The 57,671-nt window shown below is 62.4% G+C and carries 40 protein-coding genes; 14 read left to right on the top strand and 26 right to left on the bottom strand.

The annotated features are described in order from the left end of the window. Window positions 1-13 precede the first annotated feature (13 nt). Together JKL48_RS13370 and JKL48_RS13365 are read right to left on the bottom strand one after the other, a co-directional pair. Window positions 14-1,384 (bottom strand): Gfo/Idh/MocA family protein, encoded by a 1,371-nt coding sequence (locus JKL48_RS13370; protein ID WP_201983253.1) that lies wholly within the window; start codon window positions 1,382-1,384, stop codon window positions 14-16. Window positions 1,385-1,544: 160 nt separating this feature from the next. Beyond that, on the bottom strand, window positions 1,545-2,918 hold the full coding sequence (locus JKL48_RS13365) for a 3-keto-disaccharide hydrolase (protein ID WP_317191937.1): 1,374 nt from the start codon (window positions 2,916-2,918) through the stop codon (window positions 1,545-1,547). Between the two features lie 292 nt (window positions 2,919-3,210). Between JKL48_RS13365 and JKL48_RS13360 the strand changes: the two genes are divergently transcribed. Continuing rightward, window positions 3,211-4,431 (top strand): T9SS type A sorting domain-containing protein, encoded by a 1,221-nt coding sequence (locus JKL48_RS13360; protein ID WP_201983247.1) that lies wholly within the window; start codon window positions 3,211-3,213, stop codon window positions 4,429-4,431. 8 nt (window positions 4,432-4,439) lie between these two features. Here the strand turns inward: JKL48_RS13360 and JKL48_RS13355 are convergent, their stop codons facing one another. The 4 genes from JKL48_RS13355 to JKL48_RS13340 all read right to left on the bottom strand — a co-directional run bounded on the left by JKL48_RS13355 (window position 4,440) and on the right by JKL48_RS13340 (window position 11,242). Continuing rightward, a complete protein-coding gene (locus JKL48_RS13355) occupies window positions 4,440-6,326 on the bottom strand; it encodes an alpha-amylase family glycosyl hydrolase (RefSeq protein WP_201983244.1) in 1,887 nt (628 codons plus the stop codon). Window positions 6,327-6,453: 127 nt separating this feature from the next. After that, window positions 6,454-9,081, bottom strand: coding sequence for a T9SS type A sorting domain-containing protein (locus tag JKL48_RS13350; RefSeq protein WP_201983242.1), 2,628 nt, complete (start codon window positions 9,079-9,081; stop codon window positions 6,454-6,456). Between the two features lie 98 nt (window positions 9,082-9,179). Beyond that, complete coding sequence (locus JKL48_RS13345) at window positions 9,180-9,650, bottom strand: YdeI/OmpD-associated family protein (RefSeq protein ID WP_201983240.1); 471 nt, start codon at window positions 9,648-9,650, stop codon at window positions 9,180-9,182. A 170-nt stretch (window positions 9,651-9,820) separates the two neighbouring features. Next, window positions 9,821-11,242 carry a glycosyltransferase family 4 protein gene (locus JKL48_RS13340; RefSeq protein WP_201983238.1) on the bottom strand — a complete coding sequence of 474 codons (1,422 nt, stop codon included), beginning with the start codon at window positions 11,240-11,242 and terminating at the stop codon, window positions 9,821-9,823. Window positions 11,243-11,467: 225 nt separating this feature from the next. On the opposite strand from JKL48_RS13340, the gene JKL48_RS13335 reads away from it, so the two are divergent. From JKL48_RS13335 to JKL48_RS13325, 3 genes are all read left to right on the top strand, one after another. Continuing rightward, window positions 11,468-13,930, top strand: coding sequence for a glycoside hydrolase family 31 protein (locus tag JKL48_RS13335; RefSeq protein ID WP_201983237.1), 2,463 nt, complete (start codon window positions 11,468-11,470; stop codon window positions 13,928-13,930). Window positions 13,931-13,945: 15 nt separating this feature from the next. Then, window positions 13,946-14,599, top strand: coding sequence for a hypothetical protein (locus JKL48_RS13330; RefSeq protein ID WP_201983234.1), 654 nt, complete (start codon window positions 13,946-13,948; stop codon window positions 14,597-14,599). A 379-nt stretch (window positions 14,600-14,978) separates the two neighbouring features. Beyond that, window positions 14,979-15,617: an outer membrane beta-barrel protein gene (locus tag JKL48_RS13325; protein ID WP_201983232.1), complete on the top strand. Its 639-nt coding sequence runs from the start codon at window positions 14,979-14,981 to the stop codon at window positions 15,615-15,617. A 50-nt stretch (window positions 15,618-15,667) separates the two neighbouring features. Here JKL48_RS13325 and JKL48_RS13320 read toward each other — a convergent pair whose 3' ends face one another. Next, the gene (locus JKL48_RS13320; RefSeq protein WP_201983229.1) at window positions 15,668-16,603 is read right to left on the bottom strand and encodes a T9SS type A sorting domain-containing protein; all 936 of its coding nucleotides are present in this window, start codon (window positions 16,601-16,603) and stop codon (window positions 15,668-15,670) included. Between the two features lie 521 nt (window positions 16,604-17,124). On the opposite strand from JKL48_RS13320, the gene JKL48_RS13315 reads away from it, so the two are divergent. Beyond that, the gene (locus JKL48_RS13315) at window positions 17,125-18,240 is read left to right on the top strand and encodes a mandelate racemase/muconate lactonizing enzyme family protein (RefSeq protein ID WP_201983227.1); all 1,116 of its coding nucleotides are present in this window, start codon (window positions 17,125-17,127) and stop codon (window positions 18,238-18,240) included. Between the two features lie 162 nt (window positions 18,241-18,402). Here the strand turns inward: JKL48_RS13315 and JKL48_RS13310 are convergent, their stop codons facing one another. The 3 genes from JKL48_RS13310 to JKL48_RS13300 form a co-directional block, all read right to left on the bottom strand. Further along, entirely contained in the window at window positions 18,403-19,338 is a 936-nt protein-coding gene (locus JKL48_RS13310) for a T9SS type A sorting domain-containing protein (protein ID WP_201983224.1), read from the bottom strand. Window positions 19,339-19,477: 139 nt separating this feature from the next. Continuing rightward, on the bottom strand, window positions 19,478-19,894 hold the full coding sequence (locus JKL48_RS13305) for a thiol-disulfide oxidoreductase DCC family protein (protein WP_201983222.1): 417 nt from the start codon (window positions 19,892-19,894) through the stop codon (window positions 19,478-19,480). 169 nt (window positions 19,895-20,063) lie between these two features. Next, entirely contained in the window at window positions 20,064-21,224 is a 1,161-nt protein-coding gene (locus tag JKL48_RS13300; protein WP_201983219.1) for an esterase/lipase family protein, read from the bottom strand. Between the two features lie 113 nt (window positions 21,225-21,337). Here JKL48_RS13300 and JKL48_RS13295 point away from each other — a divergent pair, with 113 nt between their 5' ends. Beyond that, a complete protein-coding gene (locus tag JKL48_RS13295; RefSeq protein ID WP_201983216.1) occupies window positions 21,338-21,676 on the top strand; it encodes a hypothetical protein in 339 nt (112 codons plus the stop codon). A gap of 80 nt (window positions 21,677-21,756) precedes the next feature. Here the strand turns inward: JKL48_RS13295 and JKL48_RS13290 are convergent, their stop codons facing one another. The 10 genes from JKL48_RS13290 to JKL48_RS23585 all read right to left on the bottom strand — a co-directional run bounded on the left by JKL48_RS13290 (window position 21,757) and on the right by JKL48_RS23585 (window position 38,060). Beyond that, window positions 21,757-22,386: a flavin reductase family protein gene (locus tag JKL48_RS13290; RefSeq protein WP_201983215.1), complete on the bottom strand. Its 630-nt coding sequence runs from the start codon at window positions 22,384-22,386 to the stop codon at window positions 21,757-21,759. Between the two features lie 68 nt (window positions 22,387-22,454). Further along, window positions 22,455-22,871 (bottom strand): MauE/DoxX family redox-associated membrane protein, encoded by a 417-nt coding sequence (locus tag JKL48_RS13285; protein ID WP_201983212.1) that lies wholly within the window; start codon window positions 22,869-22,871, stop codon window positions 22,455-22,457. Between the two features lie 30 nt (window positions 22,872-22,901). Further along, a complete protein-coding gene (locus JKL48_RS13280; RefSeq protein ID WP_201983209.1) occupies window positions 22,902-24,401 on the bottom strand; it encodes a M28 family peptidase in 1,500 nt (499 codons plus the stop codon). Window positions 24,402-24,456: 55 nt separating this feature from the next. Further along, complete coding sequence (locus tag JKL48_RS13275; RefSeq protein ID WP_201983207.1) at window positions 24,457-25,776, bottom strand: MGH1-like glycoside hydrolase domain-containing protein; 1,320 nt, start codon at window positions 25,774-25,776, stop codon at window positions 24,457-24,459. 220 nt (window positions 25,777-25,996) lie between these two features. Further along, entirely contained in the window at window positions 25,997-28,261 is a 2,265-nt protein-coding gene (locus tag JKL48_RS13270) for a M3 family metallopeptidase (protein WP_201983205.1), read from the bottom strand. A 245-nt stretch (window positions 28,262-28,506) separates the two neighbouring features. After that, on the bottom strand, window positions 28,507-30,126 hold the full coding sequence (locus JKL48_RS13265; RefSeq protein ID WP_201983203.1) for a serine hydrolase: 1,620 nt from the start codon (window positions 30,124-30,126) through the stop codon (window positions 28,507-28,509). A 93-nt stretch (window positions 30,127-30,219) separates the two neighbouring features. Beyond that, window positions 30,220-32,010 carry a DUF885 domain-containing protein gene (locus tag JKL48_RS13260; protein WP_201983200.1) on the bottom strand — a complete coding sequence of 597 codons (1,791 nt, stop codon included), beginning with the start codon at window positions 32,008-32,010 and terminating at the stop codon, window positions 30,220-30,222. Window positions 32,011-32,148: 138 nt separating this feature from the next. Further along, complete coding sequence (locus JKL48_RS13255) at window positions 32,149-33,957, bottom strand: DUF885 domain-containing protein (RefSeq protein WP_201983198.1); 1,809 nt, start codon at window positions 33,955-33,957, stop codon at window positions 32,149-32,151. Between the two features lie 122 nt (window positions 33,958-34,079). Next, window positions 34,080-35,306 (bottom strand): T9SS type A sorting domain-containing protein, encoded by a 1,227-nt coding sequence (locus JKL48_RS13250; protein ID WP_201983195.1) that lies wholly within the window; start codon window positions 35,304-35,306, stop codon window positions 34,080-34,082. A 699-nt stretch (window positions 35,307-36,005) separates the two neighbouring features. Next, window positions 36,006-38,060 carry a T9SS type A sorting domain-containing protein gene (locus JKL48_RS23585; RefSeq protein WP_201983193.1) on the bottom strand — a complete coding sequence of 685 codons (2,055 nt, stop codon included), beginning with the start codon at window positions 38,058-38,060 and terminating at the stop codon, window positions 36,006-36,008. Between the two features lie 997 nt (window positions 38,061-39,057). Between JKL48_RS23585 and JKL48_RS13240 the strand changes: the two genes are divergently transcribed. The 3 genes from JKL48_RS13240 (at window position 39,058) to JKL48_RS13230 (ending at window position 44,520) form a co-directional block, all read left to right on the top strand. Further along, complete coding sequence (locus JKL48_RS13240) at window positions 39,058-42,054, top strand: glycoside hydrolase family 3 N-terminal domain-containing protein (RefSeq protein ID WP_317191936.1); 2,997 nt, start codon at window positions 39,058-39,060, stop codon at window positions 42,052-42,054. Between the two features lie 67 nt (window positions 42,055-42,121). Then, on the top strand, window positions 42,122-42,823 hold the full coding sequence (locus JKL48_RS13235) for a hypothetical protein (RefSeq protein WP_201983187.1): 702 nt from the start codon (window positions 42,122-42,124) through the stop codon (window positions 42,821-42,823). A 71-nt stretch (window positions 42,824-42,894) separates the two neighbouring features. Then, a complete protein-coding gene (locus JKL48_RS13230; protein WP_201983185.1) occupies window positions 42,895-44,520 on the top strand; it encodes a 3-(methylthio)propionyl-CoA ligase in 1,626 nt (541 codons plus the stop codon). A gap of 24 nt (window positions 44,521-44,544) precedes the next feature. On the opposite strand, the gene proC is transcribed toward JKL48_RS13230, so the two are convergent. The 3 genes from proC to nagB form a co-directional block, all read right to left on the bottom strand. Next, window positions 44,545-45,345 carry a pyrroline-5-carboxylate reductase gene (gene proC / locus JKL48_RS13225; RefSeq protein WP_236668783.1) on the bottom strand — a complete coding sequence of 267 codons (801 nt, stop codon included), beginning with the start codon at window positions 45,343-45,345 and terminating at the stop codon, window positions 44,545-44,547. Between the two features lie 150 nt (window positions 45,346-45,495). Continuing rightward, the gene (locus JKL48_RS13220) at window positions 45,496-46,611 is read right to left on the bottom strand and encodes an acyltransferase family protein (protein WP_201983182.1); all 1,116 of its coding nucleotides are present in this window, start codon (window positions 46,609-46,611) and stop codon (window positions 45,496-45,498) included. 92 nt (window positions 46,612-46,703) lie between these two features. Next, window positions 46,704-48,638: a glucosamine-6-phosphate deaminase gene (nagB, locus tag JKL48_RS13215; protein ID WP_201983180.1), complete on the bottom strand. Its 1,935-nt coding sequence runs from the start codon at window positions 48,636-48,638 to the stop codon at window positions 46,704-46,706. A 197-nt stretch (window positions 48,639-48,835) separates the two neighbouring features. Here nagB and JKL48_RS13210 point away from each other — a divergent pair, with 197 nt between their 5' ends. After that, on the top strand, window positions 48,836-49,669 hold the full coding sequence (locus tag JKL48_RS13210; protein ID WP_201983178.1) for a hypothetical protein: 834 nt from the start codon (window positions 48,836-48,838) through the stop codon (window positions 49,667-49,669). Window positions 49,670-49,671: 2 nt separating this feature from the next. On the opposite strand, the gene JKL48_RS13205 is transcribed toward JKL48_RS13210, so the two are convergent. Together JKL48_RS13205 and JKL48_RS13200 are read right to left on the bottom strand one after the other, a co-directional pair. Continuing rightward, entirely contained in the window at window positions 49,672-51,486 is a 1,815-nt protein-coding gene (locus JKL48_RS13205) for a glycoside hydrolase family 10 protein (RefSeq protein ID WP_201983176.1), read from the bottom strand. 232 nt (window positions 51,487-51,718) lie between these two features. Then, on the bottom strand, window positions 51,719-52,012 hold the full coding sequence (locus tag JKL48_RS13200) for a hypothetical protein (protein WP_201983174.1): 294 nt from the start codon (window positions 52,010-52,012) through the stop codon (window positions 51,719-51,721). 163 nt (window positions 52,013-52,175) lie between these two features. On the opposite strand from JKL48_RS13200, the gene JKL48_RS13195 reads away from it, so the two are divergent. From JKL48_RS13195 to JKL48_RS13180, 4 genes are all read left to right on the top strand, one after another. Further along, entirely contained in the window at window positions 52,176-53,045 is an 870-nt protein-coding gene (locus JKL48_RS13195) for a hypothetical protein (protein ID WP_201983172.1), read from the top strand. A gap of 115 nt (window positions 53,046-53,160) precedes the next feature. Then, the gene (locus JKL48_RS13190) at window positions 53,161-54,123 is read left to right on the top strand and encodes a rhomboid family intramembrane serine protease (protein WP_201983170.1); all 963 of its coding nucleotides are present in this window, start codon (window positions 53,161-53,163) and stop codon (window positions 54,121-54,123) included. Between the two features lie 267 nt (window positions 54,124-54,390). Further along, the gene (locus JKL48_RS13185; protein ID WP_201983168.1) at window positions 54,391-55,398 is read left to right on the top strand and encodes a zinc-binding dehydrogenase; all 1,008 of its coding nucleotides are present in this window, start codon (window positions 54,391-54,393) and stop codon (window positions 55,396-55,398) included. Between the two features lie 144 nt (window positions 55,399-55,542). Next, a complete protein-coding gene (locus JKL48_RS13180) occupies window positions 55,543-55,821 on the top strand; it encodes a hypothetical protein (RefSeq protein ID WP_201983166.1) in 279 nt (92 codons plus the stop codon). A 206-nt stretch (window positions 55,822-56,027) separates the two neighbouring features. Here the strand turns inward: JKL48_RS13180 and JKL48_RS13175 are convergent, their stop codons facing one another. Beyond that, window positions 56,028-57,416, bottom strand: a complete 1,389-nt coding sequence (locus tag JKL48_RS13175) for an FAD/NAD(P)-binding protein (protein WP_201983164.1) — start codon at window positions 57,414-57,416, stop codon at window positions 56,028-56,030. Window positions 57,417-57,671 lie beyond the last annotated feature (255 nt).

Here is a 57,671-nt window from a genome sequence, read left to right as displayed (position 1 = left end):
GGCTGAAAACGGGTTAATATTTGAACACCTTGCCGCCCACCATCACCTCCTGCGTCTGCTCGTCGAAGGTGGCTTTCATGCCCGAATGCACGGCCGCGTTGGTCATAATGGTGGCAATGGAATGGCTGTAGCCGGCCTCCACGGGCGCGTGGGGCTGCTGGCGGCTACGCACGCACTCCATCCAGTTGCGGACGTGGTTCGAGGTCAGCTTGTCGCCGCCGGTATTGGCCGAGGCGATAACCGGCTCCACAGCCGACAAGCTCGACTCGGGCAGCAAAAACGGCTGGATGTGCATGTCGTCGGCAAACTTCTTGGTAAGCCCGCCGCGCGGCGATACCGTGTTGGTGTTCAAATTCAACTCGCCGCCGTTGGAATAGTAGATTTCGGCCGGGTGCTCGTCGCCGTTGTCCATCCGTGAGCCGAAGGTGACCTGGAAGCCGTTGCTGGGGTCGTTCTGGGGGCCGTAGTCGAACACCGCCGTGAGGGTGTCCCAGTTTTTGCGGCCGTCTTTCCACATGTAGATGCCGCCGTTGGCCACCACGCTGCGCGGATGCTGCAGGCCCGTAAACCAGTGCACGGTGTCAATCTGGTGGCTCATCCACTGGCCCGGCAGGCCCGAGGAATAGGGCCAGAACAGGCGGAACTCCAGGTATTTGCGGGCGTCGAAGGCGTCGGCGGGACGGTTCATCAGGAAGCGTTTCCAGTCGGTATCGGCTTCTTTCAGCTGGGGCACCAGGTCGGGGCGGCGCCAGCGGCCGGGCTGGTTCACGTTCCAGGTCAGCTCCACCATTTTGATGTCGCCGAATTTGCCCGATTTGATGTAGGCATCGGCCGCGTGGTAGTTGGCCCCGCTGCGCCGCTGCGAGCCAATCTGCACAATCTGCTTCGAGGCTTTGATGGCTTTCAGCGCCGCTCGGTTGTCCTCCATCGTTTCGGCGAAGGGCTTTTCGCAGTACACGTCGCAGCCCGCTTTCACGGCCTCGATGGCGTGCAGGGCGTGCTGGAAGTCGGCGGTGCTCACAAAAACCGCGTCCACGGCTTTCTTGTCGTACATCTCCTCGTTGTTGCGGTAGGCCGTCACGTCGTGGCCCAGCTTCTCTTTCCAGGTGGCCGCGCCTTCTTCGCGCCGCTTTTTCCAGATGTCGGACACGCCCACCACGTCGAAATTCAGCTCCTTGTAATGGTTCAGGAAGCTGGGAATGTGCGAGCTGCGGTGGCGGTCCGAAAAGCCGACCACGCCCACGCGCACCCGGTCGTTGGCCCCCACAATGCGCCGGTAGCTGCTAGCCGACCACGCCATAGAGGGTGCGAGCAGCACCCCGGCGCTGGCCAGCGCCGTTTGCTTGAGGAACAGGCGGCGGGGATTAGGTTCTTCGTGCGACATGGGAATTCTGGTTGGAGTATGAGGATGGTTGGTTAGGGCCTGCTCAAAGGCAGTCATGCAGAGCGCAGCGAAGCATCTTTACCTCGGAAGTAAATCAGATTACCGCTGCGGTAAAGATGCTTCGCTGCGCTCTGCATGACCGCCAGTGTATAGAGAATTACTACTTGAGCGTCTTGATTTTAATGCTACGAAACGACACCCGGTTGCCGTGGTCCTGCAGGAGAATGTGCCCCTGCGGCGCCAGCCCGAAATTCGGCCACACATTGTACTTGCTGATGGCCACCAGCGCCTGAAATTCCTTCGAGCCGCGGGTGTATTCCAGCACTTTGCTGCCGTTGAGGTAGTGCTCCACGCGGTTGTCGGGGTACACCACCACGCGGCCCACGTTCCATTCGCCGATGGGGTGGATGAAGCGCGGGTTTTTATCGGCCCGAATCAGGTCGTAGAGCGAGGCCAGGGTCCGGTCGCCGTCGCGGCCCAGCTTGGCATCGGGGTGCAGGGCATCGTCGAGCACCTGGTACTCCAGGCCGATGGCCGAGCCCTCGGTTTTTTCGTCCAGCGTCACGAAGTATTTCACGCCGCTGTTGGCCCCCGGCGTCAGCTTGAACTCAAACGACAGGTCGAAGGCCTTGAACTCCTCGTTGGTCACGATGTCGCCGCCGTTGGCCGCCTCCTTGCCCTCCGAAGGCTGCACCGTCATCGTGCCGTCGCCCACTTCCCAGCCCCTGGCCGGAAAGGCCGGGCCCCTGGCGCTGCGCCAGCCGGCCGAGGTTTTGCCATCGAACAGCAGCCGCCAGCCGTGCGCCTTTTCATACGCATTCAGGTAGTTGGGTACGAAGTTCACCACGTAGATATCGGCCGGAAATGCGCTGGGCTTCAGGTCGGTGGTATTGATGCGGATGTTCTTGAAGTACACCTTCTTGCCTTCCTGCTCCTTGGTCGTCACCGCGTGCACTTGCAGGCCGATGAAGCCTTTGGGGTCCACGGGGTCCACCACGTAGGCAATGGGCGTGTTGTTCAGCCAGGTCTTCATCTCATTGCCAATGCACTCCACTTTGACGTGGTTGTACTGGCCGATTTTAAACACCGATTTGGCCTGCGGGTGCAAATCGAGCGGGTACAACCACTGCCGCCGCGCCTCGTCGTAGATGCCGCCCGACCAGCTTCGTTCCGACGGGTCAATCTCGACCTGCCGGCCGTACACCTTGCCCGCGTGGCCCTCCGTATTGAAATGGCTGCGCGTCTGAATGCCCGAGTTGCTGGTCGGGCTGTCAATCAGCACGTCCAGCTCCAGCACGAAGTCGCCGTATTCCTTCTCGGTGACTAGAAACGTGTTGCCCGAGTTTAGCACCGTCGTGCCCACAATGACGCCGTTTTCTACCTTGTAGTCGGCCGTGCCCGCTACGCGCTTCCACCCGTTCAGGCTTTTGCCATCGAACAGATTCTGCCAGGAACCCGCCGCTTGGGCCAGGGCAGGGCTATTACAAACCATCGCCGCCACGATTCCGGTGGCCAGGGCGATGCGTTTTTTCAAGGGGCTAAGCATGCGGAAAGATAAGAAAACATTCGAACGGGGGTGGTGCAAGGCAGCGGCGCCGGTTGCCCCGCCACCCAGCGCCTTTGATACCTTGAACGCACTCCCCAAAGCAAAACAGATATGTAGCTTTAAGGAAAAAGCAAACGGAGGTGGTCTAGCCGAGTTTTGCCTCGGCGTACGTGCCCAGCCGGGTGGCGCTGGTGCTGGCGCGGGGGGAGGTAATGGCACGAATAATTAGGAGGCCAAGTATTTATATAGTATAATTGCTATGTAAATACCCGCTTCTTTTATGAAACACAGATACTTCCTCCGCAGCCTCTTGCTCGTCGTTGGTCACGCGGCTTCGGCCCAAACCTCGCTCACGTTTAGTCCGCTGAATGCACTTCCCAGCGGCGGGCGCTACGGCATGGCTTACTGCCAGGATGCCTCGGCCTTTTACATGGCGGGTGGCGGCAGTCCGGCTTCCTCGTTTAATCAGGACGTTTATCGCTACGAGCCAACGCTTGATGTTTGGACACCGGGTCTGGCTGTCAGTTTTCTGGCGTCGCAGCGTTGGGCCACCATGGTGCCGGCCACTAATGGCAGCGGCCAAGCCTTGCTCTACATATTGAGCGGGGCCACGAGCACCCTTGGCACCCCCGTGTCCAACATGCAAACCGTATTGACGAGCAGCGGCAGCATCGGCCCCTCGTACACCAACCCGGTACCGGCGGTGAGTGCGGCCGCTGCGGTTTGGGGCAACATCATTTACACCTACGGCGGCCAGCTGGCCAGCGGCAGCTACACCAACCAGCTACGGTCCTACAACGCGGCCACCGACACGTGGGCCACGCTGGCACCCATGCCGGAAGCCAAAGTGGTGTATGGCGGCGCGGCTGTCAACGGCAAGGTTTACGCTATTGGCGGCTACAATGGCGTCATCAACTCGGCCCGCGTCGATGCCTATGACATTGCCTCCAACACCTGGCAGGCCGTGGGCACGTTGCCCACCACTGTCTCCAACCAAGCAGTGACGGTGCAGGGCGAATGGCTGTGGCTGGTGGGAGATTTCAACAACCAAAGCTACCTGGCGGCCTATAATACCCGCACCGGCCAGCTGCGCACCTTCACTTCGAACCTGCCGCCGCGCCGTAATGCTGCTGCGGCCGTTCGCAACAGCCAACTTTACGTGTGGGGCGGCAACACGGCCTCGGCCAACTCCTCCACGCTGGCCGATATGTGGGTAGCCAATGTGGGGGCCGTGCTGGCTACCGCTGTCGCGCCGGCCGCGCCGGTGTTGCAAGCCTACCCCAACCCGAGCACTACGGGAGTTAGCACGCTCGACTTTTCCAGTGAAATACGCACGGTTGAAGTGCTCGATGTAATGGGCCGACAGGTGATGACGCAAAATGTAACGGCCGGTACAACCAGCCTGCAGCTCGATTTACAGGCCAAGCCCGCAGGTATCTACTTGGTGCGAGCCTACACCGTGCAAGGAAATTCTGCTACCTGCCGGCTTGTACGCGAGTAGCTGGTGTGCTACTTCCCCAGCTCCAGTACCACGGCGGTTTTGGCGGGCAGCTGCAGCGTCGCAAGGTTGCTCAGGCTTTCGCCCGTCAGCGCATTGCGGGCCTTTGTAAAACCAGTCATGCGCTCCGAAAACCGGGCGGTAGGCAGCGCGGCGGGCTTGTCGGTGGTGTTAGAGGCCACCATCACGGTGCCGGTGGCATCGTAGCGGAAATACACGTAGAGGCCGTTTTCGGGCAGGTATTGCATCAGCTTGCCATCGTGCAGCACCTTTTGGTCGCGGCGGTAGGTAGCGAGTTTTTTCACGAAGTCGAAGGCCTCGTTTTCCTTGGCCGAGCGGCCGGCGGCGTTGAACTTGTTCTCCTTGTCGCCGGGCCAGCCGCCGGGGAAATCCTTGCGCACCTCGGCATCGGTGGGGTCTTTGAAGTTCTTCATGAGGATTTCGGTGCCGTAATACATGCTCGGGATGCCGCGCGTGGTGAGCAGCCAGGTCAGGCCCATTTTGTAGCGGTCGAAGTCGTCGCCGATGACGGACAGGTACCGGTCGTGGTCAAAGTTGTCGAGGAAGGTGACGAGCTTGGTGGGGTCCTGGTACACCACGTCCTGGGCCAGGGACTGGTAGAAGCGGTGCGGGCCGCCGTCGAAGCCGGTGGTGGCGGGCGTGCCCACTTCCTTCAAGGCGGCCAGCATGGCGCCTTCGAGCACGAAATCGAGTCCGCCGGGCTGATTCGACTTAAAAGGAAAGTCGATTTTGTTGCGGGTGTAGTAGGCCTGGTCTACCACATTGGTCACCGCCGACTCGCCGAAAATGTGAATACGCGGGTACTCGGCCAGCAGCGCCGCGTTGCAGCGGTTCATAAACGGCTGGTCGTTATACAGGTAGGTATCGATGCGGTAGGCATCGATGCCGAAGTTTTCCACGTTCCAGATGGCGTTTTCAATCAGGTAGTTGGCCACGTAGGGGTTCTGCTGATTGAGGTCGGGCAGGAAGGGCACAAACCAGCCGTCGAGGGTGACTTTGCGGTCGCTCTGCGCGGCGTGCGGGTCGGTGATGGGCTGGTACTTGTAGCTGGTGTTGGTGTAGGTGGACCACTGGTGCAGCCAGCTTTTCATGGGCAGGTCCTGCAAAATCCAGTGCGTGTTGCCCACGTGGTTGTACACGGCATCCTGCACCACCTTCAGACCGGCGGCGTGGGCCTGCTGCACGTAGCTTTTGTAGCCCGCGTTGCCACCGAAGCGCCGGTCAATCTGATACTGGTCCGTGAAGCCAAAACCGTGGTAGGAGGCCCGCATGGTGCCGCCCTCGTTGGTGAGCGGCTGGTCGTTTTCCGTCACCGGGGTTAGCCACACGGCCGTCGCGCCCAGGTCTTTGATGTAGGGAAAATGCTGCGCCACGCCGGCCAAATCGCCGCCGTGGCGCAGGAATGGGTTGGTGCGGTCCATGCTCGGGTCGCGCATGTCGGCAAACTTGTCGTTGCTCGGGTCGCCATTGGCAAAGCGGTCCACCATGGCCACGTAGATGAAGTCGGCGGCCGTCACGCCCTGAGCCTTGGGCGAGTTGTCGCGGGCTTTTAATTCCCAGGTTTGCGTCACGGTCTGACTGCCTTTTTTGCCCACCAGCGGCACCCGGCCGGGCTTGGCCGTTGGGGAGATGGTAAGGTCCAAAAAGGCGTAGTTGGGGTTCTCGACCGTGCTACTTTTCACGAGTTTCACCCCGGGGTAGCTGACCGTGTAGGCCAGCGTGCCCGCGCCCGGCCCATGCAACAGCAGCTGCACGTTGGGGTTTTTCATGCCCACCCACCAATTGGTGGGGTTCACGCGGTCGATGCTGGTGGTTTGGGCGTCGGCCAGTACCGGCATTAGCAGGCAGAAAACGGACAGCAGAAATTCTTTTTTCATGGCAGGCAAGTGGCTGGGTGGGATACCGGAACGTGAAAGCCCCGCCTCCTTATGAGGAGATGGGGCTTCAAAGGTAGGGGCCACTTTCGATGCGGCCGATGGCGCTAAATGTTGTTCCGGTGCCGGCTTATTCGAGTACCACACGGCGCAGCACGGCCCCGCCTTGCGCATACTGCACGCGCAGCAGGTACACCCCCGGTGGCAGGGAGGCCGTGTTCAGGCTCATGTCCGGTTGGGCCACGGCCTGCGCTAGCACGGGCCGGCCCAGGGCGTCGAGCAGTTCCACCCGCTGCGGGCGGGCAGCGGCCTCCAGGGCCAGGTGCAATACGCCGCGGGCCGGCACGGGCCAGGCGGCGGTGGCCGGCGTGGCGGGCTGGGCGCGCACGCTCAGCACGTTGGCGTCGAGCAGGCGCACCAAGCCGTTGATGGACTGGGTGCCCACCTGCGAAAAATAGCCGGCGGCCAGAATGGCGCCGTTGGGCTGAATAAGCAAGCGGTTCACATTGCCACTGTAGCCGGGTGTACCTACAGGGCCGCTGGCGGGATTGTAGCTGGGGTCAGCAGCACCGGTAGGCAGCAGGCGCAGGGTGCCTTCCGGATTGGGATTGAAACTGCTGCTACTAGATGACAACTGCCCGCCGAGTAGCACCCGGCCATTGGGCTGCACGGCAATGGCAACTGCCGTTGGCGCGCTCCCCGGCAGCACGGCCTGAAACGTGGGGTCGGGTTGGCCATCGGCCAGGTACCGCGTCAGGCTACGGAAAAAAATTGCCGCGCCCGGCGCATCGCGGCCTTGACTGCTAAGGTAGAGCCGGCCCGCGCCATCCTGGGCCAGCGTCAACCCGACATCGGCAATTAGATTGGGCATTGGAAAGCTCGTATCCAAGGCTCCATTGGGCAGCAGCCGCCACATGGGAGCATTAGAAGCCGGGCCACTGGAAATATTGCCGGCCAGCACCAGCTTGCCACTGGGTTGCAGCAGCATGTGCGAGATGCTGATGGAGTTCAAGGCAGTAGACTGAAAGCCGGTATCTTCCTGGCCGGTAAGGGCCTGCAGCTGGGTAAGCGTCAGGTACGCCGGGGTGCTGCCGCGCTGAATAATGAGGGTACCGCTAATAATGACCTCGCCCGTGGAGCGCACGAGCAAGCGCCGTACCTCTGACGACTCATTTGCCGTATTGGCCGCGAGGGCGGGTACAAAGGCGGCGTCGAGAGCGCCGGTGGGCAGCACCCGGCCCAGGCCGGGCAGGGCCACGCCGCTCAGGAAGTCGAAGCTGCCGCCCACCACCACCTGGCCATCGGTCTGCAAAGCGAGGGTGTTCACCACGCCATCGGTCGTGGCCGAAAAAGAAGGGTCGACCAGGCCATTGGCTTGCAGCCGGGCCAGGTTGCGCACGGCCACGCCGTTGATTTCCGAAAAGTCGCCGCCCAGCACAATTTTGCCATCGGGCTGTAGGGCAAGGTCGTTCACGATGCCCAGGTCCTGAATCAGGGGCGCAAATGTGGCATCGTAGCTGCCATCGGCATTGAGCACCGCCAAGCCTACGGGCAGAAACGTGGCCAGGGGCGGAAAGCGCGGGAGAGCAGAACTGGTGCGGCCGGCTGCTACCAGCAATTGGCCAGTGGCCAGCAACTGCACCGAACCAGGGTATACCGTGGGGCGGTTGATTTGGCCGGTAAGCGCCCCGGCGTTGTTGAAGGCAGGGTCGAGCGTGCCGGTGGGCAGGAAGCGGAGCAGCCTTCCCAGAAAAGCCCCGTTGTAAAACGCGTTGGCCGTAGCCACCAGAAACCGGCCATCGGGCTGCACCACCGGCGGCAGCACGTAGCCGGGCATAAAGAACAACGACGGGCCGACGTATTGAAAACCTGAATCAACCGCCCCGTTCGCCAGCAGCCGCCGGACGGATGGATAAGAGGGGAGCCCGCCGTCGCATAGCAGCAACAGCTTGCCATCGGGCTGCACCGCCACGCTACGGCCGCTCACATCGGTGGGCACGGCCGCCGTGAAGCTGGTATCGAGCGCGCCGCTGGGCCACAGTCGGGCCACGGCCTGTTGGGGCTGCCCGTCCACCGCATCGAAGTTGCCCGTTGCCAGCACCTTGCCGTCGGGCTGCAAGGCAATGGATTTGGGGTAGGTGCCAATGCCATTGATACTAAACACCGGGGCCTGAAAGCCGAGGTCGCGACTGCCATCGGCATTGAGGCGAATCAGTACCGGGCCAGTTTGCCCAGCGTTGGGGGTGAAAAAGCCTAGTAGCAGCAGCTTGCCATCGGGCTGCGGTACCACCTGTTGCAGCGTCATGGAGTTGGTGAACTGCGCGTTGAAGGACGCATCGGGCGTGCCGTCGGCGTTGAGCCGTAGCAGCGTTTGCCGCGTCACGCTGCCCAGCGTCAGCGTTTCGGAAGAGCCCACCGTACCAAAGCTGCGGTCATCAAAGAGCAGCAGCTTGCCGTCGGGCAATAAGGCCAGGTGGTCGACTGGCCCTTGTAAACCGGCCACGTTGGCCTGAAACCCGGTATCAAGCTGGGTGCCGTTGGGCATCAACCGCACCAGCGTCCCGGTAGCTTGCTGCAGCACCCGCTTAAAGGTGCCTAGCAGCAGCGTTTTGCCATCGGGCTGGCGCACCGCTTGCACCACCCCGCCGGGCCGGTAAATCCCTGTGTTAATGAACGACGGGTCAACGTTCGGGCCTTGTGCGTAAGCCGGCCGGCAAAACAGGAGCCCCAGAATCAGCAGCGTAATAAATACTCTCATGCAGACGGTAGTAAAAGCGGGAAATCAACAGGCTCCAAAACGCTTATTTTGAACGCCTAATCTTCCTGCAAAAACTACTCCAAGCCCAATCGTATGGCTCAGCCGCGCTTGCGGCCCTGAGCCAGCATGGCCACGATTTCGCCCAGGCGGCGGGTGCGGGTTTCGGGCTTTTTGGCGCCCTTGAGCCAGTTGATGTACTCGCGCTGGTGGGTGTAGGCCAGCTTGGCGAAGTAGGCAGCGGCTTTGGGGTTGGTGGCCAGCTGCTCGGCCAGGTCGGCGGGGGCTTCCATTTTGCGCTCGGTCACGTCGCGGCTCAGGGTCACGCGCACCGTGTCACCCACGGTTTTGTCGATGGCTTTGCGGATTTGCTTGAGGATGAGCAGGGCGTGGTGGCCATCGCCGAGCGGCGTGATGCTGCCCTGGTACGGGTAGCCGTCGAAAGTAGCCTGGATGGGGACCCGGCCGCGCGTGCCGTACACCTCGGGCACCGAAAAAGGCACCACGACGAACACCCCGCCGTCCCCATCACCGGCTTCTAAAACGGCTTCAAATTCGTGTTCAGGCTGCATATGGCTGTTGGTTTCTGGTGCTGCTTAGTCATAATTCAGAACAAGAACGTCATGCAGAGCGCAGCGAAGCATCTCGCGTGCCATAGTAATCTTTGATTGAGTTACTACCACATGCGAGATGCTTCGCTGCGCTCTGCATGACGTACTTCTGTATTGTTGTGCAAAAAAAGCTAGTAAAGCGCGACTTCGCCCAGCACGCGTTGCACGGTGTCTTCGTCGTCGGCGGCCACTACGCGGGTTTTTCCGGTGGTGTCCGGGTAGAGTAGGTGCAGGCGCCGCCGGATGGCCTCGTCGGGCACCAGAATGACGTGGGCGCGGCGCAGGGTCATGCGCTCCACTTCCTGCAGCCAGCCGCGCTCGGCGGGAACGGTGAAGTCGGCCACCAGACTGGCCACGTACAGCACCAGCGGCATGCGCGAACTGTTGCGGATTTCCTGCGCCGCCAGCCAGGCCGGCCAGTTGGGCGCATAAATCACCCCAAATTCGGACCGGGACTGGGCCAACTGCGCCGCCCGGCGGGCGTACTGAATCATCCGAAAATTCAGCCCATCTAACTTAGGTTGCACCACGACCGGGGCCGGTGTAGCAACGGCAGCAGCCACCGTTGCGGCCGGTTGCGCTGGTGCAGGAGCGGAAATAACAGCGGGCGAAACAGGAACAGCTGTCGGCAGCACATCGGGCACGATGTCGTCTTCGGGGGCAAACATGTCGTTTGCTTCGGCGGGACCTATTTCTTCCGTGGGCTCATCAAGCAGCTCGGGATGCTGAATAGTAGCCAGTTCGGTTGCGCTAGCGTCGTGGGTGTCGGCAGTGGCCGGCGGCTCAGTGGCGGGCGGCGGACTGGCGGTCGGTTCACTGGCAGGAAGCTCAACGGCGCCAACTGGTGAAGCCGTTTCCTGCTCGCTCAGTGGCGGCGCAGCTGGCTCCTGCGCTGGCGGCGTGGTTGGCGTTTGCGCTCCCTTCAGACTGACATGGACTATAGCGGGGACCGGCGGCGGGGCGGGGTAAACAACGGGCGCCGGATAAGAGCTGAGCGCACCCGCGCCTACGTAGGGTTCGGCCGGTGCCTGCCAGTGGTAATCGGGCGCGGTGGGCTCGGCGCCTGCGGGCCATTGGTTGTGGCCGAGCAGTGCTGGCGGCGGCAACTCCCAGCGCTGGGGCGGGGGCACCGGTGCGCCTTCGAGGGGAAGCGTAGCTCCGTCGGCTGGCAGCGGGGCGCGGCTGGTTTCCAGCTCCGACAAGCCAATCATGCTGGACCGGGGCGCTGCGCCAAGGTGTTTCGCTGCCGACGGAGGAAGCGTGGCGGCCGGCAATAGGCGCACGCCGGGCTGGTCGGGGGCATCCGGTGCAACAGGGCTGGTGGCTGCCGCGTGCGCATCGTTAGGAGCCGAAGTTGGCTCGTCGCGCGGAGATGCTTCGGCCGGCGTTTCGGGGGTGGGCAGGTGCGGGTAGAAGGCCAGTACCGGATGCTGTTCGGCCAATTGGTACACCAGCGAGCGGGTAGGAGGCAGGGCGGCCCCGCCGAGTACGGCCACGCCAGGGTCGGCGTCATCCCAGGCTAGCAGCAGTACGGAAAACTCGGGCGAGGTCATGGCAGGGGAATGGAAAGGGCAAAACGGGCCGATGAACGGGCACACCCGGCGCCTTCGGCCAATTAACTCCCAATGCTACGCCAGCCGGGCCATATGTTCATCGAAAATTTCGCGAGGGACTGGGCTAAAAAAGTAACTTGCGTACTTAACCTTCGATTAACCGGCCTCTCTGGCCTTTTTTGGCTCGCTTCCTTAGCGCTTTTGCCTTCCGCTCAGCAAAAATTTATGGATAATACAATTCAGGAAAATAACTATATGGTGAACGACCTGGCGGCCCAAAGCCACCAGGAGCAATTTCCCGGCGAGGTGCTGCGCGTCGAAGAGCTGGGCGACAGTCGCTTCCTCTTCGTGTGCCAGAACGGTGTGCGGCTCTTATTGCACGTCCTCTCCGATAAAATCCTCCGCTTCCGCTACCTCACCGACGGCCCGCTGAACCCCGATTTCTCCTACGCCGTGCCGGCCGACGCTACTACGCGCATGGCCCCGGCGCTGGTGGAATTCCGCGAGAAGCCCGACCATTACCGCCTCACCACGGCCCGGCTTATCTGCATTATTCAGAAGGAAAACCTGAAGGCCCGCGTGTTGGACCGCTCCGGCACCATCCTGAGCGACGACGAAAAGGGCTTCCACTGGGAGTACGACTACGACACCGGCAACGACATCGTGAAGATGAGCAAGCAGGTGCCCGCCGGCGTGCACTACTACGGCCTCGGCGACAAGCCCGACAACATGAACCTGCGCGGCAAGCGCTTCACCAACTGGGGCTCCGATACCTACGGCTACGTGAAGGGCTCCGACCCGCTGTATAAGAACATCCCGTTCTACCACGTGCTGCACCAGAAAATCGGGCACGGCATCTTCTTCGACAACACCTTCAAGGCCAGCTTCGACTTCGCGGCCGAGCGCGCCGACGTGACCAGCTTCTGGGCCCAGGGCGGCGAGCTGAACTACTACTTTATCTACGGCCCCACCCTGATGGAGGTGACCCAGGAATACACCCTGCTCACCTGCCCGCCCGAGCTGCCGCCGCTCTGGACGCTGGGCTACCACCAGTGCAAGTGGAGCTACTTCCCGGAGAGCAACGTGAAGGAAATTGCCAGCGGCCTGCGCGACCGCCAGATTCCCTGCGACGCGCTTTACCTCGACATCGACTACATGGAGGGCTACCGCTGCTTCACCTGGAGCAAGTCGCACTTCCCCGAGCCCAAGCGCATGGTGCAGGAGCTGGCCGCCGACGGCTTCAAAACCATCGTCATAATCGACCCCGGCATCAAGATTGACCCCGAATATTCGGTGTACAAGGAGGGCGTGGCCAACGACTACTTCTGCCGCCGCGCCGACGGCCCGCTGATGAAAGGCTCCGTGTGGCCCGGCCTCTGCAACTTCCCCGATTTCACCGCGCCGCGGGTGCGCGAGTGGTGGGCCGGGCTGTTTCAGGAATTGATTCAGGACATCGGCGTGAAGGGCGTGTGGAACGACATGAACGAGCCGGCGGTATTCGAAAAAGGCACTTTCCCGCCCGATGTGCGCTTCGAGTACGACGGCCACTGGGCCTCGCACCAGAAGGCCCACAACATCTACGGCATGCAGATGGCCCGCGCCACCAACGACGGCGTGAAGAAGTTCAGCTACCCCAACCGGCCCTTCACCATCACGCGCAGCACCTACAGCGGCGGCCAGCGCTACTCCTCGGGCTGGACCGGCGACAACATCGCCAGCTGGGAGCACCTCTGGCTGGCCAACATCCAGTGCCAGCGCCTGAGCATCTCGGGCTTCAGCTTCATCGGCTCCGATATCGGCGGCTTCATCGACACGCCCACCGGCGAGCTCTACGCCCGCTGGATTGCCCTGGGGGCCTTCCACCCGTTCTTCCGCACCCACTCATCCGGCGACCACGGCGACCAGGAGCCCTGGAGCTTCGGCGACGAGGTGACCGATTTGGCCCGCTCCTTCATCGAGTTGCGCTACCGCCTGCTGCCCTACGTGTACACCGCCTTCTGGCAGTACGCCACTAAGGGCACGCCCATGCTGCGCCCGCTCACCTTCCTCGACCAGAACGACACCGAAACCTACCTGCGCATGGCCGAATTCGGCCTCGGCGACCACCTGCTTGTCTGCCCCATCACCACGCCCGGCGCCGATGGCCGCTGGATGTACCTGCCCCGCGGCGATTGGTTCTACTACTGGACCGACACGCCCCAGGCCGGCGGCAGCGAAGTCTGGGCCGCCGCCGACCTCACCCGCATTCCGCTCTTCATCAAGGCCGGCGCGGTGGTGCCCATGCAGCCGGTGATGCAGTACGTGGGCGAAACCCCCGTCACCGAGCTCACCCTGCACGTGTACTACAAAAACGGCACCGCCGAGAGCGTCCTCTACGACGACGGCGGCGAAGGCTACGCCTACTTCGAAGGCCACAAAACCGTGCGCCGCTTCACCGTCACCGGCTCCGCCGAGGGCCTCGTACTCACCCAGGCCATCGAAGGCGACTACGCGCCCAGCTACGCCACCTACCGCGTGGTGCTGCACGGTGTGGCCGGCGCCCTCGCCGCGCAAGCCGACGGCCAAGCTGCTAACGTGACGGATGCCACGCTGGAAACGGGCCTCACCCTGCCCAGCCTCGTGGTGCCCGTCGGCTTCGGCGAGGTGCGCGTGAACGTGGTGGCGAGTGGGGCGGGGGAAAAGGAATAGAACTGAATCCTAATTATGGTGCCGCTGATGAGAATAACCTCTTGCCTTTGGGTTACTGCCGCCCTTGTCATTGCATCAATGCTGCTAGTTGGATGCACAGGAAGTAATGATGAGCTCTTGGAAAAGATGCGCCAGCAAATGGAACCTGTGCGTACCATGACTCATGGTTATCGGGTGCTTAATTTAAGTGACCTGACTGACTTTGAATGGGATTCAGTTTATTTCTTTAGAGGCGGTTCAGTACCAGATAATGCCGAAATCAACAGTAAAATAGGGTTCGAATGGTATGAAGGGGCGGTGCCAGACGGATTCAGGAGGTTGCTTTTTGTCCGTGGCCGGGAAGTAGTGTCATACACTGATTTTATACCTTGGAATGAACAGCCAATGCCTATTTGGATGTTTGGATGTAGAGGAGACAGAGGCTGGGGTATCAGTCGAAACGATGCTCGTTTCGCCGTCTTTCGTAATTGCTCTTCAGGTGCTTCTGATATTGGAACCTACTACATGGTTCCGCTTAGATGTGTGGATAATTTTCAAGCTCTTATTGAACAGGGGTGCACAGTAAAGACTCTTAAAATATTAAATGGCCCTCATCTGTATGATTCAACTGGAAGAGTGTTTCCTGTTGCGGAAGATTCAACAGGCAAGCTAGTACCTATAAAACACTGAATTCTAACAGCCATAGTTAAACCAAAACAGGGTACCTCACGGGGTGCCCTGTTTCGTTCCCGCCCACCCGGCCGCTGCGCCAGGGGCGGCCCCGGGGCGGCGGGCGGGGCGGGCGTGTCCGTCACCACGCAGGGTGCTGGCGGGCGTCGGTGCTGACATACACGGGGCATTCCCCGCTGTACAGAAGCTCGGTGTGGAGGAGTTGGCGACTGTGGCCTCGGGCGGCTTCGGCGTCTTACTGGTCAGCGAGGAGGGCAGAAACCCAAGAGCTTGGCACAATAAAGAGCTTCGACCAACGATGATATGACTGGCTGTCTTTTCCCCGGCTGCGCTTTTGATGTTTGGTATTGGACGGATGCTGCCAGGCGTACTGCTTGGAATGTTGAGTCTGCCCGGCTGGGCGCAGGAGGTCGTCCAGGCTGACTCGCCACCGCGCTATCGATGGTATGTCGGGCTCCACGCCGGTTTTCAAGCTTTCCGCACCACTTCAGTCTATACGGCCCAGGAGGGCATTATCAGGCCAGGGTATGGGTATTGGGGCTATCAGTTCACGCCGCATGTGGCCGTGCAGGCGGGGTTTCAGCAGCGCCATCAGCAGCAACAGACGGATTTAACCAGCATTGGCCAGAATGGCCAGCTGATTGAGTACATCGAGCGTCGGCAGTATTTCAATGCAGCAGTCCCGGTGCTACTTCGCTTTCGGCTAGCTCGTCGGCCCACACACCGGCTGCATCTGGATGCGCTGCTGGGCCCTACGTTGTTGCTCCACCGCTTCCATCAGGAGTCGTATTCCCTCTCCAACCAGGCGCAGAATCAGTTTCAGCAGGATTTGCAGGCCGCCAACTGGTACCTCACCGGCGGCCTGGGGCTGGGTTTCAACCTGACGCCGCACCTGGAGCTGGCCGCCGACCTCACCAACAACTGGTACTTGAACCCCCGCGAAGATTACCGCTGGGTAGTGCAGCCTGGGGCCGGCATCGGGCTGCGCTACGCCTTCAACCTGAAAAAAGAAGGTTAAAAACAACGGCCACCCAATGGACAGCCGTTGCAAAAAAAGTAACGTCCTAACTATTGCACCACCAGCTTGCGCGTCACGATGCCCTGGGCAGTGCGCAGCTGCAGGGTGTAGAGGCCAGCGGGCACCGTGGGTAGCTCCAACTGGCGCGTGGCCGTGGCAGCGACTGAAGCGCCTTGCGCCACCACGCGGCCCAGGGCGTCGGTCACGGTGTAGGGGGCGCCCAGCAGGGCCGGCTCGGTGCTGCTGAGGGTGAACACGCCGTTTGGGCTGGGGTTGGGGGCTACGCTGAGAGCGGCATTCAGCGCCGGGTTGCGGGTGGCGGTGACGGCGTTGCCCAGGTTAATGTCGTCGATGTACACCGTGGTGCCCGTGGTGATGTTGGCGGCCGTGCCCGATACGAAAACCAGGTGGGCCGAATCGGGCGCGGCGGTCGTGGCCGAGTTGTAGGTGATGGGGAACGAGGCCAGCGTGTAGCTGGTGGCCGTGCTGGTGAGGTACTGCGACACGAAGCCCACCGTCTGCGAGGCCCCGTTCACGGTGCGGGTCAGCTCCAGCAGCACGTAGGCCGAGTCGGCCACGGCGCTGGCGCCGGCCAGCTTGTAGTAAAACTGCAGCTGCGCGGGCCGGCTCGTAAACGGCACGCCGCCGTAGGAGTTCGGCGAGGCCGTGGCCACGCGGGTGCCCAGCACGAAGTAGCTGGCGTAGCCGCTGGCATCGGTGATGAGCTTGGCGGCGTAGGAGCCGGAGTTGGCGTCGGTGGTTTTGACGAGGGTGTTGTAGCTGCCGTTTTGGGGCTGGCCGCTGTATTCGGCCGAAAAGTCGTCGTCGGTGAGCCAGTTGGCGGGGGCTTCCACGCCACCGCTCACGGAAGTGGTGCGGGTGGCCCAGGTTTCAAGGTCGAGATTGGCCACGGCCTGGCCCTGCGTAGCGCCGAGGCTGAGGAGGCTGGCCGCCAGGGCCAGCGTGAAGCGGGTAAGGGTTTTCATAGTGAAAGTGAGTGAGTGGTAAAAGGTATTGTGCTGGCAAAAATTTGCCCTGGCGCACCATTCCACGACTGCACTCGACGGATACCCGGTAGTAGCAGACCAATTCGGGGTTTCACGGCCTTATTTCCCACTTGTGATTCTCTTTTCGAAGCTGTTTAGGAAGCGTATCGTTTGCCGGGCCGACGCCCTGGCGTCCAACCGGTTGTCGGTCGACGGTCGTTTGGGAGTCGTTCTAGCGGCAACCGGTCGGACGCCTGGGGCGTCGGCCCGGGGAGGCTGACTTCCCACAGCGGTTTCGGAGTCGGCATCCAGGCGCTGGAAGTATCGCGAACTTTGTAGTTCGCATCCCCGCGCCAGTCGCTTCGATAAGACGGCGCGGGGACGCGAACTGCAAAGTTCGCGCTACGGTACACCGACTCCGAAACCGCTCTAATCCGGTCCTTCAACTGGCCGCCGGCGACGCGGACTGCAAAGTCCGCGCTACTTTGGGGCGGTAATTTTTGCTCTGACCGTTTACCCGTATGCCCGGCACCACCATCCAGGCCATTAGCCTCTACAAGCTGCTTGTGCCGCTGCGCGAGCCCTTCGTCATTTCCCTCGGGCCGCTGCTGGCGGTGCAGAACGTGGTGGTGGTTATTCGCACCACCGACGGCCACACCGGCTACGGCGAATGCAGCCCCTTCCTCACCATCAACGGCGAAAGCGTGGACACCTGCTTCATCGTGGGCCAATATTTCGCGCCCGCCCTCAAAGGCCGCGACGCGCTGGACCTGCCCGGCAACCTGGCCCTGATGGACCGTATTATCTACGGCAACAGCAGCATCAAAAGTGCCTTTGACGTGGCCTTGCACGACATTGCAGCCCAGCACGCCGGCTTGCCCATCTACGAATTTCTAGGCGGGAATAACCGCAAAGTCCTCACCACCGACATGACCGTGAGCCTCGGCCCGCCCGCCAAAATGCAGGCCGATGCCGTGCGTTTTCAACAGGAGGGCTTTCCCGCCATCAAGGTGAAGCTGGGCGGGACGTTGGAGGAGGATGTGGCCCGAATCCGGGCCATTCGGGAAGGCATTGGGCTCGCGCACCATTTGCGCATCGATGCCAACCAGGGCTGGCAAACGGCCGACAACGCCATTGCCGTGCTGCAAGCCCTGGCCGAATTCAACATCGAGCATTGCGAAGAACCGATTCTGCGCCAGCACTTCATGGAGCTGAGCCGGGTGTCGGCCGCTTCGCCCATCCCCATCATGGCCGATGAAAGCTGCGGCGACGAGCACGACGCCGCCCGCCTCATTCAGCTGCAAGCCTGCCAGCTACTCAACATCAAGCTGGGCAAGTCATCGGGCTTCCATCGGGCCCAAAAAATTGCCCGGCTGGGCGAAGCCGCCGGCCTGACTCTGCAAGTGGGCGGCTTCCTGGAATCGCGCCTCGGCATGACGGCCGCCGCCCACCTGGCCCTCTCTAATGATGCCATTCACCATTGCGATTTCGACACCCCGCTCATGTTCACCGAAGACCCCGTGCTGGGCGGCATCCGCTACCGGCCCGGTGGTGTAGTGGAGGTACCCGCCACGCCCGGCCTGGGCGCCACCATCGATGAAGCTTGGCTGCGTCAGGCAGAACAGGCGCATTTTTAGGATTAGGATGTGTTGCGGCAGTACAGCAGACCGTCATGCTGAGCTTGTCGAAGCATCTCTACCGCAATAGTAAATGATTACTCTTCGCGGTAGAGATGCTTCGACAAGCTCAGCATGACGGTCTGCTCAGCATGACGTTTTGGGTTTCTGAAACTATCCATATTACCGCACCAGCCGGCGCGAAACCGTGCCGTTGGGCGTGGTCAGCAGCAGAGTGTAGAGGCCGGCGGGGAGGTCGTTCAAATCCAGCGTACGGCTGAGAGCAGGCGCTGGCGCCAACTCGCGGCGCACGGTGCGGCCGGTGGCATCAAGCACGGTGAGGGGCGCGGCCAGCAGAGCGGGCTCGGTGCTGCTGAGCAGGTAGCGGCCGTCGGCGCTGGGGTTGGGGGCCACGCTCAGGGCGGCATTTTGGGCGGCGTCGCGGGTGGCGGTGGCGGTTCCGGTGAAGGAAACATCGTCGACCCGAAACACCGTGCCCACGGTGATGGCCCGCGCCGTGCCCGACAAAAACACCAGCGAAACCGAATCAGGCGTCAGCGCGGAGGAATATTGCAGCGGCACCGACGCCAGCGTGTAGGTCGAGGCCAGGGCCCGCACGTAGTAGCGGGCCTGCGCCACCACCGTGGCCACGCCATTGACGCGGCGCATGAGCTTCACGGCCATGGCGGCCGAGTCGGCTACGGCCTGCGGGCCGCTGAGCTGGTAGTAAAACTGGAGGTTGGCGGGGCGCGTCGTGAACGGGATGCCGCTGGGCAAGCTGCTGCCCAGCGGCAGGGCAATGCCTTGCAGACTGGTGCCCAGCGTAATAGCGCCGGGAATCTGCCCCAGCCCCAGCAACAGCTGCGTTTGCAGTTGGGCCGCGTAGGTGCCGCCGTGGACCACGGTGGTTTTCACCACGGCATTGGTCGGGAAGCGGGCCCCGATGAAATAGGCGGCCACGTCGTCGGTGGTTTGCCAGTTGGCGGGGGCGTCCACGCCATTGCGAACGGCCCAGGTGTCGAGGTTGCTGTTGGTGAACGTTTGGGCGCGGGCCGGGGCTGTCAGGAACAGGTCGGCGCAGGCCAGCAGGCTCAGCAGAAGGTGTACGGGTGTTTTCATAAAGCAGGGAAGGGCCGGCAGACGAATTGCCGATAAATGAAGATGCTGTTAGAATAGTCCAGCTATGTCTGGATAGAAAGCAAATTAAGCATGCGCCGTTGGTTTGTTACCATGCAGTGGGGTCATTGTGTCGCTTCCACTATAGAAACCGGGCTTTCAGGGCCGAGGTGGGCAGCCAGCAACTTTCCTGCCGCCCAAACCAGCGGTAGCGGTGCCGGGCCACCAGGCGGTAGGCCGCGTCGCGCCAGGCGCGGGGCAACACCTCGGCCACGGCTGCCAGCTGCCACACGCCGCCCAGCCCGCGCGCAATGCGCAAGACGGCCGTGGAATGGGAATACACTTGCCCGCCGCTCAGCAGCAGCACCGAATCGGGGCTGGCGGCAACGGCCGCAGCCGCCAGCCCGTGGGCCGCCAGCAGGGCCCGGCCGGCCTCGCTTTGCAGGGCCGCGAAACGGAAGCGGCCCGCCGGGTCGTGGCGGATGACGAACTGCACGAAGCCATTGCAAAGGTTGCACACGCCGTCGAACAGGATGGTATCGGGCACAGAATCGGGCATGAAACGAGCAGTAGCTAAGCAAACAACGAAAGCACAAGAACTTAACGCTGCGGCTGTCATGAAGTTTGCCGCATTCGACAAAGCCCTGAATATCAGTAGTGTTTCGTGGTTTAGAATAGCCGCAAGAATCCTGGCACTGTGCTCCGCATAACGTTCTTCTGCTCACCACTCACGTCCACTGCTTCAGGTACTGAAACACCTCCGGATGCGTGAGCAAGCCGCCATGGTGCTGCTGGCTGAACACGGCCGTGCGCACGCTGGCGCCCGCCGGCAAAGCCGCCTCATCGCCGAAAGTGGCGTGGCCGCGGGCGCTACCCTTGCCCACCAGCCCGTCGCCGAAGTATTCGCGCAAGGCCGAGGGCCGGGTGCTCCGCAGCCACGCGCCCATTAGAATGTGGTACTGCACGCCCGGTAGCGGCGGCACCGGCATGCGCGGCGGTGTGAGGTCGTGGGCGTGGGCATCCTGCCAGTCCTCGTCTACCAGAATGGAGTAGCGCAAATCCTTGATGCCGTTGCTGCGCTGGTTGAGTGCCTTGCTCAGAAACCGCGTGGGAAACAGGTTGATGCGCTCCAGCAGGCGGGCCGTCAGGAAGGAGTTTTGCTCCAGCCAGGAGCCGTCGTTGGGCGTGCCCAGCAGGAATACCGAGCGCAGGTGCGCCAGCCAGGGCGCTTTTTTTAATGAAGAATGAGGAATGAAGAATGAAGAATTATCGGTGGCTGGCCGGTTTGCTTCGCTGGATAATTCCTCATTCTTCATTCTTAATTCTTCATTAAGCGCAGCGTAATGCCCCGCCGAGCGAATAATCAGCCCGCCCATGCTATGGCCCACCAGCACCAGCTCGCCGATGGCGTCGGGGTAGGTTTCGACCAACTCGGTGAGCAGACGGCTGAGCTCGCGGCCGTTTTCGGAGAGGTGCAGGCCGGAGTTGAAGCGCAGGTAGAGGGCCCGAATGTGGGTTTCCTCGGCCAGGCGGGGGCCGTAGCGGCGGCTGCCCGGCGCGTCCTGAAAACCGGTTTGCCAGATAAGCTCGTCGCCCATCAGGCCGTGCACAAACACCGCCGTCTTTTGGTGGGGCTCGCTGAGACGCAGGTCGGCCACGGCCACGTCGTGGCCGCCGCGCCGGAAGCTCATCTGAATGGCACGCGGGTCGAAACGGGCGGCCAGCTGGTCGCCCAGGACCCCGTTGAGCACCGGCAAAAAGAAGTGCTGGTGGGCCTTGCCGGTGCGCACAAGGTAGTCGGCGCCGCGCACGGGCAGCAGGGCGGCCCGGCCTACCGCCCCTAGGGCGCGGCGAAAACGGGAAGGTTGGGGGGCGTCAGAATCAGACATGAGGAGGGGAGGGCGGAAGCAGCCCCACCCGAAAGTAGCGCCGCCCGCGATATTGCGTTGGCCTTCCGCCCGAAATCAACGTACTTTGCACCACCAATTCCAAGCACCACTTCATGAAGCTTTCTTCCCGTTTCACCCTGGCCCTGCTGCTGGGTACCGCCCTGGCCGCCACGCTTTCGTCCTGCGATTACCGCTGGAGCCCCGGCGAAAACACGCAATTCCACCACGGATTCACCAATCCTCCCGGCTGGCACAACGCCGACGTGAACCGCGACAGCATCAACAACCAGCCCAAGGCCCCGGCTCCGTCGGGTGTGGGTTCGGCCACGGCCATCAAAAAGGGCTCGGTGCAGGACAAGCTGGATTCGGCCCCGGCCGGCGACAACGCCGCGTCGCCCCAGAACGCCAGCGGCCAGATGGGCAGCACCGACCAGGCGCAGGAGAAGAAATAGATTTTGTTGCCGCCAGGCATCAAAAAGCCCGTTGCCGACACGGCAACGGGCTTTTTGCGTTCAATTGTTCTGAGCTGGCGCTACAAGGCCTTCGGAAACTGCCCCGGCCGGGCATAGCCGAAGCGCACCGGAGGCTGCACCGCGTGGTAGCCGTCGAGGCCGGAGATGCAGGCAGTGCCCAGGGCGGCGAGGTCGAGCGTGCCATCCTCGCGCAAGGCTTCTTCGTGCATATACACATGCTCCACGGTGCCCACCAGCAGCACGGTACCGTTGCTGATGGGGTGCTCCTCCAATAGCCGCAAGCCGATGCTAAGCGGACTTTCGGCCACGTAGGGCGCCGGAAACCCGTCACGGAAAGCCGCTGTGAAGCCGCACTCATCAAACTCCGAAACGGTATCGGGGAAATTGGCGGAGGTGTAGTGCGCTTGCGCGGCCAGAGCCACCGGCACGTGGTTGAGGGTGTAGCAGCCGTTGGCCTTTAGGTTGGCGTAGGTGTGGCGGGGAACGGTAGTGGGCCGCGTCACGATGCCCAACAGGGCCGGGTCGGAGCCCAGGTGCAGGGCCGAGCTGAACACGGCCAGGTTGGTGGCGCCGTCGGGGGCAGCCGTGCCCACCAGGTTGGCCGGTTTGAAGCCGGGCAGTCCGTTGACGAGGTTGAGACGATAGATTTTTTCGAACGCCTGAAGGTCGGCCGCAGTGAGATGGCGCATGGAAGGGGCTGATGAAGGCAAGTAACGAGGCAATGACCTGCTTCTTCCCCGAAATGTTCAGCTTTTCTTCAGTGTGCGCCGGTACCTGCGCTACGGTCGAGGCACAGGCGGTTATACTGGCAGTGCAGCATCAGGGCAAACAGAAACAGTCCGTACACCAGCTGCGTGCCCACCGTGGCCCACTGCTCCAGCAGGCTGCTGCCGAACACCAGCGCCGTCATCAGCAGCATGGCGGCGGCCAGCGCCGGACGGGTAAACAGGCCGATAATCAGCAGCAGCCCAATGCCGCCTTCCACGAAAGGCAGCACTGCCGCGAAGGGCCGCACCAGCATTTCGGGCAGCAGCGAATTGGCAAACTGCTTCACCATACCGGCCTGAAACGCCGCCAGCTTGGGCAGCCGCACCAGAAAGTGGGTCAGGAAAGCCACGCCCATCAGCAGGCGCCCCAGCACAAAGGCCAGCTCGGAGTTGGTCAGGTTCAGCATGCCCGGCTATACGGTGCGGCCGGGTGGGCGTTACCGTTCCAGCTTGAAGCCGGGCTCGCGGGCGGGGGGCGCCGTGCGGTTGGCCACGGCCCAGCCCGTGAGGTACATCCAGGTGGTCATGCGCGTAAGCTTGGCGTAGTCGATGCGGCTGGCCTCGTCGCGCGGGGTGTGGTAGTCGGCGTGCAGCAGCGAGGTGTACATCACGGCCGGAATGCCGAGGCGGGCGTAGGGCAGGTGGTCGGAGCGAAAGTACCAGCCCTCGGGGTGCGTGGCCTTGTCCCACTCGGTATCGAGCTTGAATTTGGGGCCGGCCTGGTTGGCGGCCAGGGCGGTTTTCACGAGGTCCGACGAGTTGAGGTGGGGCGGCGTCGAGCCCAGCAGGGCGGCGCTGTCGGGGGCGTTGCGGCCCATCATCTCGGCGTTCAGCACCGCCACGATGGACTCGCGGGGCACGGTAGGCGTGGTGGCGTAGTAGGTCGAGCCAATCAGGCCCCGCTCCTCGGCGCCGTGGTACACAAACAGGGCCGAGCGCCGGGCCGGCTGCTGCTTAAATGCCCGCATGATGGCCAGCAGGGCCGCGCAGCCGGTGGCGTTGTCGTCGGCGCCGTTGTAGATGGAGTCGCCGGCCACGGGGGCGCGCACGCCGTCGTGGTCCTGGTGGGTGCTGAACAGCACGTTTTCCTTTTTCAGCTGGGCATCGGTGCCGGGCACTTTGGCCACAATGTTCACCGACGGGTACTGGAAGCTTTCCACCTTCAGCTCGGCGGTGAGCTGCTGGCCGGCTTGCTGCACCCAAGCGGCGGCGCTAGCGGGCAGCCACACCACCGGCGGCGTGCTCACCACTTTGGTACTGGCGGCGCCGGGCAGGCTGTAGCGGCCCCGCTCGTAAATGTGGCTCCAGTGGTCGTACAAGGCCTGCGAAGGCGCATCCGAAATAAACACCACCGCCACCGCGCCGGCCTTCACCAACTCGCCCGCCTGCCCGCCGAACTTGCCAAACACGTAGCGCCGGTAGCTGATGCCGTCCGTTGGCGCGCCCGAAATCTGCACGGCTACCGCCTTGCCCTTCACGTCCACTTTCGCCAGCTCGGCGGCCGAGCCGCTGCCCACATACACCAGCGGCGCGTTCACGGTGGCGTTGGTGGGGGCCGTCACCACGCCGTCCTCGTTCAGCTTGAGCTGGTGCGTGCCAATGCGCAGCGTGCTGGTTTTGGCCAGGCGCGTGCGCTGGAGGTTGAACCACTGGAAGTAAGTGCCGTCGTCGCCGGCCGGCTGCAGGCCAATGGCCCGAATCTGGTCGGCCAGCCACACGGAAGCTTTCAGCTCGTCGAGTGTGCCCGCCTCGCGGCCTCGGTAATGGTCAGCGGCCAGGGCAAACAAGTCGCGCTTAATGTCGGCTTCTTTGATGGCGCTTTGCGCGTTGCCGCTTTGGGTAGCGGATTTTGTAGCGGGCTTTTTCTGGGCTGTAGCGCCCAGCGGGGCCAGGTTGAGGGCGGCCAGCAGTCCGGCAGCAAGGAATAAATGCTTCATGTGGGTAAGACTCGGAAACGAGGGCAGAGGTTTCATCTTTGCTTCCACGGCCGGGCTAACGCAGCGAATCGTAGAGCCGGGCCATGGCCAGCAAAGGGTTGTGGCCGAGGTAGTCGCGGCAGGGCACGTTGTATTTGCTGCTGGGCTTGCGCTGTAAGTCTTCGGGGTGGCCGCCCAGCGGGTGGTAAAACTCCCAGATGGTGCCCGTGCGGCGGAACTGCTTGGCGGAATCGTCCAGCGCTTTTTCCAGAATGAGACGGGCGGCGTCGCGGCGGCCGTAGTTCAGGCAGGCGCGGGCGGCCCAGTAGGCCATGCTGTTCCAGGCCGGGCCGCGCCACATGCGCAGCTCAAACTTGGGGTCGCGGCGGCCCACGGTAGCCACGGGGTGCTCGGTGAGAAACACCTGGGGGTTGGCCAGGTAGCTGTCGATGTAGCGGTTGGCCTGCTCCGGGGTGGCCGCGCCCGTCACCAGGGGCCACATGCTTTCGAAGGGCAGGTTGCGCAGCGCGGCATTCTGCACGGCCCAGCTGTCGTAGAACATGCCATCGGCCGGCACATACAGCTGGGTCTGAATATAAGTCCGCAGCTCGGCGGCGCGCTGGGTGTAATACGTTGCGTCCAGCCCCAGCCGGCGCGCCCACTGCGCGGCCACGCGGTAGAGCTGGTAAACGTGGCTGGTGGCGTCGACGCAGGCCAGGGCGCCCTTGGCCACCTCATCAAACCGAATGCCCTCATCAACCCCGCTTTCCCACTTTTTCAGCAGAATGTCGTTGTAGAAAAAGCCACCGTTCGCGGCCTTACGGTTGTTTTCAAACCAGGTAATCTGCCGAATGAGCGGGGTATAAAACTGCCCGATGATGGCACTGTCGCCCGTCTGGCGCACGTAGTCCTGCACGGCCACAGGCCACAGCGGCGGGTGGCCCTGGGTGTTGTGGTTCCAGTACACCGAGTCGTGCCGGGCCAGCCCGCCGGGCATGTAGATGGAACCCGGCAGCAGCCCCGTGGCCTCCTGGTTTTTGATGTCGTTCAGCAGCTGGTGCAGGGCATGCTCGGGGTAAGCGGGCAGCACGTCGATGATTTCGTGCACCACGTCCCAGTGCCCGAAAGCGTTGCCGTACACGTAGCCGGGGCCCAGGTCTTCCCACTCGTACTCGAAGGGCGGGGCGGCGGAGTGGGTGGCGCGCTGGTGCAGAGCGGCCACGTAGGCCAGCATGGGCCGCCAGGCCGGCTTGCCCACGCGGGCTGCTTCGGCCGCAAGCGCGGCCCAGCTGCCACCGGCCTTGGGTCCGGAAGCCTGGCCCTGCGCCCGCGCCCGTTGCGGCGTGCTCAGGCTTAGCAAGTAAATGAACACGGACACCAAAAAGGAAATACGCATAACTCAAGGCTGCAAAAACAAAAGGATTTACCGCTACCGGGCTGCCCAAGCATCGTTGTGCCGTTTAAGCTAAAATGAAAAGGCTATTTCCCACTGCGAACACTGCGGGAAATAGCCTTTTGGATTGCCGAAATCCAACCTAAAGCAGTTTCGGAGTTGGTATACAGGCGCTGGAAGTAGCGCGAACTACACAGTTCGCGCTACTGGATACCGACCTAACCTAGCTCCGTTTTGCCGGGGTGGCGCTTTTGGGCTTGGTGGCCGGAGCCTTCGCGGGTGTGGGTTTACCAGCTGGCTTAGCCGCCGCCAGTGGGAAGCCACGGTGCTTCATCAAGGCGTCAATTTTGGGGTCGCGGCCGCGGAAGGCGCGGTAGCCGGCCGCCGGGTCCACGGTGTTGCCCACCGTGAAGACGTGCTGGCGCAGGCGGGCGGCCACGGCCTTGTCGTAGGGCCCGCCGGCCTCGGTGAAGGCGCTGAAGGCATCGGCCGCCAGCACCACCGACCACAGGTAGGAGTAGTAGCCCGCCGAATAGCCATCCGAAGAGAAAACGTGCGAGAACTGCGGCGTGCGGTGGCGCATCACAATTTCGTGCGGCATGCCCAGCTGGGCCAGGGTTTCGCGCTCAAACTTATCGGGGTCAATTTTCTGCGCCCCGGCCAGGTGCAGCTTCATGTCGACGAGGGCGCTGGCCAGGAATTCCACCGTTTCAAAGCCCTGGTTGAAGGTGCTGGCCTTGTTGATGCGCTCGACCAGCGCGGCTGGAATGGGCTTGCCGGTTTGGTAGTGCAGCGCAAAACGGTTGAGCACTTCCGGCGTCGGCAGCCAGTTTTCGAGCAGCTGCGAGGGGAATTCCACGTAGTCGCGCACCACGTTGGTGCCCGACAGCGTGGGGTAGGTCACGTTGCTCGACAGCCCGTGCAGGGCGTGGCCAAACTCGTGGAACAGCGTGGTGGCATCGGTCCAGGAAATGAGCACGGGCTCGCCCTCCTTGCCCTTCACAAAGTTGGAGTTGTTGGACACAATGGTCGTCACCGGCTTGCCGTCCATGCGCTCCTGGTTGCGGTAGGCATTCATCCAGGCGCCGGAGTTTTTACCGGGCCGGGCGTAGGGGTCGAAGTACCAGAGCCCAATTTGCTTGCCGGTGGTTTTATCGTTCACCTGCCACACCTTCACGTCGGGGTGGTACACGGGCACGTCCGTAACGGGCACGAAGGCGAAGTTGAACAGCTCGCCGGCTACCCAGAACATGCCTTCGCGCATTTTGTCGAGCTGCAGGTACTGCTTCACCTCGTTCTGGTCGAGGTCGTAGCGGGCCTTGCGCACCTTCTCGGCGTAGTAGCGGTAGTCCCAGGGCTCAATTTTGAAGCCGGCCGGAGCACCTTCCTTTTGGGCCAGGGCCAGCATGTCGGCCACTTCCTCGTGCACGCGGGCCACGGCGGGCTTCCACACCTGCTCCATGAGCTGCATGGCGGCTTCGGGCGTTTTGGCCATGGTGTTGTCGAGGCGCAGGTGGGCGTGGGTGGGGTAGCCCAGCAGCTTGGCCCGCTCGGCCCGCAGCTGCAAAATCTGGGTAATAATGGCGTTGTTGTCGTGCTTGCCGCCGTTATCGCCGCGGTTGGTGAACATCCGCCAGGCCTTTTCGCGCAGCTGGCGCTGGTCGGAGTAGGTCAGAAACGGGTCGATGCTGGAGCGGGTGTTGGTGATGACGCCCGCCGCCGCAATCTTGCGGGTGCCGGCCGTGGCTTTGGCCGACTCGCGCAGCGAAGCCGGCAGTCCGCCCAGGTCCTTATCGGTTTTCAGCACCAGCACCGAGTCGGCCTCGTCGGCCAGCACATTCTGCGAGAAGTTGGTGAAGAGCCCCGCCAGCTGCTGGTTGATTTGCGAAAGCTGGGCCTTGGCCGTGGGCCCGAGCTTGGCGCCGGAGCGCACAAACTGCTTGTAATCAACCTCGACCAGGCGTTGCTGCTCGGCCGTCAGCTTCTTGGTAGCCGGCGAGTTATACACCGCCTCGATGCGCTTGAATAGGGCCGCGTTTTGGGTAATCTGGTCAGAGAAAGCGGCTAGTTTAGGCGCCATTTCGGTTTCCACGGCGCCGAAAGCTTTGTCGTTCAGCGTGCTGCTCCACACGCCGTAGGCAGCCTGTACGCGGTCGAGGGTGCGGCCGCTGCGTTCCATGGCCACGATGGTGTTTTCAAAGGTGGGCGCCGCCGGGTTGCTGGCAATGGCGTTGATTTCGGCCAGATTCTCGGCCATGGCCGTTTCCAGCGCGGGCTTAAAGTCGGCCACTTTGATTTTATCAAACGCCGGCACGCCGCCGTGCGGGCCGCCCCAGGGCGCCAGTAGCGGCAACTGGTCGGCGCGGGCCGCAGTAGGCGCGGTGGAGGCAGTCGTTTGGGCCATACCGGGGGTGGGAAGCAGGGCGAGAGTCAGGCCGAGTACGGCCAGAAAACCAGCCGGCCGCGAGGCACGAGAAGAAAGTGACATAGTGGGAATTGAAATCAGAAACGTGAATTGTCGGCGAAGGTAGGTGTTTGAACAAAAAGCAGAACGTCATGCAGCGCGCAGCCAAGCACCTCGCTTGAGACAGTAATCAATAGTTAGAGCGGTTTCGGAGTCGGGGTACCGTAGCGCGAACTTTGCAGTTCGCGCTACTTCCAGCGCCTGGATGCCGACTCCGAAACCGCTGTAGTGGTGGCACGCCAGATGCTTGGCTGCGCGCTGATTGAGGGTTACTGGCCGGCGCCCGTTGCGGGCTCTTCCACCCGTTTCAGGTCGAGGTCCTGAAAATCGTAGCTGAAGTCGGTAGCGGGCGAAATAGGCTTCATCTTCAGGCCCGAAGCGCGGCCCTGGTCATCGAGGATGAACGTGGCAAAGGCGTCGGCGTTTAAGCTGCGCGCCTTCCAGCGCACCGCAAACGTGTTGCCGCGGTAGGGCAGCACCTGGCCCACCAGGCGCGGGGCGCGCACGGCCCGCAGCCACAGCTGGTGGGCCTGCTGGTACACGTTCACGTCGCCCAGCCAGGCGTCGTGGTAGCGGCCCACGTAGGCGCTGTAATCGGGCTTTTTAGGCGCGGCTTTCTGGGCTGCGGCCACCTGCTTCCAGGCGTCGGTCAGTACTTTGTTGGACTGGCCATTAGCCGCTTGGCGGTAGCCAAGCATCTGCTGCACCCGGTCGAGGCCCGTCACGCCCAGGTAATGGTCGAGAATAACAGATGAAACGGCCGTGAACGCCAACCCATCTTCCTGGTTGGTGAGCACGATGATGCCCAGGTGTAGTTCGGGCACCAGCTGTACCTTGGTCACCATGCCTATCTGGCCGCCGGTGTGCGATACTACTTTGTAGCCCCGCGCATCGTTCAGTACCCAGCCCAGGCCGTAGGCTGCGAAGTGGGTATTGTAAGGGGTAGGGCCGGGGCCCAGCGGGGTGATAGTCTGCGGCGACCACAGCTCCCACTGCGTGCGGGGCTTGAGCAGTGGCGCGGGGGCGCCCGGCCCGCCCAGCAGCATCAGAGCCCACTTGCTCAGGTCGTTTACGCTGCTGTACATGCCGCCGCACGGCGCGGCAACCGTCCCCCGGTCGCGCTGGATGACCTGCACTTTGCCATCTACCAGGCCGTGGCCGTCGATGACGTTGGTGGGGTCGGGCAGGCGAGTGAAGTCGGTCGCGGTGCGCGTCATGCCCAAGGGTTTCACCAGGCGGTTTTCTACAAAATCGGCCCAGGGCTGGCCCGCAATGCGGGTCACTACTTCGCCCGCCACGATGTACAGGTTGTTGTCGTAGTCGTACTTGCTGCGAAACGACGACACGGGCTTGAAATAGCGCAGATTATGAATCACGTCCTTGATGGTGAAGTCCGTCGAGTCCGGAAAAAACATCAGGTCGCCGGCCCCCAGGCCCAGGCCGCTGCGGTGGCACAGCAGGTCGCGCACCGTGAACTCGGCCGTCACGTAGGGGTCGTACATCCGAAATTCCGGAATGTAGTCCGTCACCTTGTCGTCCCAGCGCAGCTTGCCTTCGTCCACCAGCAGCCCCAGCGCCGCCGTGGTAAAGGCCTTGGTATTGGACGCAATGCCCACGAGGGTATTGGCGTCCATGGGCTCTTTGGTGGCCAGCGAGCGCACGCCGTAGCCCTTGGCCATCACCACCTGCCCGTCCTTCACCACGGCCACCGCAATGCCCGGCACGTCGAAGCCTTTGAGGGTGCGGGCCACCACGGCATCCACGGCCGCTACGTCGAGCGGCGCGGTGACGGGTGGGGCGGTCTGGGCCCGACTCACACCAGCGGAGAGAATAAAGCACAAGAGCAGGCCAGCGGGGCGGAATGCGGGAGAAGCACAGGATTGAACCATTGGAAGAAATTTTACCCGAAAACCAATAATGCGAAGCAAGGTAGGGAGTTAATTTCGGTTCCAACCGCCTTCTTTCCCTGCGGGCGCCGGGCCTTACCGCTGGCGTCCGGCCCAGGCGTCCATGTGCCGTTCCAGAATGGCCAGGGGCATCGAACCACCGGCCAGCAGCTCGTCGTGAAACGCCCGCAGGCTGAACCGTGGCCCCAGCTGCTTGGCGTAGCGCGTGCGCAGCTCCTGAATCTTGAGCTGGCCGGTTTTGTAGGCCAGCGCCTGGCCGGGCAAGGCCAGGTAGCGCTCAACTTCGGCCGTGGCGTCGGGCTCGCTGATAGGCTCGTTGGCCATCATATAGTCGATGGCCTGCTCGCGGCTCAGGCCTTTGGCGTGCAGGCCCACGTCGACCACCAGGCGCAGGGCGCGGTGCATCTCGTCGCCCAGCGCGCCCATGCGCTGGTAGGGGTCGGTGTAGAGGCCCAGCTCCTTGCCCAGGCTTTCGCAGTACAGCGCCCAGCCCTCGCTGAAGGCCGGGTACGCGGCAAAGCGGCGGAACTTGGGCAAGCCGGTGTTTTCCTGCTGCAACGACAACTGGTAGTGGTGGCCCGGAATGGCTTCGTGGGCAAAGAGCGACTCCATGCCGGACGTGACATTGAACCGGGTCGCGTCGTTAATCGGGACAAAAAAAACGCCCGGCCGGCTGCCGTCGGCCGTGCCGCGGTCGTACTCGGCCGGGGCCGTGGCGGCCCGAAAGGCCTCCGTCTGCCGAATCTCGAACGGCGACTTGGGCACGTGGCCAAACAGCCTGGACAGGTTGGGCGTGATGCGCGCCTGAATGCTGCGAAAGGCGTTCAGCACCTCGGCCGGCGTCCGGTAGGGCATAAACCGCGGGTTGGAGCCAAGGTAGGTGAAGAAGCCCGCCAGGCTGCCCCGGAAGCCAACCTGCTTTTTCACGCCCTCCATTGCGGCCCGAATGCGCTTCACTTCGGCCAGCCCGGTCTGGTAAAGGGCATCGGGGTCGCGGTCGGTGGTCGTCATCAGACGCACGTCGTAGCGGTACATATCGGCGCCGCCGGGCACGTCGCCCAGGCCGGTGCTGCTGCGGGCCTGCGGCAAGTATTCGGTTTGCAGAAAGTCGGCCAGCTTGCGGTACGTCGGCACCAGGTCGGTGAGAATGGCTTGCTGGTAGGCAGCGGTTAGCCGGGCCCTGTCGGCCTCCGAGAAGCTGGCCGGAAACTGCCGCACCGGGCCGTAGAACGGGCTTTTGGTGGCATCGGCGGTGAGCTGGGCCTGGAGCTGGGGCACCATTTTCAGCACCAGCACGCGGGGCAGCACCACGGCGGCCTTCATGCCCTGCCGGAAGTTGCCGATGGCCGAATCGGCCCACACCGGAAACCGGCTCACCCGCGCCAGCCAATTGTCGTAGTCCTTCACCGTGCGGAAGGGCTGGGCGCCCGTGCCCGTGCCAAGCTGCCCCAGCGCAGCGGGCAAGCTGTTGAAATGCGCAAACGGCATCATCCACTGGTTCAGGCGCAGGCCGTCGAGCCGGCTGCGCATTTCGTACTGGAAAATGTCGTAGCTGAGCTTGTCTTCGGCCGAGAGACGGGGACGGTCCACGTTCAGCAGGTCGTTGAGGTAGCGGCGGTAGAGGCGGGCCTGCTGCTGGCGGAAGGCGCGGGTCTGGTCGTTGGGCAGCCGGTCGTTGTAGCGGTTATCGCCCTGCGCCGTGGCCATCAGCGGAAACAGCCGTGCCCGGTCCTCCCAGTAGTTATTGAACAGGTTGGCCAGCAACGCCGAAGAGCCAGCCGCGCCGGGCGCCGGGCCCTGGGCTGCCACCCGCCCGGCACCCAGGCACAGCGCCTCCAGCAACAGGAAAAGAAAAAATCGGGGCATTGGTCTGAAATGACTCTATCATAACAGAACGTCATGCTGAGCTTGTCGAAGCATCTCTCCCGCGCAACTAATTGATTTTAGTATTGCGGGAGAGATGCTTCGACAAGCTCAGCATGACGTTCTTAATGGCCTGGGCAACTACTTCTGCCGGGCCGCCCAGGCATCCATTTTGGTTTCGAGCACGGCCAGCGGCATCACGCCGTCCTTCAGCAGCTCGTCGTGGAAGTTGCTGAGCGAGAACTTGCTGCCAAGCTGCTTGGTGTACTTGGCGCGCAGCTCCTGGATTTTGAGCTGCCCGATTTTATAGGCCAGCGCCTGGCCCGGAATGGCCATGTAACGCTCAATGGCCGCCGTGTCGTTCTCCTTGTTGTCGGGCGTGTTGTCGAGCATGTAGTCGATGGCTTGCTCGCGGGTCATCTGGCCGGTGTGCAGGCCGGTGTCCACCACCAAGCGCACGGCGCGCAGCATCTCATCACTCAGCGCGCCAATGTACTGGTAGGGGTCGGTGTAGAGGCCCAGCTCTTTGCCCAGACTCTCGCAGTACAGCGCCCAGCCCTCGGTCATGGCGCCGTAGCCGGCAAACTGGCGGAACTTGGGCAAGCTAGAGTTTTCCTGCTGCAGCGAAATCTGGTAGTGGTGGCCCGGAATGGCCTCGTGCAGAAACAGCGACTCCATGCCTTGCGTCACGTTGTACTCGGCGGGCTTGGGCAGCGGCACGTAGAAAATGCCCGGCCGCGTACCGTCCGGCGAGCCCTGGTTGTACTCGGCTGACGCCGACGCCTCGCGGAACTTCTCGGTTTCGCGGATTTCAAACGGCGTTTTGGGCGTGCGCCCGAACATCTTTTTCAGGTTGGGGTCGATGGTGGCCTGGATTTTCCGGAAGCCCGCCAGCACTTCTTCCGCCGTTTTGAAGGGCATGGCCTTGGGGTTGGTTTTCAGGCTTTCGAAGAACTGCCGCAGTGTGCCTTTGAAGCCCAGCTCAGTTTTCATGCGCTCCATTTCGGCGCGCAGGCGCGCTACTTCGCGCAGGCCCAGGGCGTGAATTTCGGCCGGCGTTTTCTCCGTCGTCGTCCAGTAGCTCACCAGGTAGCGGTACATTTCCGGCCCGCCGGGCACGGCGTTGATGCCGCTGGTGGGCCGGGATTTGGGCAGGTATTCGGTGGCCAGAAAGTCACCCAGCTTCTTATACGTGGGCACAATCTCCGTGAGAATGGCTTTGCGGTAGGCTTCGGTGATGCGCTTTTTGTCGGCGTCGGAAAAATCTTTCGGGAAGGTGTTAATGGGCCCGTAGAACAGCGACTTGGTGGGGTCCGTCACCTGCATGTCTTTGGCGCGCATCTGGGGCAGCATCTTCACCACCAGCGCCCTGGGCAGCACCACGCCGGCCTTCATGCCGCGCCGGAAGTTGCCAATGGCCGAGTCGGCCCACACCGAGAAGCCCCGCACGCGGCCCAGCCAGTTGTCGTAGTCCTGCACCGTCTTGAACGGCTGGTTGCCCTGCCCCGAGCCGTACTGCCCCATCGTAATGGGCAGCCCCCAGAACTGCTGAAACGGCAGCATCCAGGTGTTCAGCTTTAGCCCCTCGACCCGCTGCTTGAGGTCGTATTGAAAGATGTCGTAGCTGATTTTGTCGTTGTCGCTCAGCTTCTCCCGGTCAAACTTGCCCAGCCGCGTCAGATAGTCCTGATAAAACGTGCGCAGCGTGTCGTGAAACGCCTGCGTCTGGTCATTCGGCAGGCGGTTGTTAAAGCGGTTGTCGCCCTGGGCCGTGGCGCTCATGGGGTCGAGGCGCGACTGCGTTTCCCAGAAGCTGGCAAACAGGCCGGGCAGGCCCTGGGTCGAGTCGGCGGCGGTGCCACCGGAGGCTGCGGTTTCGGTGGTTTTGGTCTGGTTGCAGGCCGAGGTGAGAGCGGCGGCGACAAGGCCGGCCAACGCAAGTTTTTTCATGAGAGACTGGGATTGGGATGCAAGCTACGAAACGCCGGCACGTTGTCTAAAACAAAAGCCCTGCCCTCCGGAGCGGAGAGCAGGGCCCGTTTCAAAATCACTGGCCAAAGCGCGCCTATAAGCTATTCGTGAATTAGGCGTTGGGTGGAGCGGCCGGCCGCGCCGGTCAGCTCCAAAAAGAGCGGGCCTTTGGGCAGGTCCGTGAGGTCGAGGCGGTCGTTGCCGGCGGCCTGGCCGCTGCGCAGGGTTTGGCCAAGGAGGTTGTAGAGGCGGTAGCGCACCGTGCCCAATGTGCCAGGCAGCGTGACGATGCCCGTGCTGGGGTTGGGGTAGGCCGTTTCGGCGGCTGGCGGCGACTGTACAGTTGCAATCAGCGAAAAGGAAACGGCACCGTCTGTATCGACCTGACGCAGGCGATAATAAGAGAGGCCGGCTAGCGGTTTGCCGTCCGCAAACGCGTACTCATGTACACGGGTGCTGTTTCCTTGGGCTTTCACCGTTCCGATGGTTTCAAATACTTCGCCGTCGGCGCTGCGCTGCACCTCGAACCGGGCGCTGTTTTTCTCGCTGGCTGTGGTCCAGGCCAGGTTTATGCCTTGGGCTTTGGCCGTGGCATCGAAACGCGTGAGTTCAACCGGCAGGGGCGAAGAGTTGCCCGAGGCGAGGGCAACGTTGTCAATCAGCACCGTATTCGCATTCTTGGTGCCGGAGGTGAGGCGTAGCCGTACGCCTACTGACACGCGCGAGGTAGCGGCACTGGGTAGGACAACAACGACCCGATTGTAAAATGTGCTGGCAGACATGACGGGCGCCGCCGTGGTGGCATAGTTGCTTTGGTAGGTGCTGCCGGTGCTGAAATCGTAGCTGGGGCCGGTGCCCGTGGTTGGGCCCGTTATCGTGAGCTGGGCAGTGGTTGGGAAGCCCGCGCCGTTGATATTGAGGAACACTTCGACTTTAGACAGGTCTTCGAAGGTGCCTACCGGGTTGGCCAGGTCAAAAGACAACGTATTGTCGGTTACCGTGCCGGAACCCATGGCAAAGGTTTTTTCCACAAAGTCAAGCGTAGTGGTGGCGCTGGTGCCGTTGCCATTGTTGCCTTTATTGACGCCATACGTGCCCGTGCTTGTCCCCGAGGCAAAGGGCCCACCCGTCCGGTTGTGGTAGCTGCCGTTAATGCGCTGGGAAATAGACAGCTCTCCCGGCGTAGCGCTCTGGCTGTCGAATGTTTGCACCACCGGGCTGGGCTGGGCCAAGCCCTCGAGCGGCGCAAAAAGCAACGCGGCAGCGCCCATCAGGAAGGGGATACGGTACTTGGTAAAAAATGCATCAAAGGGTAAGCAAGTTGCCATAGGTGAGAAAGGAATGTTTGTTAATGGTGCAAGAGGTAAATCAGTAGAGGAGCACGGGGCAAAACGACTACACAAGTTGACAAGAGCATTGAAGCGAGAGCCAAAAGCAACAAGCCCAACGAGCCGTGACGATGGAATAAGTGAACTTTATGCAAAATAAATGTAAAAAATATTGTTTAACTCATTATTTAATTAGTTTACAACTCGGCTGGTATCGCAAAATAATTCGACAGATACGGTTTATGTAGTGATAATCATAATTATGTGCTGGAGCAGGATGTTTTCGTGCTATTGAAGCTATTTAGGAATTGTCTTGCTTGCCGGTCCGACGGCGTAGGCGTCCGACCGGTCGTCGGTCACCGGTCGTTGGCGCCTCGTTCGGGCGGCAACCGGTCGGACGCCTACGGCGGCGGACCGAGCAGAACCGACGGCCTAAACAACTTCTTTATAAAATCTGGGTAAAGTATATATTGGGTGTCTTTTTTTGTTTCGAATTTGTTATCAAGCATTTCGCTGAGCTCATTCATCAGCTTAGCATGTTCGGCCACGTAATGTTAGATTTTGCTCGTACCTACTTGGCTGCTGTGGAGGACTGATGCCATTGCTCAATCTGTAACGCAAGAGTGCCCTGCTTCCAGTAAAGGAAACAGGGCACTCTTGCGTTACGGAGCGCCTGCAAAATGCAGGGCTCGCGCTTTACTATTCGTGGATTAGCCGTTGGGTGGTGCGGCCAGCATCACCGGTCAGTTCCAGAAAAAGCGGGCCTTTGGGCAGGGTCGTGAGGTCGAGGCGGTCGTTGCCGGCGGCTTGGCCGCTGAGCAGGGTTTGGCCAATGGGGTTGTAGAGGCGGTAACGCACCGTGCCTAGCGTAGCGGGCAACGTGATGGTGCCCGCGCTGGGGTTGGGGTAGGCCCCGTCAAAGGCAAGCAGCGCCTGCACAGCTGCTACTTGCGAGAAGGCACTGGTGCCGTCTATGTCCACTTGGCGCAGGCGGTAGTAGGACAGGCCCGCCAAGGGCTTGCTGTCCACCAAAGTGTACTCGTGCACTTTGGTGCTGTTGCCCTGGCCTTTGACAGTGGCCAGGGTTTCGAACGTTTCGCCATCGGCGCTACGCTGAATGTCGAAATGGTCGCTGTTTTTCTCGCTGGCCGTGGTCCAGTTCAGGTTCACCGCTTGCGCTTTGGCCGTGGCATCAAAATAGGTCAACTCAACGGGCAGGGGGTTAGCAGTAAAAGTAGCGGTACTGGTATTGCCAAGCGAGAAGCCGGTGATGGTGGTTGGGAACGAGGTAAAAGCGGTGGATGTCAGGGTGCCAGCCACGGGTGCGCCATTGGTAGCCGTGCCCGTGTTGGAACCATGGCCGAGCGATGCCCAGGCAGATGTTCCATCACGGCGCGCGATGACGAAAGCGGGGTCATCGGGGTAGTTTACGAAGTCATCCGTGCCAAAAGAGAGGGTTACGGTACCGTTGAAGCCAGTGGGAGTAATGTTGGGAGCCAGCGTGAAATACCGTTTGAAAGAAACGCGGGTAAGCGGAAATGCTACGGATTGTGTAGGGGGTGTTTCAATTTGCTCGCCCGTATAGGTCACGGTGCCGGTGTTCGTTTGAGCGGTGATGTTCAGCGTTATAGGGCGATAATTGCCGCTTTTACCCACCGGGAATACCATGTTTGCTGACGCACCGCTGGTAGTGGTGCGGGCCACTGGCCCGTTGACGTAGCGGGCATCGCTGCCGCCGGTCACCGAAGCAGTAGCGGGCAGTGTGAGCACATTGGTAGCGGTGGTAGTAACCAAGCCCGCAGTAAAAACCAAGCCTTTGGTTACGGTAACCGGCCGTGACAGCGTCAGGCCTGCCGGATTGTTGACTTCGAAAAGGGCGTTGGTACCAAAATTGAGAGAAGCAGTAGAAGTAGCGGTACCGCTAATGCTTTGGGCAACGGCCACCGTTGCCGGAGCGACCGGGCTATTGAATGCGAACGTGCTGGTGCTGGCGGGGTTAATATTGAGCACGCCGCCGTTGGTAACCAGATTGCCTTGAAGGCTTACAGCAGCAGCCGTGCCGGTACCCGTGCCGGTTAAGCCGAGGTTAACCGTGCCGCTGGTTATCGTCAGGTCGTTGGCTACTACAAACTGTTGGGTGCCTGTCACAGTGGACGTATTGCTTCCGCCTGCATATTCGAGGTTGCCATAAGTACGCCCAATGGTGGAAAAGGTACCGCCATTGTAGGTGTAGATGCTGCCGCTGCTAAAGCTCGTGACTGGGGTTGTACCGGGGCCAAAGGGGTCCACACCGCCCTGCTGAATAAAAGTACTGCCGGAAGTAAAAGTGACAGTGTTGGTTGAGGTCACATCAGTAAAAGTGGGCAGGGTCGAGCCACCGTAGTCCACCCGCGTGCTGGTGAAGGTAGCCGTGCCGGTAGTGCCAAAAAGGTTGCCTGAATTGGAAGTCGAGGTGAAAGTAGACGTGCTGGCAAACTGAATGCTGGCATTACTAGGAGCTACAAACCGGTTGGGTGTGCCGCTGGTCACATTCTCAGTCATGTTGCCCGCGATGAGTGCGGTTTGTCCCGTGCCGATGATTAAGCCGATGAAACGGTTGTTGGTGTTTCCGCTTGCAATGAAATTGAGCGTAGAACCAGCTTCAATAAAAAAAGCGTTGGCGATGGTTGTTCCTCCCGGCGCGGTAAGCCCGCCGGCCAAGTTCAGGAAGGCGCCATTGGCACCCGTATTCGGGGCCGAAAAGGAAATATTCACTGCGTTAGCAAGGTTGCCTCCGCTTTCCACCCGCAATTGGGCAATGGTTTGTTGCACTGGGGTCGCGCCGGTGCCCAAGTCTATCACAATGCCGGTGGCCGGGAAGACGGCACCAATGCCTCCTCGGAATACAAGAATGTCAGTGGATGCCGGAGTGCGGCCGGTGGGTGTTCCAGTTGTAGAGGTGCTCCAGTTGTCTGGGTTATTAAATGAGTCGGTTTTATTATTGGCTTTTCCAATCCAGTAATAAGTAGTCTGTGCCTGTGCACTTGCTGACCACAACAGCAGTATTCCCAATGCTAGGAAACCAGTCCTGAACAGTGCCGAAAGCAAGTTCGCAGTTTTGGTATGTACTAAGTTTTTCATAGAGTGATTGGTATGTTCATTTCAGTCCAAGGCTGCAAGCTACACATGGATTGTGAGAAAGATGAAATTATTTAATTAAAAAATATTAATTTGAATTAATCCAATTTTCAATTTAATGATGATAATCAATGTATTGAATTGAGAAATGTCAAAATAGTGAAAATTGCTGTTGGAGTCGTTTAGACTACAAGTAGGAAAGGTTGGTAAAGTATCATATTGTTTACATAGCAGCTGTTTAGTAAGACAGTTCCGCCCGGTCCAACGCCCTAGGCGGTCGACCGGGTGGTGGTCGACTTTCAAAACAGCTTCTTTGCTAGCACCGCCCTTCGCTTTCGCATTACGCATTAGCGGCACGCACTACTTTCGTCCAAACATCCGGTCCCCGTCCTTGTCGTCTCTTAAAATTCCCCTTCTTTGCGTATTGCTCATTGCAGGCGCACTTACGCATACACGGGCGCAGCGCCGACCCGGCTCCGCACTTGCGCACCCCCAACCCGGCTCCGCACTTGCGCACCCCCAACCGGCCACCCAGCCTAAACATATGGGCGTTGCCAGAAATAAAGCGAAACCTGCGATTGTCTCTGCTCGCCGGCCCACAGCTATTCGCAAAAGGCCAGTCGATTCGCCACCGGTGCCGCCTGGCGCCCCGGCATTCACGCGCTACCTGCACTCGCCGTGGGTCGATAGCCTGATGCGGGCCCTCACGCCCGACCAGCGGGCCGCGCAGCTCTTCATGGTGGCGGCCTATTCCAACCGCAAGCGCATCGACGAAGACTCGATTTCGACCCTTATCAAGCAGTACGGCATTGGCGGGCTGATATTTTTTCAGGGTGGGCCGGTGCGGCAGGCCAAGCTGCTGAACCGCTACCAGAGCCAGAGCAAAGTGCCGCTGCTGGTGGCCCTGGATGGCGAGTGGGGCGTGGGCATGCGCCTGGATAGCGTGGAGAAATTTCCGTACCAAATGAGCATGGGCGGCGAAACCGACACGGCGCTGCTCTACGACATGGGCCGCGAAATTGCCCGCCAGTTCAAGCGGCTGGGCATGCACGTCAACTTCGCGCCGGTGGTCGATGTGAACAACAACCCCGCCAACCCCGTCATCGGCTTCCGTAGCTGGGGCGAAAACCCGGCCGCCGTGGCCCGCGACAGCCGCCAGTACATGCGCGGCCTGCAGGACGCCGGCATTCTGGCCGTGGCCAAGCACTTTCCCGGCCACGGCGACGTGGACGCCGACTCCCACCTCTCGCTGCCCACCGTGCGCGTCGACCGCCGCCGGCTCGATACGCTGGAACTGCCGCCCTTCCGCAGCCTGATGGCCGGCGGGCTGGGCGGGGTGATGGTGGCCCACCTCAACGTACCCGCTATGGACACCGTGCTGGGCCCGAGCACGCTTTCGCGGCCCATCATCACGGGCGTGCTGCGGCAGGAAATGGGCTTTAAAGGCCTGATTTTCACGGATGCCATGAACATGCGCGGCGTCATCAGCAAGTTTCCGCCCGGCGAGGCCGACGTGCGCGCCATCATGGCTGGCAACGACATTCTGGAGTTCAGTAAGAACATTCCGCTGGCCCTGCGTATGGTGCGCGCCGCCGTGGACAGCGGCCGGATTTCGCAGAAGGAAATCGACGAGCACTGCCGTCGCGTGCTGGCCCTCAAGCAGTGGGCGGGCCTGAGCCACTACCGGCCCATCGATACCAAAAACCTCTACGAAGACCTCAACGGGCCCCACGCCCAGTACCTCAGCCACCGCCTCACCGAGCTCAGCATCACGCTGCTGCGCAACCAGAAAAACCTGCTGCCGCTCCAGCGCCTCGACACGTTGCGCATGGCCACGCTGGTGCTCGGCGGCTCGCCCCGCGACACGACGGACTTTCAGAAAGCCGTGGCTGACTATGCGCCGGCCGCTCATTTCCATGCGTCGGCCACCCCGACGCTGGACGAGCTGCTGGCATTGCGCGCCGCGCTCAGGCCTTATAATCTCATCCTGGTTTCGCTGCAAAGCCTGGGGCGCCTGCCGGCCACCAGCTTCGGCATTTCGGCGGAGGAAAATATGCTGCTGCGCGAGCTGGTAGACCAAAGGCAGCAACTCGTGCTTAGCGTGTTCGGCTCGGCGTATGCCGTGGCCCGCGTGCGCGATTTGGACCGGGCCGCCGCCGTTATCCTGGCCTACCAGGAAAGTGCGAATGCCCAGAGCCTGGCTGCTCAAGTCCTTTTTGGCGGCACGGCGGCCACCGGTAAGCTGCCGGTCACGGTATCGGATAAGTACCCGCGCGGCTTTGGGCTGCGCACGGCCGGCCGCTTCCGCCTGCGCTACGCCACCCCCGAAGACGTGGGCATGGACGGCCGCCTCGAAGCCCGCGTCGACAGCCTCGTGGGCCGGGCGCTGGCAGCCCAGGCGTTTCCGGGGGCGCAGGTGCTCATTGCCCGGCGCGGCACGGTGGTGCTGCGCAAAAGCTATGGCAACCAAACCTATGCGGGCTTTGCCCGCAAGGAGGAATTGGGAATGAAGAATGAGGAATTGAAAAAAAAGAAAGCTGTTGCAAAGCAGAAGCTGTTGGCAAATTCCTCATTCCTCATTCCTAATTCTTCGTTGGTAACCACGCCGCGCGTGGTTACCAACGAAGACCTCTACGACCTGGCTTCCCTGACCAAGATGCTGGCCGCTACACCGGCTCTGCTCAAGCTGGAAGCCGACCATAAATTCAGTCCGGACAGTACGCTGGGGAGCTATTTTCCTTTTCTGCGCGGCACGAATAAAGCCAGTCTGAAGCTGCGCAACGTATTGGCGCATCAGGCAGGATTGCAGGCGTTTATTCCGTTTTGGCAGGCCTTCCGCAAGAAAAACGGGGACTTGCGCCGGCGCTATTTCCGGCCCGACTCATCGGCCCGCTTCCCGCTGCCGGCGGCGGCCGGGCTGTGGGCGCGCCGGGACTTGCCGGGCCGCGTCTACCAACAGATTGGCGAGTCGCCGCTGACGGCTAAGCCGGGCTATGTGTATTCCGACCTGTCGTTTTTTCTTTACCCGGAGCTGGTGAAGGCGCGTACGGGCCTGCCCATGGATGCTTTTTTGCAGAAAGAAGTGTACCGGCCGCTGGGCGCGGCCACGCTCGGCTATCGGCCCACAAACCGGTTTCCGCTGGCGCGCATCGTGCCCACGGAGGTTGATTCGGCTTTCCGGAAGCAGCTGCTGCACGGCACCGTGCACGACGAAGGGGCTGCGCTGCTCGGCGGCCTCTCGGGGCATGCCGGCCTGTTTGGCGATGCCAACGACGTGGCCAAACTCGTGCAAACTTATGCCTGGGGCGGGCGCTACGGGGGCCAGCAACTCTTCGATAAAGCCCTGCTCGACGACTGGACCCGCTGCCAGTTTTGCCCCGACAACCGCCGCGGGCTGGCCTTCGACCGGCCCGCTACCAACCCGGCCGTGAATTCGGCCAAAAGTGCCTCGCAGCGCAGCTACGGGCACACCGGTTTCACCGGTACTTACTTCTGGGTGGAGCCGGAGAAGGAGCTGGTGGTGGTGCTGCTCACCAACCGGGTGCATCCGACGCGGCGCAACAACAAGCTGGCGGAAATGAACGTGCGGACGTCGCTGCTGCAGCTGGCCATTGAAGCGGCGCGGAAATAAGAGGAGAACTACAGAGTAAGAAAGCAATGTTTATCTTGTCATTCCCTGCTTCCTCAACCACCCTTGTATGCCTTCGTTTCGTGCCGCTGCTGCCAGTTGCCTTTCGCTCCTGCTAGCTGGCACAACCGGCTGTAGAAAAGAAGCTCCCGAATACCGGCTAACCGCGGAGCAGCTGGCGTGGCAGCCCTACCACACGGGCGACGTGCTGCGGTTTGGGCAAGCACGCAGCAGCAAGGTGCGCACATTTGTCATCGGGGAAGTCGATGACCGCATCATCACGCACTCTAATGGAGGAGGCATTCCCACCATACTATCACTGCCCACGTCCTCGAAGTTGCAGCAAGTCAGGGTCGACGTCCGCCGCACGGATACCGTCCGCTACGAGCGAGTTTTCAGCAGCACTTCCACCAAACCTGATTCAATTCCAATAACTGGCGCAAGTACGTTGCTTGAGATGGGCACCGATGACAATCACGGCAGCGGCAACGCAGTGGTCCAATCCCAGCTCTATTGGGACTTTGGCTTTTCCAATTACCTGCCCATTCAGGAAGTAGTGGCCAATCAGCCGCTGCCGGATACGACGGCCCGCGTGTTGCCGTCGTTGCAGGTGGGCGGTGTCACCTACGGGCCGGTCATTCAGGTGTCGAATAGCTCTTATGCTGGCGTCCCATTGCCCCGCACCAAGCCCGTTCGGCGGCTGTACTATGCCAGGGACGTGGGGGTGGTTGCCTTCCTGGAAGGCGGCACTTTGTGGTATCGCTTGCCCTAAACCCGCCAACGAATTGGTGTGATGCAGAGCGAAAGTGTATATTCCACTCTCGCACACTAAAAATTCCCACCATGTTAGGACAAATGATGGCCGAGCCGCTGCGCGTGGCCACAATCATCGAGCACGCCGCCAAGTGGCATGCTGACACCGAAGTTGTGTCGCGGCTGCCCGAGGGCGGCATTCACCGCTACACCTACGCCGCTGCCAACCGCCGCAGCAAGCAGCTGGCGCAAGCCTTGCAGAAGCTGGGCATGGCTAACGGCGACCGGGTGGGCACGCTGGCCTGGAATACGCACCGCCATTTCGAGCTATACTACGGCGTGGCGGGCATCGGGGCGGTGTGCCACACCATCAACCCGCGCCTGTTTCCCGAGCAGCTGGTCTACATCATCAACCACGCCGAAGACCGGCTGCTGTTCTTTGACCTCACGTTTCTGCCCCTGGTGGAGCGGCTGGCGCCCGTATGCCCCACCGTCGAAAAATGGGTGCTGATGGCCGGCCCCGAGCACCTGCCCAAGCAGTCGGCCTTGCCCGGTCTGTGCAGCTACGAGGACCTGCTGGCCGCTGAAAACGGCGACTACACCTGGCCCAGCTTCGACGAAAACACGGCCTGCTCGCTCTGCTACACCTCCGGCACCACCGACCAGCCCAAGGGCGTGCTCTACTCGCACCGCTCCACAGTGCTGCACGCGCTGGGCATTTCGCTGCCCGATTCGCTCGGCTGCTCGTCGCTTGATGTAATAATGCCCGTGGTGCCCATGTTCCACGTCAACGCCTGGGGCTTACCCTACGCGGCCCCGCTCACGGGGGCCAAGCTGGTGCTGCCGGGCGCGGGTATGGACAGCGCCAGCTTATTTGAATTGATGGAAAATGAGGGCGTCACGTTCTCGGCCGGGGTGCCCACCATCTGGCTGGCGCTGCTGCAGTTCATGCGCGATGGCAACCGGCAGTTCCGCACGCTGCGGCGCACGGTGGTGGGCGGCTCCAGCTGCCCACCGGCCCTGATGAAGGCCTTCGAGGGAGAACTCGGCGTGACCATCACCCACGCCTGGGGCATGACCGAAACCAGCCCGCTGGGCACCGGCAGCCGCCTCAAAGCCAACCAGCTGACGCTCAGCAAAGAAGAAAAAGCCGCTGTGTTGGCCAAACAGGGCCGCGCGGTGTTCGGCGTGGATATGAAAATAGTGGGCGACGACGGGCAGGAGCTGCCGCACGATGGCGTGGCCTTCGGCGACCTGCTGGTGCGCGGGCCCTGGGTGGTGCGCGATTACTTTCGCAGTCCCAACCCCGGCGAGCTCACGGCCGACGGCTGGTTCCGCACCGGCGACGTGGCCACCATCGACCCCGCCGGCTTCATGCAAATCACCGACCGCTCGAAGGACGTCATCAAGTCAGGCGGCGAGTGGATTTCCAGCATCGACCTCGAAAACCTGGCCGTGGCCCACCCCGCCGTGGCCGAGGCCGCCGTTATTGGCGTGCCCAGCGCCCGGTGGAGCGAGCGGCCGCTACTCGTGGTGGTGCGCCGGCCGGGGCTCGATGTTTCGAAGGAAGAAATGCTGGCCTTTTTCCGGGGCAAAGTGGCCAAATTCAGCGAGCCCGACGCGGTCGAATTCGTGGACGCCTTGCCCCACACGGCGACGGGCAAGATTCTGAAAACGCAGCTGCGGAAGGACTTCGCGGGGTATTCGGTGGCGTAGGGGAGACGGATTTCCCGCAGTGAGCTATTTCCCCAGTTCCTCCGCTCTGTCCCGCGCCGCGCCCGCGCCGGCCATGAGCCCCTCGCGCACCGCGCCCGCACCGAAAGCTTTCAACGCCGCCTCGGTGGTACCACCTTTGGAGGCTACTTTGGCAATCCAGTCGGCACAGCTCAGGCCCGATTGCGAGTACAGCTCCACGGCGCCGCGAAACGTCTGGCTCACCAGCAGCTCGGCTTCGGCCGGGGCAAAGCCCATTTGGGTGGCCGCGTCCATGAGGGCGCCCATGCAGTAGTACACGTAGGCCGGGCCGCTGCCCGAGATGGCCGTGCTGGCGTCAATGGCCGATTCGTCCTCCACGTAAACCGTCTTGCCAGTAGTCGAGAGCAAATTCTGAACCTGTACCAATTCGGCGCGCGTCACCTCGTCGGTGCTGGTGAAGGCCGTCATGCCCATGCCAATCTGGGCGGGCAGGTTGGGCATGGCCCGAATGACTTTGGGCGTGCCCAGTGCGGCGCGCAGGGTTTCAATCCGCACGCCGGCCATGATGCTGAGCATGACCTGGTGCGGCTGCACATACATGCGCAGTTTTTCAAATAAGGCCTTCGAATCCTGCGGCTTCACCGCTAGAATGATGATGCTGGCGCCCGGTACACACTCGGCCGGCGAACCCCATACCGTGCCGATTTCGTGCGCCGCCAGGGCGGCCACGCGCTCGGGCGAGCGGGCCAGCAACCGCAAGTCGAGCCGCGAGGTGATGTGGGCGCGCACGAAGCTGCGGGCGTAGGTCAGGCCCATGTTGCCGCCGCCGATGATGAGAATTTTCATGGAATGGGTTATTGTCCAAAAGAACAAAGAACGTCATGCAGCGCGCAGCGAAGCATCTTGCCCGCCACCAGTAATCCTGGCGATTGGATTGGGCTGAGCGGTAAAGCTGCTTCGCTGCGCGCTGCATGACCGCCTAATGTCCTTCTCTTTTTACGCCTTCCACACCCAGCCGCGCCGGTAAAGCCAGCCCAGCACGGCCAGCCAAACGAGCAGGCACGCCACGGCACCCGCCAGCGAGGCCATTCGCGGCTCGGTAAACCAGGGCGCGATGCCCTTCTGGTACAGGAAATCCTTCACGCTGAGCGTTCCGATGTGGGCCCGGTTGAGGCTGCGGGCCACGATGCTGGAGCCGAAAAAGGCCGCCAGCGCATTCACGCCCAGCGCCCGCCAGGGCCCGGCCCCGCGCCGGTGCCCGCGCACATCGCACCACCAGTGCAGCGCCGCCAGTACCAGCGCAGCCGCGCCCCCCGTAAACAGCACGTAGGAGCTGGTCCAGAGGCTTTTGTTGATGGGAAACCCCTTGTGCCAAAGCAGCCCGGCCGCGATGCCCGCTGTGCCGGCGGCCAGCAGCCCGGCCGTGCGCCGCGCTGCCGGAGCCGGCCACCGCAGCCACTGCCCGGCCAGCAGCCCCAGCAGGCCGGTGCCCAAAGCCGGCAGGGTGCCAAGCAGGCCTTCGGGGTCCCAGGTGCGGCTTTCTTTCCAGAGGTGCGCTTCGCCGAATACAATGCGGTCGAGCCAGGCCCCCAGGTTGGTGGCCGGCGCCAGGTTGGCGGGGCCGAAGCCGGGCACGGGCACTACTTGCAGCAGCAGCGCATAGCCCACCAGCAGCCCCACTATCAGCGCTACCTGCGTGCGCCACGCGGTGAGCAGAAAAATGGCGGCGGTGGCCCCATACACCAACGCGATGCGCACGAGCACGCCCGGAATTCGCAGCGTAGCCAGGTCAAAATCGAGCCAGGTGGAGGCCAAAAGTCCCAGGCCTGCCAGCACCGCCGTGCGTCGCAGCACCGGCCCAAGGGCGGCGCGCCGGGTGGCCGGCGTGGCCCGTTTCCCGCTGAGCCCATACACGGTGCTGACACCCACCATGAACAGGAAAAACGGGAACACAAGGTCGGCCAGGGTGCAGCCGTTCCAGTCGGCGTGGGCCAGCGGGGGGTAGATGTGGCCCCAATCGCCGGGGTTGTTCACCAGCAGCATCAGCGCCACGGTGAGGCCCCGGAAGACGTCGAGGGAGATGAGGCGAGCCGGTGGGGCGGGGGCGAGCATGAATAACGAGTGAGCGAAATTACGGGAACGTCCTGCTTCGGCTGCGCTCAGCAGGACGCTCTCTTCAACAAGCAGGTTTTAACAAACAGCCATCAAAATTCCCAACGCACAAACGCTTCAATGCCCTCATATTCGGGCAGGCCCAGCTGGTCATACAGCTTGGCCGTGGTGCGGTTGCGGGCTTCGGCGCGCTGCCAGAACTCGCGCTGGTCGGCGCCGGGGAAGAGCGGCCGGTCCTTCTGGCTTTGGTGCTTGAAAATGGCGCGGCGCTTGCGCGTGAGTTCTTGCGGCGAGAGCGGCACGGCCATTTCAATCTGGTCGATGTCCCATTCCTGCCAGGCGCCGCGGTAGAGCCACACCCAGCAATCGTCGAGCCAGGGCGTGCCGGAGGCTCTGAGGCGGTGGATGGACTCGAAAATGGCCGCCAGGCACACCCGGTGCGTGCCGTGCGGGTCGGAGAGGTCGCCGGCGGCGTAAATCTGCTGGGGCCGGATGCGGTTCAGCAGCTCCATCGTGATGCGAATGTCCTCATCGCCGAGCGGCTTTTTGCGCACCCGGCCGGTTTCGTAGAAGGGCAAATCCAGGAAGTGCGCGTTGGCGTCGGGGATGCCGGCCAGGCGGCAGGCGCTTTTGGCCTCGCCGCGCCGGATGAGGCCCTTTATCTGCTGCACTTCGTCGGAGTCGACCTGGCCGGGCTGCTTGTTCTTCAGAAAATCGGCCACGCGGTGGTAGAGGTTGTCGGCCGGCTCATCGGCCGGCAGGTGGAAGGCGGCATCGTAATCAGCCACGAAATCGGCGAAGCGAACGGCTTCGTCATCGAACACGGCAATGTTGCCCGAAGTCTGGTAGGCGACGTGTACTTCATGCCCTTGGTCCACCAGCCGCAGCAGGGTGCCGCCCATCGAAATCACGTCATCGTCGGGGTGCGGGCTGAAGATGAGCACGCGCTTGGGGAACGGCGCGGCGCGTTCGGGCCGGTAGGTGTCGTCGGCGTGGGGCTTGCCGCCGGGCCAGCCGGTGATGGTATGTTGCAGCTCGTTGAAGACGCGAATGTTGATGTCGTAGGCCGGGCCCGACTGGGCCAGCAGCTCCGAGAGGCCGTTTTCGTTGTAGTCCTCCTCGGTGAGTTTAAGGATGGGTTTGGTCACGGTGCGGGCCAGCCCGGTCACGGCCTTGCGCACCAGCGCGGCATCGTGCCAGTTGCAGGGCAGGCCCAGCAGCCAGGGTGTTTTGCGGGGCGTGAGCTCGGCGCCGGCGGCCTCGTCGAGCACCACCTGCACGGCGGGGTGGCGCTGCAGGTAAGTAGCCGGCACCGTGTCGGTTACGTCGCCTTCCACCAGGCGCTTCACCACGGCGGCCTTGCCTTCGCCCCAGGCCAAGAGCACAATCTGGCGGGCTTCGAGGATGGTGCCCACGCCCATAGTCAGGGCCCGGCGCGGCACGTTTTCCTCGCCGTAAAAGTCTGAAGCCGCGTCGGTGCGCGTGACGTGGTCCAGGGTAATCAGGCGGGTGCGGGAGGCCGGGCCGGAGCCGGGCTCGTTGAACCCGATGTGGCCCGTGCGCCCAATGCCCAGCAGCTGCCAATCAATGCCGCCGGCTTCGCGAATCTGCTCCTCGTAGCGTTGGCAGAAGGCGGCCACTTCGGCCGGCGGCACGGTGCCGTTAGGGATGTGCACGTTCTCCGGCCGGATGTCGACGTGGTCGAACAAGTACTCCCGCATGAAGCGCACGTAACTCTGCAACGAGTCGGGTTGCATGGGGTAATACTCGTCCAGATTGAAGCTGACGACGTTCTGAAAGCTCAGGCCGTCCTCGCGGTGCAGGCGCACCAGCTCCTCATACACGCGGGTGGGAGAGGAGCCCGTGGCCAGGCCCAGCACGCAGGTTCGGCCCTCGGCGGCGCGGCTTCGGATGAGGTCGGCAATCTGATTGGCCACGGCGGCGGAGGCCAGCTCCGAATCGGGGTAAATGCTGACGGGCAGGCGGGCTCCCGCCGTGGCGGGCAAGGTGACGGGGGCGGTAATCATTGGGGCAGGACTGGTGGCGGCAAAGGGCGGGGACGGCCCCGCATCCGCGGCTAAAAGTAGCGACTTGAGTGCTGGCGTTAAGCTCGGGCGGCTTCTACAGTTGCCTGCGCACCGGCAGCATCCGCAGCACCGGGGCATACAAGAGTCTCACGCAGCAGCGTTACTGCCACGCTGCTTCATTTGCTAATGCGCCCTTTATGTTCAAGCTCTTTCTTGTGCTGGCTTGCATTTGCCTGCTGGCGAGTTGTTCAGCGCCGGTTCAGCCGCCTTTTACTTATCCGGAAGACAAGTCCCTATCCAGCCCCCAAGGCATTCCTCCCGATTCGGCAACCAGCTATTTCCCGGCTGGGGCGAGTATAAACACCAGCAACGATACCCTGATTCGACGCTTGGGAGATTGCCAAGATAGATTCCGTCGTTTTTCGGAATATTTGTTTGGCTTCGGAGCCCCGGTATTGTCAAACTACTACCTGGGGCACAGCATCTATCGGTTCTTGTGGATACCAGCACGTAGGTATCCAGTCTTGATTACGGTAGACCTAACCGAAACAGGCGGTGTGCTGACTACTCAGCTGTTGAATAGGGCACCCGAACCCATAGCTTCTGCTGCAAAAATCGAAGCGGAAAGCAAGCCCCTAATCCAGCGCATTACTGAGCTCAACAAACAGATGCAGGCCGGCGAACATGTGGCCGATAATACGGAGCGGGTGGCCTCTGCCAAAGACCAGCTGGACTATATAAAATTAACCGGAAAAGCACTGATTATCAAAAATGAAACAGCAGTAGTGCTGAGCCGCATCCAGATTCAGCAATTCCAAAAGTTGCTGACCCAGGTTGGTTTTTGGCAATTGCCTGGCTGTGAGCCCTCTTGTTGTTTCGACGGGGCTACCTATGTACTCGAAGCGCACGAGCCGAATAGATATCAGGTTGTTCAACGGGAATGCTTTATAGAAAAAAGCAGTGGCTTTCTCCAGTGCTGCCAGTTTCTGTTAAACCTCAGTCCTGCCAAACCCAAGCCATCACTGCACTAGCTTCACCCGACCCCAAACAGCCGCGCAAAGAAGCCGCGCTTCTTCGGCTTCTCCTTGCTTTTTACCTTGCTGAACGGGGCCGATGCCTCGGGCTTGTCGCCGGCCGGGGTGGGGCGCAATGTGGGTTGGGGCCGGCTGGGGGCGGGCTGCGCGGCCACCACGGCGGGCTTGGTAGCCGGGCGGGCGGTGCCGGCCGGGGGCTGGCCCACGGCCACTTCGGTAGCCTGCAAGCCGGTGCTGATGACGCGAATCGGCCGGCTCTCGTTGTGCAGACGGTCCACGGCGGTCACGTAGTAGGCGTAGGCCTGGCCGGGCAGGGCGGTCGTGTCCACGTAGGTGGCGGGGTAGCCGGGGGCCGGCCGGGGCAGCGCCAGGATGCGGCTGGGGTCGTTGGGCGAGCTGGGCTCGTTGGCGCCGAAGCGGTAGAGCACGTAGTAGGTGGCGGCGTCGCCATCGGCAGCGGGCGGGCCGCTCTGCCAGTTGAGGACGACTTGCTGGCCCGTGCGGCGCAACGTGAGATTGGCCACGGGCAGGGGCGGCACAGCGTCCATCCAAGGCATGGCGGGCACCAGGGCGAAGTAGCGAAACAGGTTCTGGCGCAGCGAATCGGTGGTGTGCAGCGGGTTGCGCAGCACCGATTTGGCCGAGAAGAATACGCTGCCCACGGCCTCGCCCTCGGTGGCGCGGTTGGTGCGGATTTGGCGGGGCAGCTCGCGCGGGTTGCGCCAAGTGGTGTCGGAGCGGGTGCTTTCGAGCATGCGATAGGTGCCGTGGCCGATGTAGAGGTGGCGGTCGAAGTGGTTTTTCGACCACCAGTCGACCAAAACAGGGTAGGGGCAGAGGCGGAAATTGGTGCTCCAGTACAGCTGCGGCACGATGTAGTCAATCCAGCCCTCTTTCAGCCACAGCCGCGTATCGGCGTACAGATTCGAATAGGAAGGCTGGCCAGCCCGCGTGTCGGAACCCTCCGGAAAGGCTTTCGACTTGTTCATCCAGACGCCAAACGGCGAGATGCCGAACTTCACCCAGCGCTTCGTGGCCTGAATGCTGTCGTGCAAATCCCGGATGAGGACGTTCACATTTTGGCGGCGCCAGTCGGCCAGCTTCAGGCTGTCGGCGTTGTAGGCGCGGAAGGCGGCTTCGTCGTGAAAGACCTGGCCGGGCTCGGGGTAGGGGTAGAAATAGTCGTCGAAATGCACGGCGTCGATGTCGTAGCGCCGCACCACGTCCAGAATGACGCGGGTAATGTGGTCGCGCACCGCCGGTAAACCGGGGTTGTACAGCAGCTGCCCGCTGTAGCGCAGAAACCAGTCCGGGTGCTGGCGGTAGGGGTGGGTGGGCGCCAGCCGGCGCGTCACCGAGTCCATGGTGGCGCGGTAGGGGTTGAACCAGGCGTGAAACTCCATGCCGCGCCGGTGCGCCTCCGTGATGAGGAAGGGCAGGGGGTCGTCGCCATCGGCGGGCGCTTTGCCCTGCACGCCGGTCAGCCACTTGCTCCAGGGTTCCAGGTCCGATTTATAAAAGGCATCCGAGGCCGGCCGAATCTGCACGAAAACGGCGTTGAGGCCAGCGCGCTGGCCGGCGTCGAGCAGGCGGCGGTAGTCGCGGCGGTACTGGTCGGGCGTCTCGCCCCGCTGATTGGGCCAGTCGATGTTTTCGACAGTGGCAATCCACATGCCGCGCAGCTCGCGCTTGGGCGGGGGCGGAGCTTCGGTGGAGTCGGCCGCCGTTTGGGCCTGGGCGGGGGCCGTCCACCGGCTACCGCATAGTATCAACAGGAAAAAATAGAAGCGGCCAGCGGCGAGAAAACGGGACATCAATACAATTCAGCGACAACAATACAAGCCGCAAATTACGGCATTCGGCCGCGAGGCTGGGCTGAAGCAGAAATCAAGACAAGCCACTTCTGTAAATACAGAACGTCATGCAGAGCGCAGCGAAGCATCTCGCGTGCGGCAATAATCCAATCGATTGAATTACTGCCGCACGCGAGATGCTTCGCTGCGCTCTGCATGACGTTCTTTTTGTCGCCTATCCCTAAAAGACCCCTTACGAGCCCGTAAGCTCCGTATCGGTTTCCGGGTTGTCGGGTGTGTCGGGGCCACCTTCGAGGCCGTTGGTCTGGCTGGCGTTGCCGTAGTCGCCCCGAATGCCGGCACCGTCGCCCATGTTCTGCTGGGTGCTGCTGGGGATGGTGGTGCCGGTGCTGGGCTGTTCGTCGGGGGCGGTGTCGGGGGTGGCGTTCACGGTAGCCTCGTTTTCCGATTCCTGGTCGGGGGTAGAGCTGCTGCCGGGGGCGTAGTCGGGCCGGGGGTCGGTTGGTTCCTGCGTGGGGTCGGGCATGATGGGAATGATGAAATGGAGAGATGAAAAAAGCGCAGCGCCTGGGCAGGCACACGCCGCAACAGGGTGTACGGCGACCACGCCGCACGGTTGAGTAGGGGATTTGCGCGGCATTTGCCATCTTGCTGCCGGCTTTGCCATTTCACTCCTAACCTCTACTGCCGTGTCTGACCACGCTACCGATTTCTACCACCACAAAACCGACGCGGAGCTGCTGTTTTTTGTCGAACATCCCGACCATTACCAGCCGGTGCTCGTGGCCGAAGCCCGCCGCGAGTTGCGCCGCCGGGGCGTGGCGCTGCCCGTTCCCGTAGCCCCAGAAGCCCCGGCCGCCCCGCTGATAGCCACCGGGCCAGCCCAGACCGGCCTCCGCACGGGGCCCATTGCGCTGGCCACGGTGGCGGTGCTGGCGGTTAGCTTGGGCGTGCTTTATTTCATCAAGCAAAAAGAGCGGCCGGCGGCAGCTGAAGTCGTGGCCGCTCCTGTTAAAAAGGCCCCGCCGAAGCTTACCGAAGTGGCCACCAGTGCCATTCCCAGCTACGATGGCGCGGTGGCCGGCGCGGTGGTCCGGCAGCTACAGCAGGTGCCGGCCAAGGAGAAGGCCGATGCCCAACACCTGCGCCAGTTCCGGGAGTTGGCCAAGCGTTTCTGGACCGCCGAAACACAGACCGAATACCTCGTGAACCAGGTGTACGCCGGCAAAAACGGGCCGATGTTCGTCGACCAGACCGTGACGGTGCGCGAAACGTGGCGGGACTGGAACCACGCCGCCGTGTACAGCTTCAAGTTTGGCCCCGTGATGCAGGCGCAGTTTGAGCGCATGGCCGAGGCCGCCAGCAACCAGCAGCACATTCTCGACAACTTGCCCGACCTGCTGGCCGGCCGCGAATTCCTGAAAGACGAGGAAATGCAGAACCGTACCACCGACGTAGAAGACCTGGTAGGCGGCCTGCTGCCGGTATCGCCCGTGTCGGGCCGGGCCTACAAGCGCGTGGTGCTCAAAGCAAAGCCGCTGAAAGTAGACCTGCGATAGTGGCACGTCCCGGTCCGACCGCTTGGAGCGGTCCGACCGGTTGTCGGGAGCACGTTCCGATAAACAACGACAACCGGTCGGACCGCCTGGAGCGGTCGGACCGGGCATATTGCTGTTGGCAGATGCCCCGCCCGCCACCACACCCGCCAACATCTGGCAAAGTGGCCGGTTGGGCAAGCTGGCGCGCTCCTTGCCGCGTCAGGTTTCCATGGACGCACCCGCCCCCGACAACATGCCCGGCTCCACGGCCGCTTTGGCTGCCCAGCTTTTCGCCCAAAAGACCGAAGCCGAGCTCCTGTACCTGGCCCAGAACGCCGCCCGCTACCCGCCCGCCGTGGGCGCCGCCGCCGTGGCCGAGCTCCGGCGGCGCGAGCTGCTGCCCGAAGCCGCCCGCCCCGCGCCGCCCCCGCCGCCGGAGGAGTCCGAAACCTGGGCGCAGCTGTTTGGGCAACTGGTGCGGGGCTTGTTTCTGCCTTCGCGGCGCTTTCTGGCCACCCCGCTGCTGCTCGACCTCAACCTGTTCATTTTCGGGCTCATGGTGCTCAGCGGCGTCTCGGCCTCCGACCCCAGTGGGTTCCAGCTGGTGCAATGGGGCTCCAACGTTTCGGCCCTCACGCTGCACGGCGAGCCTTGGCGCCTGCTCACCTGCCTGTTTGTGCACGCCGGCCTGTCGCACCTGCTGCTGAACATGTTCTCGCTCTGGCTGCTGGGCCTGCTGGCCGAAGACCGGGTGGGGCCGCTGCGCCTGCTGCTGGTGTACCTGGCCAGCGGCGTGGGCGGCGGCCTGGCCAGCTTATGGTGGCACCGCCTCGACGGCATCAACTCGGTGGGCGCCAGCGGGGCCATTTTCGGCCTCTACGGCCTGCTGCTGGTGCTGCTGGTGGGCAAAAAGCTGGTGCTCGACAAGTCGGACCGCCGCGCCATGCTGGGCCTCGTGCTCTACCTGGTGCTCAGCAACCTGATATCCGGCATCAACGGCAACACCGACAACGCCGCCCACCTCGGCGGCCTGGCCACGGGCCTGCTGGTAGCCGGCCCGCTGGCTTTGATTGGGCTGAAAAAGCCCGCGCTGGGGTAACGGTTACAGCCGTTTCGAAGTCAGTGTACGTACGGTCAGTAGCGCGAACTTCGCAGTTCGCGTGCCAGAACGAGCTGGCGGCGCGGGGACGCGAACGACAACGTTCGCGCTACTCTATACCAACCCCGACACCGCGCTAGGTACTGTTCAGGAAGCTCTGTCGACCTCTTGAATAGCTTCGTTGTTGCGCTGATAGTAGCTGCAAACAATGCTCCGAAATTTCATTTTTAGTAATCCCTGCTATCTGGGAACCGTTAGTTCAATCCCATGCAAGCCCTCCAACTCGACGCCATCCACCAGCCCGCGGCCGTCCGCGACATTCCTACCCCCACGCCCGGCCCCGGCGAAATTTTGGTGAAGCTCCACGCCGCTGCCCTTAACCACCGCGACGTCTGGATTCAGAAGGGCCAGTACGCCGGCATTAAACTGCCCTGCACCCTGGGGGCCGATGGCGCCGGCGAAGTAGCGGCCCACGGCGAAAACGTGCCCGCCACCGCGCCTGCCGTGGGGGCCCGCGTTCTGATTTACCCCGGCCTGCGCTGGGGCGACAACCCCCGCGCCCAGGCCAAAGACTTCGTGGTGCTCGGCATGCCCGACCCCGGCACGTTTGCCGAATACATCAGCTTGCCGGCCCGCTACATTTTTCCGCTGCCCGCGCACCTCAGCTTCGAGCAGGGCGCGGCCCTGCCGCTGGCCGGCCTCACGGCCTACCGGGCGGCCTTCACCCGCGCCCAGGTGCAGCCCGGCGAGCGGGTGTTGGTGACCGGGGTGGGCGGTGGCGTGGCGCTCACGGCCGTACAACTCTGCGTGGCCCGTGGCGCCGAAGTATGGGTGACATCCAGCGCCGAAGACAAAATTGCCCGCGCCCAGGCGCTGGGGGCCAAAGGCGGCATCAGCTACCAGGCCGATGGTTGGGTGAAAACCCTCATGCAGCAAGCCGGTGGGGCGTTTGATGTCATCATCGACAGTGCGGCCGGCGCCGCCTTTGGCGCCCTGCTCGATGCCGCCGCGCCCGGTGGCCGCATTGTGTTCTACGGCGGCACGCTGGGCACTATTCCGGACGTGCCACCCGCCAAAGTGTTCTGGAAACAGCTCAGCATCCTGGGCTCCTCCATGGGCAGCGAGCAGGATTTCGAAGGCCTGCTGGCTCTGGTGGCCGAAAAAGGCATTGTGCCGGTGGTGGATGAAGTATTCCCTCTGGCCGACGGAGAAGCGGCCCTGCGCCGGCTGGAGGCAGGCGCGCAATTCGGCAAAGTGGTATTAAAAATTGCCTGAAAAACACCGATAAATACCGGATGTAATGCGCTGACTGTGAGTGGATAAATTACGGCTAAAATGTGCCTTAATGGGAATGAAAACGCCGGTTTCAAGGTTAATACAGCAAGCCGTAGATACTCTTACAACCGGCCCGTTTTCACCATGAAATCTGCCGCAGAATACCTCGAAGGACACGTGTTTGAAGCCCGCCGCCCGCGCCGCGACTTGCAGCCGGTGGTAGCTCACGCCGACGCCCTGCACGCCATTGAGCAAGCCTTGGCCGACGCTGAGAAATACCGCTACCTGCTGATGCGCGCCCTCCGCCGCCACGCCGACGACACGGCCCCAGCAACTGCGCCGGCTCGTTTGGCCGATATCCGCCCGGCTTTCCCTGCTACGGAAGCGCCGGTGCTGCCTATGTACCCGGCTTTGGCGGCGTAGCACGCGCTTCGTTCTGCCTCAACGCAAAAAGCCACTCCTGTGCGGAGTGGCTTTTTGCGTTAAAACTCTATCAATCGACTGTCATCCTGAACGCAGTGAAGGACCTTATCACGTCGGCACGAATCGACAGAATGTGATACGATGCTTCCTTCGTCAGCATGACAGCCAAGGTAGTAGAGATGCTTCGACAAGCTCAGCATGACGGATTAGATTCCCACGCGCCGGGCCAGCTCCTGAGCCAAGGCGGCGGCTTGTTGCCGCAGTTCCGGCACGGCGGTCGATTCAAAATAAGCCGGCCGGCGGCTGGGGCCCAGCGTGAACAGCGTGCGCGAAAGCCCGCCATTAACTCCGAGCAATGCGCCGTGCTCATCGGTGAGCAGGCCCAAGCCCAGTGGGTCGGGGGTGAGGTGGCCGGCTTCTCGCAGGCTCGTTACCAGCGGGTCGGCAATGCGGCTGTAGTTAAGCAGCGGGCCGGCGCAGCATACCACGTGCTGGGCTGTGAGCCAGCAACCGGCGCGGCCGTGGGGGCGCACCCGCACCCTGAGTTGGTCACCGTCGGGCAATACTTCGCGCACCGTGCCTACTTGCAACTGCACTAAGCCGGCGGCCGTCAGTTCGGCTACTGCCGCCGCGTTCTGCGGCGGGCTACGGTGCCGCGCTACGGCCCACAGCCCGGCCAGGTGCCGCAAAAACCGTTGCTGCTCCAGCAGCGGCCACGCTGCCCAGATGCGGCCCAGGTCTGGGCGCAACGCATCCAGCACCGGCCGCCAGTCGATGCCCTGTGCTTGGGCCAGCCGCTGGTGCCGCTTGAAAACGGCAATTACGCCCAACACCGTCGTTTCAGCAGCTAGCTCGGAGTAGAAATTGGGGTAGGTGGGCGCGGCGGGGACGTGGGCGCTGGGCCAGCGGCCGTGGCGGGCCACCACGGTTATGGGGGCGCGGTGGCCGTCCTGGCGCAGGGCCAGCAACACATCTACCGCCGTCAGCCCCGAGCCAATGAGCAGCACGGAATCGTCGGGGCCAATGCGGCGCAGGTTGCGCGGGGCCCAGGGGTCGGCGTGGTAGGCGGGGTGGTGCAGGTAGCGGTGGTCGGGGCCGGCGGGGGGCGGCGAGGGAAAGTTGCCCAGCGCCAGCACCACGTAGTCGCTCACGATTTCAGTGCCATTGGCAAGCTGCACGGCCCGGCGGCCATCGGGTAGGGCAGGGGCTGCCACGGCGGTGGTCTGGTGCCAGCGCAGGTGGCCGGGGCCAGTCGCGCCAAGGGCCGCACTCAGGTTTTCGCTCAGGTAGCGCCCGTAGCTGGCCCGCGAGGCAAATTCGGGTGCGCCGTTGGCACTTTCGGGCTGGTCTTGCAGCCACGCGGCAAAGTGCTCGGGCGCATCGGCGTAGAGGCTCAGGCCGCCGGGGCGCACGTTGAGTAGGTATTCGGGCCGGCGGGCAGAATAGGCCAGGCCGGGGCCGGGCACCTCACGCGGCTCGATGAGATGAATTTCGGCCTGCGCCAAAGCGGCTTGCTGCCGCAGGTGCAGCACCAGCGCCGTGCCGGCAAAGCCGCCACCCACTACGGTAATGACGGGAGGGGCGGGTACGGGCACGGGCAAATACGAGGAATTGATAGAACAAACCCAAAGAACGTCATGCTGAGCGCAGTTGAAGCATCTCTGGCGCGCCGTTTGTCATACTGATGAAGGAAGCATCTTATCACATTCTGTCGATTCGTGCCGACGTGATAAGGTCCTTCACTGCGTTCAGCATGACAGACGGTTGGATTACTAACTGATGTTACGCATCCGTTGAGTTGGGTGGCCCGTTAACACTGCCTATGATGAGTTGCACGTTGGACCTGTACA

This window comes from Hymenobacter rubidus (genome assembly GCF_016734815.1).
GTDB lineage: Bacteria > Bacteroidota > Bacteroidia > Cytophagales > Hymenobacteraceae > Hymenobacter > Hymenobacter rubidus.
Note: the sequence above shows the minus strand (reverse complement) of the source record. Positions and strands in the feature narration are given on the sequence as shown.

Bases quoted from the DNA above. Each gene is read 5' to 3' on its own strand.
- JKL48_RS13370 (WP_201983253.1), bottom strand. From the start codon at position 1,384: ATGTCGCACGAAGAACCTAATCCCCGCCGCCTGTTCCTCAAGCAAACG.
- JKL48_RS13360 (WP_201983247.1), top strand. From the start codon at position 3,211: ATGAAACACAGATACTTCCTCCGCAGCCTCTTGCTCGTCGTTGGTCAC.
- JKL48_RS13355 (WP_201983244.1), bottom strand. From the start codon at position 6,326: ATGAAAAAAGAATTTCTGCTGTCCGTTTTCTGCCTGCTAATGCCGGTA.
- JKL48_RS13350 (WP_201983242.1), bottom strand. From the start codon at position 9,081: ATGAGAGTATTTATTACGCTGCTGATTCTGGGGCTCCTGTTTTGCCGG.
- JKL48_RS13345 (WP_201983240.1), bottom strand. From the start codon at position 9,650: ATGCAGCCTGAACACGAATTTGAAGCCGTTTTAGAAGCCGGTGATGGG.
- JKL48_RS13340 (WP_201983238.1), bottom strand. From the start codon at position 11,242: ATGACCTCGCCCGAGTTTTCCGTACTGCTGCTAGCCTGGGATGACGCC.
- JKL48_RS13335 (WP_201983237.1), top strand. From the start codon at position 11,468: ATGGATAATACAATTCAGGAAAATAACTATATGGTGAACGACCTGGCG.
- JKL48_RS13330 (WP_201983234.1), top strand. From the start codon at position 13,946: ATGGTGCCGCTGATGAGAATAACCTCTTGCCTTTGGGTTACTGCCGCC.
- JKL48_RS13325 (WP_201983232.1), top strand. From the start codon at position 14,979: ATGTTGAGTCTGCCCGGCTGGGCGCAGGAGGTCGTCCAGGCTGACTCG.
- JKL48_RS13320 (WP_201983229.1), bottom strand. From the start codon at position 16,603: ATGAAAACCCTTACCCGCTTCACGCTGGCCCTGGCGGCCAGCCTCCTC.
- JKL48_RS13315 (WP_201983227.1), top strand. From the start codon at position 17,125: ATGCCCGGCACCACCATCCAGGCCATTAGCCTCTACAAGCTGCTTGTG.
- JKL48_RS13310 (WP_201983224.1), bottom strand. From the start codon at position 19,338: ATGAAAACACCCGTACACCTTCTGCTGAGCCTGCTGGCCTGCGCCGAC.
- JKL48_RS13305 (WP_201983222.1), bottom strand. From the start codon at position 19,894: ATGCCCGATTCTGTGCCCGATACCATCCTGTTCGACGGCGTGTGCAAC.
- JKL48_RS13300 (WP_201983219.1), bottom strand. From the start codon at position 21,224: ATGTCTGATTCTGACGCCCCCCAACCTTCCCGTTTTCGCCGCGCCCTA.
- JKL48_RS13295 (WP_201983216.1), top strand. From the start codon at position 21,338: ATGAAGCTTTCTTCCCGTTTCACCCTGGCCCTGCTGCTGGGTACCGCC.
- JKL48_RS13290 (WP_201983215.1), bottom strand. From the start codon at position 22,386: ATGCGCCATCTCACTGCGGCCGACCTTCAGGCGTTCGAAAAAATCTAT.
- JKL48_RS13285 (WP_201983212.1), bottom strand. From the start codon at position 22,871: ATGCTGAACCTGACCAACTCCGAGCTGGCCTTTGTGCTGGGGCGCCTG.
- JKL48_RS13280 (WP_201983209.1), bottom strand. From the start codon at position 24,401: ATGAAGCATTTATTCCTTGCTGCCGGACTGCTGGCCGCCCTCAACCTG.
- JKL48_RS13275 (WP_201983207.1), bottom strand. From the start codon at position 25,776: ATGCGTATTTCCTTTTTGGTGTCCGTGTTCATTTACTTGCTAAGCCTG.
- JKL48_RS13270 (WP_201983205.1), bottom strand. From the start codon at position 28,261: ATGTCACTTTCTTCTCGTGCCTCGCGGCCGGCTGGTTTTCTGGCCGTA.
- JKL48_RS13265 (WP_201983203.1), bottom strand. From the start codon at position 30,126: ATGGTTCAATCCTGTGCTTCTCCCGCATTCCGCCCCGCTGGCCTGCTC.
- JKL48_RS13260 (WP_201983200.1), bottom strand. From the start codon at position 32,010: ATGCCCCGATTTTTTCTTTTCCTGTTGCTGGAGGCGCTGTGCCTGGGT.
- JKL48_RS13255 (WP_201983198.1), bottom strand. From the start codon at position 33,957: ATGAAAAAACTTGCGTTGGCCGGCCTTGTCGCCGCCGCTCTCACCTCG.
- JKL48_RS13250 (WP_201983195.1), bottom strand. From the start codon at position 35,306: ATGGCAACTTGCTTACCCTTTGATGCATTTTTTACCAAGTACCGTATC.
- JKL48_RS13235 (WP_201983187.1), top strand. From the start codon at position 42,122: ATGCCTTCGTTTCGTGCCGCTGCTGCCAGTTGCCTTTCGCTCCTGCTA.
- JKL48_RS13230 (WP_201983185.1), top strand. From the start codon at position 42,895: ATGTTAGGACAAATGATGGCCGAGCCGCTGCGCGTGGCCACAATCATC.
- proC (WP_236668783.1), bottom strand. From the start codon at position 45,345: ATGAAAATTCTCATCATCGGCGGCGGCAACATGGGCCTGACCTACGCC.
- JKL48_RS13220 (WP_201983182.1), bottom strand. From the start codon at position 46,611: ATGCTCGCCCCCGCCCCACCGGCTCGCCTCATCTCCCTCGACGTCTTC.
- nagB (WP_201983180.1), bottom strand. From the start codon at position 48,638: ATGATTACCGCCCCCGTCACCTTGCCCGCCACGGCGGGAGCCCGCCTG.
- JKL48_RS13210 (WP_201983178.1), top strand. From the start codon at position 48,836: ATGTTCAAGCTCTTTCTTGTGCTGGCTTGCATTTGCCTGCTGGCGAGT.
- JKL48_RS13205 (WP_201983176.1), bottom strand. From the start codon at position 51,486: ATGTCCCGTTTTCTCGCCGCTGGCCGCTTCTATTTTTTCCTGTTGATA.
- JKL48_RS13200 (WP_201983174.1), bottom strand. From the start codon at position 52,012: ATGCCCGACCCCACGCAGGAACCAACCGACCCCCGGCCCGACTACGCC.
- JKL48_RS13185 (WP_201983168.1), top strand. From the start codon at position 54,391: ATGCAAGCCCTCCAACTCGACGCCATCCACCAGCCCGCGGCCGTCCGC.
- JKL48_RS13180 (WP_201983166.1), top strand. From the start codon at position 55,543: ATGAAATCTGCCGCAGAATACCTCGAAGGACACGTGTTTGAAGCCCGC.